This is a genomic window from Microbacterium sp. NPDC058269, from assembly GCF_042881445.1.
Lineage (GTDB): Bacteria > Actinomycetota > Actinomycetes > Actinomycetales > Microbacteriaceae > Microbacterium.
On the sequence record NZ_JBHVXT010000001.1, the window covers coordinates 802,900 to 857,257 of the forward strand.

51 protein-coding genes are annotated in these 54,358 nt (G+C 69.4%); 17 read left to right on the plus strand and 34 right to left on the minus strand.

Annotated elements, in window-relative coordinates; genetic code table 11:
* Positions 1 to 113: 113 nt before the first annotated feature.
* The 5 genes from ACFVWL_RS04000 to ACFVWL_RS04020 all read right to left on the minus strand — a co-directional run bounded on the left by ACFVWL_RS04000 (position 114) and on the right by ACFVWL_RS04020 (position 6,978).
* Positions 114 to 1,697 carry a dipeptide ABC transporter ATP-binding protein gene (locus ACFVWL_RS04000; RefSeq protein ID WP_387178786.1) on the minus strand — a complete coding sequence of 528 codons (1,584 nt, stop codon included), beginning with the start codon at positions 1,695 to 1,697 and terminating at the stop codon, positions 114 to 116.
* Positions 1,694 to 2,560: an ABC transporter permease gene (locus tag ACFVWL_RS04005; protein ID WP_387178788.1), complete on the minus strand. Its 867-nt coding sequence runs from the start codon at positions 2,558 to 2,560 to the stop codon at positions 1,694 to 1,696. The genes ACFVWL_RS04000 and ACFVWL_RS04005 overlap by 4 nt, the downstream gene beginning before the upstream one ends.
* Positions 2,557 to 3,513, minus strand: coding sequence for an ABC transporter permease (locus ACFVWL_RS04010; RefSeq protein ID WP_387178790.1), 957 nt, complete (start codon positions 3,511 to 3,513; stop codon positions 2,557 to 2,559). The genes ACFVWL_RS04005 and ACFVWL_RS04010 overlap by 4 nt, the downstream gene beginning before the upstream one ends.
* A gap of 85 nt (positions 3,514 to 3,598) precedes the next feature.
* Positions 3,599 to 5,257, minus strand: a complete 1,659-nt coding sequence (locus ACFVWL_RS04015; RefSeq protein ID WP_387178793.1) for an ABC transporter substrate-binding protein — start codon at positions 5,255 to 5,257, stop codon at positions 3,599 to 3,601.
* The gene (locus ACFVWL_RS04020) at positions 5,257 to 6,978 is read right to left on the minus strand and encodes an amidohydrolase (RefSeq protein WP_387178796.1); all 1,722 of its coding nucleotides are present in this window, start codon (positions 6,976 to 6,978) and stop codon (positions 5,257 to 5,259) included. The genes ACFVWL_RS04015 and ACFVWL_RS04020 overlap by 1 nt, the downstream gene beginning before the upstream one ends.
* A gap of 169 nt (positions 6,979 to 7,147) precedes the next feature.
* Here ACFVWL_RS04020 and ACFVWL_RS04025 point away from each other — a divergent pair, with 169 nt between their 5' ends.
* From ACFVWL_RS04025 to ACFVWL_RS04040, 4 genes are all read left to right on the plus strand, one after another.
* Entirely contained in the window at positions 7,148 to 7,825 is a 678-nt protein-coding gene (locus ACFVWL_RS04025; protein WP_387178799.1) for a TetR/AcrR family transcriptional regulator, read from the plus strand.
* An 84-nt stretch (positions 7,826 to 7,909) separates the two neighbouring features.
* The gene (locus ACFVWL_RS04030; RefSeq protein WP_387178802.1) at positions 7,910 to 9,199 is read left to right on the plus strand and encodes a flavin-dependent oxidoreductase; all 1,290 of its coding nucleotides are present in this window, start codon (positions 7,910 to 7,912) and stop codon (positions 9,197 to 9,199) included.
* Positions 9,196 to 9,672: a MarR family winged helix-turn-helix transcriptional regulator gene (locus tag ACFVWL_RS04035; protein WP_387178805.1), complete on the plus strand. Its 477-nt coding sequence runs from the start codon at positions 9,196 to 9,198 to the stop codon at positions 9,670 to 9,672. The genes ACFVWL_RS04030 and ACFVWL_RS04035 overlap by 4 nt, the downstream gene beginning before the upstream one ends.
* Positions 9,669 to 10,145, plus strand: a complete 477-nt coding sequence (locus tag ACFVWL_RS04040) for a DUF3237 domain-containing protein (protein WP_387178808.1) — start codon at positions 9,669 to 9,671, stop codon at positions 10,143 to 10,145. The genes ACFVWL_RS04035 and ACFVWL_RS04040 overlap by 4 nt, the downstream gene beginning before the upstream one ends.
* Positions 10,146 to 10,211: 66 nt before the next feature.
* Here the strand turns inward: ACFVWL_RS04040 and ACFVWL_RS04045 are convergent, their stop codons facing one another.
* From ACFVWL_RS04045 to ACFVWL_RS04055, 3 genes are read right to left on the minus strand one after another with little or no spacing between them, the layout of a single operon-like run.
* Positions 10,212 to 10,961 carry a phosphatase PAP2 family protein gene (locus tag ACFVWL_RS04045; RefSeq protein ID WP_387178811.1) on the minus strand — a complete coding sequence of 250 codons (750 nt, stop codon included), beginning with the start codon at positions 10,959 to 10,961 and terminating at the stop codon, positions 10,212 to 10,214.
* The gene (locus ACFVWL_RS04050) at positions 10,958 to 12,469 is read right to left on the minus strand and encodes a carboxylesterase/lipase family protein (protein WP_387178814.1); all 1,512 of its coding nucleotides are present in this window, start codon (positions 12,467 to 12,469) and stop codon (positions 10,958 to 10,960) included. Before ACFVWL_RS04050 ends, ACFVWL_RS04045 begins: the two co-directional genes overlap by 4 nt.
* A 29-nt stretch (positions 12,470 to 12,498) precedes the next feature.
* On the minus strand, positions 12,499 to 13,806 hold the full coding sequence (locus ACFVWL_RS04055; RefSeq protein WP_387178816.1) for an MFS transporter: 1,308 nt from the start codon (positions 13,804 to 13,806) through the stop codon (positions 12,499 to 12,501).
* 159 nt (positions 13,807 to 13,965) lie between these two features.
* On the opposite strand from ACFVWL_RS04055, the gene ACFVWL_RS04060 reads away from it, so the two are divergent.
* Positions 13,966 to 14,535, plus strand: coding sequence for a TetR/AcrR family transcriptional regulator (locus ACFVWL_RS04060; RefSeq protein ID WP_387178819.1), 570 nt, complete (start codon positions 13,966 to 13,968; stop codon positions 14,533 to 14,535).
* A 22-nt stretch (positions 14,536 to 14,557) separates the two neighbouring features.
* On the opposite strand, the gene ACFVWL_RS04065 is transcribed toward ACFVWL_RS04060, so the two are convergent.
* From ACFVWL_RS04065 to ACFVWL_RS04085, 5 genes are all read right to left on the minus strand, one after another.
* Positions 14,558 to 15,604: a DNA-methyltransferase gene (locus ACFVWL_RS04065; protein ID WP_387178822.1), complete on the minus strand. Its 1,047-nt coding sequence runs from the start codon at positions 15,602 to 15,604 to the stop codon at positions 14,558 to 14,560.
* The gene (locus ACFVWL_RS04070; RefSeq protein WP_387178825.1) at positions 15,583 to 16,632 is read right to left on the minus strand and encodes a biotin/lipoate A/B protein ligase family protein; all 1,050 of its coding nucleotides are present in this window, start codon (positions 16,630 to 16,632) and stop codon (positions 15,583 to 15,585) included. Before ACFVWL_RS04070 ends, ACFVWL_RS04065 begins: the two co-directional genes overlap by 22 nt.
* 37 nt (positions 16,633 to 16,669) lie before the next feature.
* The gene (locus ACFVWL_RS04075) at positions 16,670 to 17,407 is read right to left on the minus strand and encodes a DUF1684 domain-containing protein (RefSeq protein ID WP_387178828.1); all 738 of its coding nucleotides are present in this window, start codon (positions 17,405 to 17,407) and stop codon (positions 16,670 to 16,672) included.
* A gap of 167 nt (positions 17,408 to 17,574) precedes the next feature.
* Complete coding sequence (locus ACFVWL_RS04080) at positions 17,575 to 18,426, minus strand: alpha/beta fold hydrolase (protein ID WP_387180909.1); 852 nt, start codon at positions 18,424 to 18,426, stop codon at positions 17,575 to 17,577.
* A gap of 35 nt (positions 18,427 to 18,461) precedes the next feature.
* A complete protein-coding gene (locus ACFVWL_RS04085) occupies positions 18,462 to 19,199 on the minus strand; it encodes a copper homeostasis protein CutC (RefSeq protein WP_387178831.1) in 738 nt (245 codons plus the stop codon).
* Between the two features lie 59 nt (positions 19,200 to 19,258).
* Between ACFVWL_RS04085 and ACFVWL_RS04090 the strand changes: the two genes are divergently transcribed.
* The 3 genes from ACFVWL_RS04090 (at position 19,259) to ACFVWL_RS04100 (ending at position 21,416) form a co-directional block, all read left to right on the plus strand.
* On the plus strand, positions 19,259 to 19,699 hold the full coding sequence (locus ACFVWL_RS04090) for a MarR family winged helix-turn-helix transcriptional regulator (RefSeq protein ID WP_387178834.1): 441 nt from the start codon (positions 19,259 to 19,261) through the stop codon (positions 19,697 to 19,699).
* 5 nt (positions 19,700 to 19,704) lie between these two features.
* Complete coding sequence (locus ACFVWL_RS04095) at positions 19,705 to 21,066, plus strand: MFS transporter (RefSeq protein WP_387180913.1); 1,362 nt, start codon at positions 19,705 to 19,707, stop codon at positions 21,064 to 21,066.
* Between the two features lie 62 nt (positions 21,067 to 21,128).
* Positions 21,129 to 21,416 carry a hypothetical protein gene (locus ACFVWL_RS04100; RefSeq protein ID WP_387178837.1) on the plus strand — a complete coding sequence of 96 codons (288 nt, stop codon included), beginning with the start codon at positions 21,129 to 21,131 and terminating at the stop codon, positions 21,414 to 21,416.
* 121 nt (positions 21,417 to 21,537) lie between these two features.
* Here the strand turns inward: ACFVWL_RS04100 and rocD are convergent, their stop codons facing one another.
* The 10 genes from rocD to ACFVWL_RS04150 form a co-directional block, all read right to left on the minus strand.
* Complete coding sequence (gene rocD / locus ACFVWL_RS04105; protein ID WP_387178839.1) at positions 21,538 to 22,755, minus strand: ornithine--oxo-acid transaminase; 1,218 nt, start codon at positions 22,753 to 22,755, stop codon at positions 21,538 to 21,540.
* The gene (gene ddaH, locus ACFVWL_RS04110; RefSeq protein ID WP_387178841.1) at positions 22,752 to 23,630 is read right to left on the minus strand and encodes a dimethylargininase; all 879 of its coding nucleotides are present in this window, start codon (positions 23,628 to 23,630) and stop codon (positions 22,752 to 22,754) included. The genes rocD and ddaH overlap by 4 nt, the downstream gene beginning before the upstream one ends.
* Positions 23,631 to 23,801: 171 nt before the next feature.
* Entirely contained in the window at positions 23,802 to 24,818 is a 1,017-nt protein-coding gene (locus tag ACFVWL_RS04115) for an NAD(P)-dependent alcohol dehydrogenase (RefSeq protein ID WP_387178844.1), read from the minus strand.
* Positions 24,815 to 25,045, minus strand: coding sequence for a helix-turn-helix transcriptional regulator (locus ACFVWL_RS04120; protein ID WP_387178847.1), 231 nt, complete (start codon positions 25,043 to 25,045; stop codon positions 24,815 to 24,817). The genes ACFVWL_RS04115 and ACFVWL_RS04120 overlap by 4 nt, the downstream gene beginning before the upstream one ends.
* Entirely contained in the window at positions 25,045 to 25,479 is a 435-nt protein-coding gene (locus tag ACFVWL_RS04125) for a hypothetical protein (RefSeq protein WP_387178850.1), read from the minus strand. The genes ACFVWL_RS04120 and ACFVWL_RS04125 overlap by 1 nt, the downstream gene beginning before the upstream one ends.
* 156 nt (positions 25,480 to 25,635) lie before the next feature.
* Positions 25,636 to 29,286 carry a proline dehydrogenase family protein gene (locus tag ACFVWL_RS04130; protein WP_387178852.1) on the minus strand — a complete coding sequence of 1,217 codons (3,651 nt, stop codon included), beginning with the start codon at positions 29,284 to 29,286 and terminating at the stop codon, positions 25,636 to 25,638.
* Between the two features lie 115 nt (positions 29,287 to 29,401).
* Positions 29,402 to 29,845, minus strand: a complete 444-nt coding sequence (locus ACFVWL_RS04135) for a hypothetical protein (RefSeq protein ID WP_387178855.1) — start codon at positions 29,843 to 29,845, stop codon at positions 29,402 to 29,404.
* A 132-nt stretch (positions 29,846 to 29,977) separates the two neighbouring features.
* Positions 29,978 to 31,375, minus strand: a complete 1,398-nt coding sequence (gene pntB, locus ACFVWL_RS04140) for a Re/Si-specific NAD(P)(+) transhydrogenase subunit beta (RefSeq protein WP_387178857.1) — start codon at positions 31,373 to 31,375, stop codon at positions 29,978 to 29,980.
* Positions 31,372 to 32,925 carry a Re/Si-specific NAD(P)(+) transhydrogenase subunit alpha gene (locus tag ACFVWL_RS04145; protein WP_387178860.1) on the minus strand — a complete coding sequence of 518 codons (1,554 nt, stop codon included), beginning with the start codon at positions 32,923 to 32,925 and terminating at the stop codon, positions 31,372 to 31,374. The genes pntB and ACFVWL_RS04145 overlap by 4 nt, the downstream gene beginning before the upstream one ends.
* A 172-nt stretch (positions 32,926 to 33,097) precedes the next feature.
* Positions 33,098 to 33,658, minus strand: a complete 561-nt coding sequence (locus ACFVWL_RS04150; protein WP_387178864.1) for an acyl-CoA thioesterase — start codon at positions 33,656 to 33,658, stop codon at positions 33,098 to 33,100.
* A gap of 131 nt (positions 33,659 to 33,789) precedes the next feature.
* Between ACFVWL_RS04150 and ACFVWL_RS04155 the strand changes: the two genes are divergently transcribed.
* Positions 33,790 to 34,299: a GNAT family N-acetyltransferase gene (locus ACFVWL_RS04155; RefSeq protein WP_387178867.1), complete on the plus strand. Its 510-nt coding sequence runs from the start codon at positions 33,790 to 33,792 to the stop codon at positions 34,297 to 34,299.
* Between the two features lie 81 nt (positions 34,300 to 34,380).
* Here the strand turns inward: ACFVWL_RS04155 and ACFVWL_RS04160 are convergent, their stop codons facing one another.
* Genes ACFVWL_RS04160 through ACFVWL_RS04175 form a run of 4 tightly spaced genes read right to left on the minus strand, consistent with a single transcriptional unit; the run spans position 34,381 to position 38,996 of the window.
* Positions 34,381 to 35,532, minus strand: coding sequence for an acetyl-CoA C-acetyltransferase (locus ACFVWL_RS04160; protein ID WP_387178870.1), 1,152 nt, complete (start codon positions 35,530 to 35,532; stop codon positions 34,381 to 34,383).
* 41 nt (positions 35,533 to 35,573) lie between these two features.
* A complete protein-coding gene (locus tag ACFVWL_RS04165; protein ID WP_387178873.1) occupies positions 35,574 to 37,244 on the minus strand; it encodes a cytochrome b/b6 domain-containing protein in 1,671 nt (556 codons plus the stop codon).
* Positions 37,245 to 37,246: 2 nt separating this feature from the next.
* Positions 37,247 to 38,218: an electron transfer flavoprotein subunit alpha/FixB family protein gene (locus ACFVWL_RS04170; RefSeq protein ID WP_387178876.1), complete on the minus strand. Its 972-nt coding sequence runs from the start codon at positions 38,216 to 38,218 to the stop codon at positions 37,247 to 37,249.
* Between the two features lies 1 nt (position 38,219).
* Entirely contained in the window at positions 38,220 to 38,996 is a 777-nt protein-coding gene (locus ACFVWL_RS04175; RefSeq protein ID WP_387178879.1) for an electron transfer flavoprotein subunit beta/FixA family protein, read from the minus strand.
* A 140-nt stretch (positions 38,997 to 39,136) separates the two neighbouring features.
* On the opposite strand from ACFVWL_RS04175, the gene ACFVWL_RS04180 reads away from it, so the two are divergent.
* Genes ACFVWL_RS04180 through ACFVWL_RS04190 form a run of 3 tightly spaced genes read left to right on the plus strand, consistent with a single transcriptional unit; the run spans position 39,137 to position 40,585 of the window.
* Positions 39,137 to 39,673, plus strand: coding sequence for a MarR family winged helix-turn-helix transcriptional regulator (locus tag ACFVWL_RS04180; protein WP_029267750.1), 537 nt, complete (start codon positions 39,137 to 39,139; stop codon positions 39,671 to 39,673).
* A 1-nt stretch (position 39,674) separates the two neighbouring features.
* Positions 39,675 to 40,145: an SRPBCC family protein gene (locus tag ACFVWL_RS04185; RefSeq protein ID WP_387178883.1), complete on the plus strand. Its 471-nt coding sequence runs from the start codon at positions 39,675 to 39,677 to the stop codon at positions 40,143 to 40,145.
* Entirely contained in the window at positions 40,142 to 40,585 is a 444-nt protein-coding gene (locus ACFVWL_RS04190; protein ID WP_387178886.1) for a YdeI/OmpD-associated family protein, read from the plus strand. Before ACFVWL_RS04185 ends, ACFVWL_RS04190 begins: the two co-directional genes overlap by 4 nt.
* 96 nt (positions 40,586 to 40,681) lie before the next feature.
* Here ACFVWL_RS04190 and ACFVWL_RS04195 read toward each other — a convergent pair whose 3' ends face one another.
* From ACFVWL_RS04195 to ACFVWL_RS04210, 4 genes are all read right to left on the minus strand, one after another.
* Positions 40,682 to 41,458: an enoyl-CoA hydratase-related protein gene (locus ACFVWL_RS04195; RefSeq protein WP_387180916.1), complete on the minus strand. Its 777-nt coding sequence runs from the start codon at positions 41,456 to 41,458 to the stop codon at positions 40,682 to 40,684.
* Between the two features lie 110 nt (positions 41,459 to 41,568).
* Complete coding sequence (gene mmsB / locus ACFVWL_RS04200) at positions 41,569 to 42,474, minus strand: 3-hydroxyisobutyrate dehydrogenase (protein ID WP_387178889.1); 906 nt, start codon at positions 42,472 to 42,474, stop codon at positions 41,569 to 41,571.
* A complete protein-coding gene (locus ACFVWL_RS04205) occupies positions 42,471 to 43,676 on the minus strand; it encodes an acyl-CoA dehydrogenase family protein (RefSeq protein WP_387178892.1) in 1,206 nt (401 codons plus the stop codon). The genes mmsB and ACFVWL_RS04205 overlap by 4 nt, the downstream gene beginning before the upstream one ends.
* Positions 43,677 to 43,704: 28 nt before the next feature.
* The gene (locus tag ACFVWL_RS04210) at positions 43,705 to 45,207 is read right to left on the minus strand and encodes a CoA-acylating methylmalonate-semialdehyde dehydrogenase (RefSeq protein ID WP_387178895.1); all 1,503 of its coding nucleotides are present in this window, start codon (positions 45,205 to 45,207) and stop codon (positions 43,705 to 43,707) included.
* 440 nt (positions 45,208 to 45,647) lie between these two features.
* Here ACFVWL_RS04210 and ACFVWL_RS04215 point away from each other — a divergent pair, with 440 nt between their 5' ends.
* On the plus strand, positions 45,648 to 46,637 hold the full coding sequence (locus ACFVWL_RS04215; protein ID WP_387178898.1) for a hypothetical protein: 990 nt from the start codon (positions 45,648 to 45,650) through the stop codon (positions 46,635 to 46,637).
* 178 nt (positions 46,638 to 46,815) lie between these two features.
* Positions 46,816 to 47,400: an antibiotic biosynthesis monooxygenase gene (locus tag ACFVWL_RS04220; RefSeq protein WP_058632958.1), complete on the plus strand. Its 585-nt coding sequence runs from the start codon at positions 46,816 to 46,818 to the stop codon at positions 47,398 to 47,400.
* Between the two features lie 26 nt (positions 47,401 to 47,426).
* On the opposite strand, the gene ACFVWL_RS04225 is transcribed toward ACFVWL_RS04220, so the two are convergent.
* Entirely contained in the window at positions 47,427 to 48,320 is an 894-nt protein-coding gene (locus ACFVWL_RS04225) for a LysR family transcriptional regulator (protein ID WP_387178901.1), read from the minus strand.
* Between the two features lie 93 nt (positions 48,321 to 48,413).
* On the opposite strand from ACFVWL_RS04225, the gene ACFVWL_RS04230 reads away from it, so the two are divergent.
* Positions 48,414 to 49,079 carry a type 1 glutamine amidotransferase domain-containing protein gene (locus tag ACFVWL_RS04230; RefSeq protein ID WP_387178903.1) on the plus strand — a complete coding sequence of 222 codons (666 nt, stop codon included), beginning with the start codon at positions 48,414 to 48,416 and terminating at the stop codon, positions 49,077 to 49,079.
* Positions 49,080 to 49,118: 39 nt separating this feature from the next.
* Here the strand turns inward: ACFVWL_RS04230 and ACFVWL_RS04235 are convergent, their stop codons facing one another.
* Entirely contained in the window at positions 49,119 to 50,450 is a 1,332-nt protein-coding gene (locus ACFVWL_RS04235) for an MFS transporter (RefSeq protein WP_036273471.1), read from the minus strand.
* 206 nt (positions 50,451 to 50,656) lie between these two features.
* On the minus strand, positions 50,657 to 51,280 hold the full coding sequence (locus ACFVWL_RS04240) for a PadR family transcriptional regulator (protein WP_387178907.1): 624 nt from the start codon (positions 51,278 to 51,280) through the stop codon (positions 50,657 to 50,659).
* A 195-nt stretch (positions 51,281 to 51,475) separates the two neighbouring features.
* Between ACFVWL_RS04240 and ACFVWL_RS04245 the strand changes: the two genes are divergently transcribed.
* Both ACFVWL_RS04245 and ACFVWL_RS04250 read left to right on the plus strand, forming a co-directional pair.
* A complete protein-coding gene (locus ACFVWL_RS04245; protein WP_387178910.1) occupies positions 51,476 to 53,224 on the plus strand; it encodes a sulfatase in 1,749 nt (582 codons plus the stop codon).
* The gene (locus ACFVWL_RS04250) at positions 53,224 to 54,234 is read left to right on the plus strand and encodes a formylglycine-generating enzyme family protein (protein WP_387178913.1); all 1,011 of its coding nucleotides are present in this window, start codon (positions 53,224 to 53,226) and stop codon (positions 54,232 to 54,234) included. Before ACFVWL_RS04245 ends, ACFVWL_RS04250 begins: the two co-directional genes overlap by 1 nt.
* Positions 54,235 to 54,358 lie beyond the last annotated feature (124 nt).

The following is a 54,358-nucleotide window of genomic DNA, read 5'->3' on the forward strand; positions in this document are numbered from 1 at the left end:
ATATTTCTATTTTTTTTGGTTTTTTTTTTTTTAAATTATCTCCCCCTTTGCCCCCCCCCCTCCCCCCCCCCCGCCCGGGCTCCCCCCCCCCCCCCCCGCGATTCGAACAGCCCTCAGGTGATCGGAACCGGCACCGAGTCGATCAGCAGTCGCGTGTACGCGTGCTGCGGGTCGCCCAGCAGCTGCTCGGTCGGACCGGCCTCGACGATCTCGCCACGGCGCATCACGATCGTCTCGGCGCAGACCTTGCGCACCACCGCGAGGTCGTGGCTGATGAAGAGCAGCGTCAGCCCCTGCTCGCGGCGGATCCGGGCGACGAGGTCGAGCACCTGCGCCTGCACCGAGACGTCGAGCGCACTGGTCGCCTCGTCCATCACGAGCAGCTCCGGCTCCACGGCGAGTGCACGGGCGATCGCGACGCGCTGACGCTGACCGCCCGACAGCGTGCGGGGTCGGGCGGCGAGATGCTCCTCCCCCAACCCGACGGCCGTGATCAGCTCGAGCGCCCTGGCCGCGGCATCCGCACCGGTCCGCCCGGTGTGCAGCTTCAACACGTCTTCGATCGCTCTCCCCGCCGGGATCCGGGGATCCAGCGACAGATACGGATCCTGGAACACCATCTGCACGCTCTTCGCGCGCTCGAGACGCTCCGCACGCGACCGCGGGATGCCCGACATCGAGCGTCCGCCGATGCGGATCTCCCCGGCGTCAGGCTCCTCGAGCCCGACGATCATCCGCGCGAGCGTCGACTTGCCCGACCCCGACTCGCCCACCACGGCCAGCGACCCGCCACGGACGATCACGAGATCGGCATCGGCGACGGCCGCGACCGGATCCTTCCCTCGGCGACGATACGTCTTGCCGACTCCGGCCACCACGAGCTGCGGTTCGGAACCGGATGCCGCGGTCGGCGGCGTGATCGACCCCGAGATGCGCGGAGTCGCGGCGACCAGACGACGCGTGTATTCGGCGGCAGGGGCCGTGAGCACCTCCCGCGCCGTGCCCTCCTCGACGATCGCGCCGTCCTTCATGACCACGAGCCGGTCGCACAGCGAGCCCGCGAGATTCAGGTCGTGGGTGATGAACAGCATCCCCATCCCGCTCTGCGCGCACAGGTCCCGCAGCACCTGCACGATCTCGGCCTGGGTCGTGACGTCGAGCGCGGTGGTCGGTTCGTCGCACACCAGCAGGCTCGGCGACGCGCTCAACGCACCCGCGATCATCACACGCTGCAGCATGCCGCCGGACAGCTCGTGCGGATGCTGCGACAGATGGTCCTCCGGCGCGGGCAGCCGTACAGCCGTGAGCAGCTCGACGGCCCGAGCATGGGCGGCATCCTTCGCCCACCCCTCGCACAGTCGCAGCGCCTCCGTCACGTGGTCGCCGATCGTGCGCATGGGGTTGATGCCGGCCCGCGGATCCTGGAACACCATCGCCGCCTCGTGCCGACGGATCTCCTGCCGACCGGCGGCATCCGCGAGCGGCGAGCGCCCGTTCACCTCGACCGAGCCGCCCGTGATCGCCCCGTCGGGCAGCAACCCGAGCACCGAACGCGCCGTGAGCGATTTGCCCGAGCCGGACTCGCCGACCAAACCGACGGTCTCCCCCGGCGCGACCTGCAACGAGATGCCGTGCAGCAGCCGTATGCCGTTCGGGAGATCGAGCGTCAGGTCCTGGATGTCGAGAAGAGTGTTCATGCGGGGATCCCTCCGCCGATCCGATCGGAGAGTTCCTCACCGATGATGTTCACGCACACGACGACGATCACGACGGCGACGGCCGGGGCGATCGCCGGGAGGAACTGTCCGGCCGCCACCCCCGACTGCGCCTCGTTGATCATCGCGCCCCAGTCCGCGGTGGGTGCCTGCACGCCGAGGCCGAGGAACGACAGGCCCGCCAGCTCGGCGAGCACGTAGCCGAAGTTCAGGGTGGACTGGGCGCCGACGATCGGGGTCACGTTCGGCAGCACGCGGCGCAGGGCGATCCAGCCGCCGCCGAACCCCTGCACCCGATAGGCCGAGACATACGGGCGGGTGCGCTCCGCGGCGACCAGCGAGCGGGTGAGCCGAGCGACGAAGGGGGCGTAGGCGATGCTCATCGCGATGATCGGCGCGACGAGCCCCTTGCCGAACAGGGCGACCGCCATGATCGCGATCAGCAGCGAGGGGAATGCGAACAGCACGTCGAAGACCCGGCTGAGCGCGGCGTCGATCCATCCACCGCGCCATCCTGCCCACAGACCGAGAAGGATGCCGATGACCGTGGAGAAGACGACCACGAGAAGCGGGCCGATGAGTGCCGTGCGCCCGCCGTAGATCAAACGGCTGAGCAGGTCGCGGCCGAGGGAGTCGGTGCCGAGCCAGTGGGCGGCGGAGGGCGGTGCCAGGAACGCGGTGAAATCCACCGCATCCGGGTCGTAGGGTGCGATGAACGGCGCGAAGATCGCGGCGAGCACGACGATGGCGAACACGACGATGCTGGCGAGGTACAGGAAGCGCGGACGCTTCCTGCGGGGCGCACGCAGCACCCGCATCGCGAGGGTGGGGGTCGAGGAGGTCATCGGGCACCAGCTCCGGCAGCGGATCGCGGATCGATCCAGGGTTCGAGGATGTCGACGATGGCGTTCATCACGACGAAAGCGCACACGACGAGGAGGACGATGGCCTGCACGACCGGGAAGTCGAGCCGGTCCACGGACTGCACGAGAAGCGAGCCGATTCCGGACAGTCCGAACGCGGCCTCGACGATCGAGCTCGCCACGATGAGCCCTGCCACGAGCACGCCGCTGACGGTCAGGATCGGGCCGAGCGCGTTGCGCAGCACATGGCGGCGCACGACCACCGAGCGGCGCACGCCACGGCTCGTCGACACCTCGACGTGCTCACGACTCAGCTGATCGACCATCGCCGAGCGCGTCACCTTGCCGACGAGCACGATGAACACCAGCGCCAGCGCTATCGACGGCAGGGTCAGGTGATAGACCATGTCGAAGAAGCCCTCGCCCGCCCCGAAAGAGGGGAACCAGCCGAGCTGCACCGAGAACAGGGCGATGAGCACGATCGCTCCCACGAACGACGGGATCGCGCCGAGCACCGTGAGCCCGATCAGCACGAACCGGTCGAGGGCCCTGCCACGGTTCAGCGCGGCGACCGCACCGAGCACGACACCGGCGACGAGCACGATCGCACCCGACATCGTCACGAGCATCAGGGTCACGGGGAGACGGTCGCCGATCACCTCTGTGACGTCCTGCCGGTACTGCAGCGACCGGCCGAGGTCGCCCTGCAGGAGACCCAGGACCCACCGGAGGTACTGCTCCCACGGTGGCAGATCGAGCCCGTACTGCGCGGTGACCTGCGCCACCGATTCCGGACTGGGCTTGCGCCCGCGGAGCAGGAAGCTGACGGGGTCTCCCGGCACCAGGAAGCGCGAGAAGAAGACGAGCAGCGACGCCAGGAACAGCGTCAGCAGCAGTCCGCCGAGCTTTCCGGCGACGCGACGTGCGGCTGTCATCGGGTGGTCTCCTCCGGGGTCGAGGTCCGGGCGCAGCCGGGGTTCACGGATGCGGCGGCCGTTTCGGGGCGGCCGCCGCATCCGGTCAGCGGGCTCCGATCGTGGCGGCCCAGGGGTAGTACATGAAGGCGATCGACGGCTGCACCCCGGTGATGCGCTCACCCAGGTACAGCGAGATCGGCGCCTGGTAGAGCGGCAGCCACGGGAGTTCCTCATTCGCGATCTGCTGCGCCTTGGCGGTCAGCTCGCTCCGCGCGGCCGGGTCGTCGATCGTCACGGCCTCCTGCAGGATCGCGTCGAACTCCGGGTTCGACCAGCCGCCGTAGTTGCTGAAGTCGCCGGTCCGCAGCACCGAGTACATCTCGAGCGCATCCGGGCTCGACAGGTACCAGCTCGTGTAGAACAGGTCGACGCCTTCGCGGGCACTCGGATCGGAGAAGAGCGCGGTGTACGCGTTCGGGGTCACCGTCTCGACGTTCACCTTCAGACCGATCGACTGCGCCGCCGCGACGGTCGCCTGCGAGATGACGGAGAAGTCGTTGCTGATCGGCGCCGTGACATAGGTGAGCTCCGCGCCTTCGGCACCCGCCTCGGCGATGAGCTTCTTCGCCTCTTCCACATTGCGGTCATAGGACGTGATGTCGTCGAACGCGGCCGTGCGGGCAGCATCCGAGGCGTCCGTCCAGACCGACTCGGTGGTCAGCACGTCGGTGGTCTCACCCACCCCGCGGTAGGCGGCCTGGAGGATGCCGTCGCGGTCCAGCGCCAGCAGAAGTGCCTTGCGCACTCGGACGTCGCCGAGCGGACCCTCGAGGTCGCTCACGACGATGTCGCCGACCGCCGTGCTCATGCCGAACAGCACGTCGCCCTTGTCCGCGGCCTGCAGCGTGGGCACGGCCTCCATCGGCACCATCCACGATCCGTCGACGCTGCCCGACTTCAGGGCGTTGATGCGCGCGGTGGGGTCGGTCATGAAGACGAACTTCACCTCGCCGGAGCGGGCCATGAGATCCGCGTCCCAGTAGCCGTCGTAGCGCGCCATCGTGATCGACTCGCCGGAGTCCCATGACGTGAGCTGGAACGGGCCGGTGCAGTTCACCCCGCCTGTGGAGTTGCCGTAGTCGGCCCCCTTCTCGGCGAGGGTCGCTGCCGACTCGATGACGCCGGCCGACCCGCCCATACCCAGGTTGAACTGCGAGTCGGGTCCGGTCATTGTGACCGTCACCTGATGGTCTCCGGTCTGCTCGATGGACTTCACGTTCTGATACACCGAGAACCAGAACGAACCCACGGCGGGATCCAGGTGCCTGCTCATCGACGCGACCGCATCGGCTGCGGTGAGAGGTGTGCCGTCGTGGAACGTGACGCCCTCGCGGATCGTGTAGACCCAGGTGTCGGGCGTCGGGTGCTCGAATGATTCGGCCAGCCCCGGGCTGAGCGAGTAGTCCGGGTTCAACCGCAGCAGCGATTCGCACACGTTGGCGAGGATGGAGTTGTCGGCGTAGTCGAAGGCGTACGCGTAGTCCAGGGAGTAGGGCTCGGCGTAGGTGGCGAACGTGAAGGAGTCGATGTCGCCGCTCGGGGCCGCGGTCGTCTCGGTCAGCTTCCAGTCGACCGGTTCGTCGGAGCCGGTATCGGACGTACCGGCCGGGCTGCACGCGGCGAGCGCGGCGACGGCGAGCAGGCCGGCGAGCGCGGCGGCACCGCCTCGCCGGAGCGGTCGGGAGAGGAGCGTGCGGGTCATCAGGACTCCTTGCGGTGGCTGTCGGATGCAGCAGGTTCGAATGCAGAACGGTCGGATGCCGGATCGTCGGATGCCGAGTACACGAGGCGTCCTTCGATCCACGTCGACGCGACCCTGGCGGTGTGCAGTTCGGCGGCCGGGAGGCCGAACGGGTCCGGTGCGATCACGACGAGGTTCGCCAGATAGCCCTCACGGATGCTGCCGGTGTCGTCGTCGCGCCGGTTCACGAACGCGGAGCCGGAGGTGTAGGCGGCGAACGCGGTCTCGAGATCGAGCCGCTGGTGCGCGCCTCCGAGGGGCGGATGCGCGGAGCCCGGGTAGGCGCGGTTCACGGCGACATGGATGGCCGCCAGGGGGTCGGCCGTGGAGACGGGCCAGTCGCTGCCGGCCGCGAGGCGCACGTTCTCACGCGCGAAGTCGCCGAAGGGATACTGCCGATCGACCTGGCCGTCCTGCAGGAAGGGCAGGGTGAGATCGTCGAGCTGGTCCTCGTGGGTGGCCCACAGCGCCTGGATGTTGGCGATCGCGTCGAGCGGCGCGAATCGTGCCACGTCTTCCGCAGCGACGACCTGCAGATGGGCGAGGTGGTGCCGACCGTCGGTGTCGCCGTTGGCGTCGCGGGCGACCTGCAGCGCATCGAGCGCCTCGCGCACCGCCCGATCGCCGAGCGCGTGCATGTGCACCTGCTGCCCGGCCTCGTCGAGCGCTGTCACGTACGCGCGCAGCTTCTCCGGCTCGATGAAGCTGAGGCCGTGGTTGCACGTGTCGTGGCCGGTCTCGTCGCGGTACGGGGTGAGCATCGCCGCGGTCTGGTTCTCGGCGACGCCGTCGACCATGATCTTGGTGGTGCCGAGGTCGATGCGACGATCGGGGTGCTCGGCCGCGGCACGTGCGCGACGATCCGCCATCCGGGCGACCTGCTCGATCCCTCCATCGCGCGCCCACCACTGCGCTCCGACGACGTGCACGAGCAGTCGCCCATCGGCAGCCGCACGCTCGTAGGCGGGGAGCGGGTCGGCGATCCCTCCCGATTCCGCGGCGACCATCGCGTCCTGCCAGCCCGTGATGCCGAGGGCGATGAGCTCTTCCTGCGCGCGCAGGAGTCCCTGATAGGCGAGGTCGTCGGAGGTGGCGGGTCGCACGCCGGCGAACAGCTCACCGGCGCCCTCGTGGAAGGTCCCCGCGGGGAAGCCGTCGGCCTCCCGCACGATCCGACCGTCCTCCGGGTCCGGCGTCTCGGCGGTGATGCCGGCCCGCTCGATCGCCGCGGTGCTCGCCCAGGTGCTGTGGTGGTCGCGGCTCTGCAGCAGCACCGGGCGGCCGCCCGCAGCCTCATCGAGCACACCGCGGGGCGGGTTCCCCCCGGGAAAGCTGTCCATGCTCCAGCCGCCCCCGAGGATCCACTCCTCGTCGGGGTTCGCGTCGGCGTAGGCGCGGATGAGCGCGGACGTCTGCTCGGCGTTCTCCGCCTCGGTGAGGTTGCACTGCAGCAGTTCGATGCCGCCGCCGACCGCGTGGATGTGCGCGTCCTGGAAGCCCGGGCTGAGCAGGGCACCGGCGAGGTCGACCCGAGTGGCGTCGGCTGGCGCGTGCTCCGCGGCCTCCGATTCCGGGACGACGGCGGCGATCCGCCCGTCGCGGACGATCACGGCGTGGCCGAGGAGGGGGGTGCCGGTGCCGGTGAAGACGGCACCGCCGTGGAAGACGAACTCGGATGACATCGTTCTGCCTCTCTGCAGCATCGAAGGGGGAACTGCGATCACGCTAGCTCTCGACAACACCGGTGTCAACAGTGTTGACCACACTCGGGACACGAGTAGGTTGGGGACATCGCGTCACGCTCGGAATCCGATCGGACTGCGATGATGGACCAGACAGAAGGAGGCGGCGATGAGCGCGGTCACGAAGAAGGACCAGCCTCCCAAGCGCGCCCGGTTGGATCGAGACCTCATCGTCGAGGCCGGGCTCGAGCTCTCCGGCACCCCGGGCGTCACGACCATCTCGGTGCGCGACCTCGGCACCCGACTCGGCGCCGACCCGACGGCCATCTACCGCCACTTCCAGAGCAAGGACGCCCTGATGGGCGCCCTCCTGGACGAGCTCAACGGCCGCGCCGCGGGCTCGGTGCAGACCCCGCCGGAACTATGGGACGAACGCCTGCGCGAACTCTCGCTCGCGACGCTCGACCTCTTCACACGGCACCCCGCGATCGGCGCGGAGGCGATGACCCTCACGACGCATGGACCAGGCGAGCTCGCCGCCATCGAGCTGATGCTCGATGCGTTCCAGCGCTGCGGGCTCGACGGCGAGGAGCTGGTGCGGCACTACGCGCTGCTCGCCTCGCACGTGCTCTCGCTCGCCGCCGGCATCGCCCGAGCCCGGGCGGAGACCCCGGATGACCACGAAAGGGATTCCTGGCTCGACACCCCCCTGCTCGCCGATCCGCGCCGGTTCCCCCTCATCGCGCAGCACTCGCTGCTGCTCTCGGAGCTGCAGGACCGGGACCTCTTCCTGAGCGGCGTCGACCTCGTGATCGACTCCGCCAGACGCGCCGCCGCTCGCGATTGAGTCCTGGCCGACTCTTGCGCTGAACATAGTTTTGTGACAAAACTATGTTCACCGCTCAGGGCGAGCGGGGAGCAGGAGAGATCGATGAGGATCATCATCGTCGGCGCAGGAATCGGCGGGCTCGCCACGGCGATCAGCCTGCACGAGGCCGGATTGCACGACGTCACCGTGTTCGAACGCAGCAGCGCCATCCGTGGATTGGGCGTCGGCATCAACCTGCTCCCCCACGCGATGCGGGAGCTGACCGAACTCGGGGTCGCCGACAGCATCGGCGCGCTCGGCGTCATGCCCACGACACTCAGCTACTTCACCCGCCGCGGCAAGGAGATCTGGAGCGAGCCGCGCGGACTCGTCGCCGGCTACCACTGGCCGCAGCTCTCCGTACACCGGGGCCGTCTCCAGCTCGCCCTGCGCGACCTCGTCGAGGCCCGCCTGACCGAGCCGATCCGCCTCGGCCACCGCCTGATCGCCACGACCTCGAACCCCGACGGCACCGAGACCGCACGCTTCGCGACCGACGAGGGCGAGGTCGAGGTGACCGCCGACGTGATCATCGGCGCCGACGGCATCCACTCCGCCCTCCGAGCCCAGCAATACCCCGACGAGGGCGCACCGCCCTGGAGCGGCCTGACGCTGTGGCGCGGCATCACCCGCATTCCCACGTTCCTCGACGGCCGCACCATGATCATGGCCGGCGACGGCGAGCAGAAGTTCGTGGCCTACCCGCTGAGCGAGAGGGATGCCGCGGGCGACATGCTCGTGAACTTCATCGCCGAGCGCCGCGTCGGCGGCACCGGCGATGCGGACTGGAACCGCGCCGTCGACCCGGCACCGATCGCCGAGCTGTTCCGCGAGTGGAGCTTCGACTGGCTCGACATCCCTGCGGCGATCGCGCGCGCCGAGGAGATCCTCGAGTATCCGATGGTCGACCGCGATCCCCTCCCGCAGTGGACCCACGGGCGCACCACCCTGCTCGGCGACGCCGCGCACGCCATGTACCCGAACGGGTCGAACGGCGGCTCGCAGGCGATCCTCGACGCGCGCACCCTGGCGTTCCATCTCGCGGCCGCCGGCGACGAACCCGCCGGGATCGAGCAGGCGCTCGCGCGCTACGAGGATGCACGTCGCCCCGCGATGACCGCGTTGCTCTCCGGCACCAGGGCCACAGGTCCGGAGCGGGTGATGCAGCTCGCCCGGGAGCGCGCACCGGAGGGCTTCGACGACATCGAGAACGTGATCCCGCTGGCCGAGCGCAGGCAGATCGCGAACGACTACAAGGTCGCAGCCGGCTTCCTGCCCGAGCTGCTCAACGAGCGCCTCTCGCTCACCCCGCCCTCCGACCGCCGGCCGGTCCCGACGGAGGCACCGCGATGACCGTCTTCGATCCTGCCAGGCTCGCCGCCGTCATCTCGCCGCTGCGTCGCGCGCTGCTCGCCGCGACTCGCGCGGAGGCCGAGCTGCCCGAGCTCTCCGAGGCACAGATCGACGTGCTCCGCACCCTGCCCCGCGGCATGCTCCGTGGTCCGGCGGAGATCGCCGAGCAGTTGCGCCTGAGCCGGTCGACCGTGAGCAACCTGCTCGCCTCGATGGAGGGGGACGGACTGATCGAGCGTGACCCCGACCCGTCGGACGGACGCCGCGTCGTGGTGCGTGCCTCGGCGCGTGCACTGGATCTGTTCGACCGCTTCGACGCCGTGAACTCGGCCCTGGTCGCGCGAGTGACCCGTGAACTCGACGACGGGGATCGCCTCGCCCTCGCTGCTGCCCTCCCTGCACTCGAGCGTCTCTGCGTCGCTCTCACCGGACCCGCCGCCTCCGCCCCGCCGAACCCTCAGGACGCCCCGTGAACACCCTGCACGATATCCTGCCCCCTCCGACTCTCGAGGCCGCCTTCGACGTCTCCGTCGACCTCGGGAGGCTGGAAGACCACGGTCCGACCAGTGCCGGGCACCGCCGCGTGGTCCCGATCCTCGGCGGCCGCATCACCGGCACCGTCGAGGCCGAGATCCTTCCCGGCGGCGCCGACTGGCAGCTCGTCCGACCCGACGGCACGATCGAGATCGACGGCCGCTATTCGGCGCGCACCGCATCCGGCGACCTCCTGCTGCTGCACGCGAAGGGACTGCGCACCGGCTCGCCGGAGGTGCTGGAGAGACTGGGCCGCGGGGAAGACGTCGATCCCCGCTCGTACTGCTTCCGCACGACCGTGCAGGTCGAGACGGCTGCACCTGCGCTCGCCGATCTCCAGCGCAGCCTCTTCATCGCGGTCGCGCAGCGCCAGGCGAACGCGGTGCACTACCGCGCCCATCGCGTGGGCTGACGCCGGATGAGAAGAACGCCGGGAGTCCCTGAGAGCTCCCGGCGTCCTCGATATCGTGCCGAGACCTCAGGCCGCGGCATCCGCCTTCCGCAGGAACCACATGCGGCGCTCCTGATCGCGGCGCAGCCAGGGCAGGAACGCCCACCACAGCAGCACGGCCACCGCCGCACCGCCGATCAGTCCGGCGCACGTGTCGGTGAACCAGTGCGCGTTGATGAGCGTGCGCTGCCACACCATGCCGACGGCCAGGAGCACTCCGAGCACGATCCAGACGCGACGCACCCAGACCGCGGATGCCGGGATCAGCGCGAGCACCGTGATGATGAGCGCCGCCATGCTCACCGAATGCCCGGACGGGAACGAACCGTGGTCGACCTGCACGAGCGGGCCGAAGAGTCCGCCCGCCACGTCTTCGGCCGGACGCGGCCTGTCGACGAGGTTCTTCGTGAGCTGCGACAGGAGCCCAGGGCCTGAGAGCTGCACCGCGAGCACGAACAGCGCGGAACGCCACCGCCCGATCAGCACCAGTGCGAGCGGGAGCAGGATCATCATGAGCACCGCACCGGGCAGTTGGCCGAGGTGCTGGAACATCTGCGCCAGCGCGAACCCCGGCAGCGTCGATTCCGGCCCGACCCCGATGCCACCGCGCCACAGGTCGTCGAGCCCCTGCGTCCACGGCGACTCGGGGGCGACGACCACACCGACGGCGAGCGCGGCGAACACCGCGAGCAATCCGAGTGCGCTCCACAGCATCCATCGTGGGCGCGGCACCGCCGCCGGCCGGGTGGTGTCCCCGACGGCCACGGCCGTGGTCACGACGATGTTCCGAGCAGCGGACGCACCGAGGCGTAGGCGTCGGCGACGTCGCGCGTGGGCACGTCGTAGACCCGGGCGATGCCCTTCGCGCCCCGGTGCCGCGGCCACCCGGGGTCACCGCCGGCGATGAACGCGACAGCGGCTCCGTGCACCTCGTCGGCCAACTCCTGCGGCGGGTTCGGGCCGGCGAGCGGCTCCATCGCCGGGCCATCGAGGCAGTCGAAGAAGAACGGCACGTCGAGGCAGTGCTCGGCGAAGCCGAAGTGCCCCGATGGCCAGGAGAACCGGTACAGCCAGGTGGGGGCATCACCACGGTCGGCGACGATCTTCAGCAGCGCAGACCGGAACATCCGGTCCGTGAGCAGTCGACCGCCCACCCGCGCGTTGCCGAGCCCGGTGATGTCGGCGTTGGCGGCGAGATACTCCCGCCGCACGCTCTTCGGCAATCCGAGCTTGTTCAGCAGCAGCGACCGCGGCACCCATCGCAGCTTCTTCTCGGAGCCCGCGAACACCATCGTGAACTCGTCATCGGTCGCGCCGAGCACGAGCGGTTTGTCGGCGCCGACTCCTGCAGCGAGGGACTCCCGCGTGGGGCGCGCGAGCAGGTCGCCGTCGACGGCCGGCCCGAGCGGCAGACCGTCTTCGACCACGCTGCCGAGCGAATCGGGCCCGAGCTCGGTCGCCTTCTTCTGTAACTCGAGGATGCGATCCTCGGACAGCGGCGAGAACCCGGCGACGGTCGGCTCGACCCCCGCCGCGGCCGCGAGACCACGCCCGAACGCCTCGGCACGTGCCGGGGCGACATCGGCGAGCGCGCCGGAGATCGCGTACACACCCTGGAACAGATGCTGTGCCTTCTCCATGCCGAGCAGGGTCAGCACGGCACCCCCACCGGCGGACTGTCCGGCGATCGTCACGCGCGACGGATCCCCGCCGAAGTCGGCGATGTTCTGCTGCACCCATTCCAGGGCGAGCAGCCAGTCGCGCACACCGCGGTTCGAGGGCGCATCCTCGATCCAGCCGAAGCCGTCGAAGCCCAGGCGGTACGAGAGCGACACCGTCACGACGCCGTCGCGGTTGAAGTTGCGGCCGTCGTACCAGGGGCTCGCCGGAGAGCCGGCGAAGTATCCGCCGCCATGGATCCAGACGAGTACCGGGAGACCTGTCCCCTGCTCGGCACGGGTCGGGTCGGGGGTGAAGACGTTCACGTTGAGCGTGGAGTCGCCCTCGACGCTCGGCTCCGGGATGAGCGTCACCCCGGGGTCGCCGCGCTGCGCCGTGGCCGCGAACTCCAGCGCGTCGTGCACGCCCTCCCACGGCGCCTTCGGCACGGGCGCCTGGAACCGCAGCTCACCGATCGGCGCCTCCGCGAACGGGATGCCCAGGAACCCCGCCGACCGCGGATTCCCACGCCCTCCCGTGGTCGGACGCCAGCGGCCACGTACCCGTCCTGCGGCGGTGGCCACCTCGACGAAGTCGGCGGTCGTCTCGAAGTCGGTATCGGTCATCACAGCATTCTCCTGGTCGTTCCTGGTCATCAGCGCACTCCCTTGATCGGCGCGGTCGCGACGGCGGCGAGGATCACGAACACGATCGCGAAGACGAAGAGCATCGCGTAGCCGCCGAGGGCCGTGATGATGACACCGCCGATCGCAGGGCTCAGAGCCTGCGGCACGTTGGTCGCGACGTTGAGGATGCCGAGGTCCTTGCCCGCCGACACACCCTCGTTCGGCAGCACCTCGGTCATGAGAGCCGCATCCACCGACATGTAGAGGCCGAAGCCGACGCCGTTGATGATGCTCATCAGGATCATGCCGGTCATGTTCGGCTGCAGCAGCGGCATCGCGAGTCCGGCGACCATCACGACGGATGCGGCGTAGATGAAGACCTTGCGACGACCGACCTTGTCGCTCCACCAGCCCGAGAGCGCGATCGCGATCAACGTCGGGACGAACGCCACGAGCGTCAGGGTGACCACCGCACCCTGGGCTTCAGCGAGCGGCAGCCCGATGTAGTCGGTGAGCATGTACAGCTGGTAGGCGCTGACGACGAAGTAGCCGAGGATCAGCAGGAAGCGCGCGGCGAACGCCCACGCGAAGTCGGGGTGGCGACGCGGATCGATCCAGAAGCCCTTGAAGAAGGCGCTCCAGCGGAAGGCGTCGACCGCCGCGTGCTTCGACGACCAGTCCCGGTTCACGAGCGCGAACAGCAGCGCCGCCACGATCACGGCCCCGCCGAACACCGCGTAGCCGATGCCGAGCTGAGCGGCGAACGCCCCGGCCAGCATGATGCCCACCGTCATGCCCACCTGCGTGCCGAGTCCGATCATCGCGCTCGCCCCGCCGCGCTTCGAGCGCGGGAACCGGTCGGCGGTGATCGCGGTGAGGGGTGCCTGGAAGAAGTTCAGCGCCACCTGGATGATCACCCAGAACACCGTGATCCAGAGGATGTCGCTCAGCGACCCCATGCCGAACAGGAAGATGCCGCCGATGATCGCGCCGAGCACCATCCACGGCACCCGACGCCCGAAGCGCGAGCGCGTGCGGTCGCTCAGGGCTCCGACGATCGGCTGCGCGAACAGGGTGAACACGAACGAGATCGTGGTGACGATGCCGAGGTTGGCGACCTTGTTCGCCTCGTCGATCATCAGGATCTGGCTCGGCAGGAGGATCGCGATGAGTCCGCCGTACGTGGCGAACAGGGTGAGAGATGCGATCAGCAGGCTGGGCAGCAGCCGTCGATTCGCAGGCGGACTCGCTGCCGGCTCACCCGCCTCGGGCGGGACGGAGCGGATGGTGCCGGTCGGGGCGAGTTCGGCGGCGGGATCGAGCGGGGACACGGACATGTCGGCTCCTCGTTGAGCGGAATGTTGAGCGGAATCAGGTTAATACCAAACGCTGTTCGGTATTCATCCGACATGCTGACAGATTCCCTGCCACCCCGCAAGCCATTCACGAACGTTGTTTGGTTTTTGTGATCTCGTCGTGACGGTTACCCTGGAGCCATGGCGACACGAGGGGCGTATGCGAAGGGTGTCGCCAAGCGTGAGGAGATCCTCGAGGCCGCCCTCGCCGTCGTCGCCGAGCACGGATACCGCAAGGCGTCGGTCCGGGAGATCGCGGATGCCGCCGGACTCAGTCCCGCGGGCCTGCTGCACTACTTCGGCAGCAAGGAAGAGCTGTTCGTCGCGATCCTCCGCGCCAGGGACGACCGCGACGAGCAGGAGTACGCGGGCGAAGACGCTTCCACCGCCTTCCTCGCCGTGATGCGCCACAACGCCTCCGTGCCCGGGCTCGTGCAGCTCTACGCGCAGCTGGCCGCCGAGGCGGGAGACCCCTCGCACCCCGCGCACACCTACTTCCGCGAGCGCACCGAGCGGGTCGAGGCCTTCACCCGCGCCCAGGTCGCCGCAGACCAGAAGGCCGGCCGCCTCCGTGACGACCTCGATCCTGCATGGGTAGTACGCACGCTGCATGCCCTGGCTGATGGGCTCCAGGCGGCGTGGATGCTCGACCCCGCGCTCGACATGGCCGCAGAGATCGAGCAGTTCCTCGTGCTGCTGCGTCCGGCCTGACCGGCCCGGGCCACCTCTCGATTCAGTCGAGCGAGGTCGCCTCGGCGTGCGGCATCCGCGCCTTCATGATGCGGACCGCCTCAGGGTTGTCGTCCACGAGCACGGCGTCGCGCCCGAGCGCCGAGGCCACGGCCCCCGTCGTACCACTGCCCGCGAACAGGTCGAGCACCCGGTCGCCCGGGCGGCTCGAGGCCGTGACGATGCGGCGCAGGATGCCCTCGGGCTTCTGCGTCGGGTAGCCGGTCTTCTCCCGCCCGGTGGTCGGCACGATCGTGTGCCACCACACATCGGTGGGCAGCTTGCCGCGCGCGGCCTTCTCGGCGGTGACCAGCCCCGGCGCCATGTAGGGCTCGCGGTCGACCTCGTCGGAGTTGAAGACGTACTCCCGCGGATTCTTCACGTAGACCAGGATCGTGTCGTGCTTGGTGGGCCAGCGGCTGCGCGACTTGGCGCCGTAGTCATAGGCCCAGATCAGCTCGTTGAGGAAGCAGTCCCGCCCGAACACCGCGTCGAGCATGACCTTCGCGTAGTGCGCCTCCCGATAGTCGAGGTGCAGGTAGAGGGTGCCGTCATCGGCGAGCAGCCGCCAGGCCTCCTCGAGCCTCGGCATCAGGAAGGCGCCGTAGTCGTCGAAGCGATCGTCGTACGCACGCAGCATCCCGCGCACCCGCTCGTACGCGTGGCCGTGGAATCCGTGCCGCACCTCGGTCTCGGGCTCGGGGTCGGCCGCCGAGTGTTCAGAACTCAGGACGACCGGTGCCGCATCCCCCGTGTCGGAGGCCGGAGCGCCCGGATCCGGGACTTCCTCCTGAGTTGTGAACATCCGCCGAGCGGTGACCACCTGTCGCTCCTGCGTGCGGCCCGTGTTGAACGGCGGGTCGAGGTACACGAGCGTGAACGACCCGGAAGGCAGGGTCGCGGCGACGGCGAGGTTGTCGCCCTCGACGATCGTCACCGCACCGGGCACGACCGGAGCGATCGCAGGCGCGGCGCCCGGCTCGCCCTCAGGGTCGCCCTCCGCGGTGGAGAGGTCGGGGTCGGGGGCCGTCACGGCACCCGATGCAGCCACGCCTCGGTGGCGAACTTCGACTCGACGAGCGCCTCGGCGTCGGCGTACTCGTCGGCCGAGATCGATCCCGTCTCGGCGTCGGTCAGCGAGCGGAACGTGTCCTTGAAGCGCTCGATGATCTCGGCGCGCTCGAGCCCGGTCTGGCTGCGCAGCGGATCGACGCGCTTGGCGGCCGAGGCGGTGCCCTTGTCGCTCAGCTTCTCGCGTCCGATGCGCAGCACCTCGGTCATCATCTGCCCGTCGATGTCGTACGACAGGGTGGCGTGGTGCAGCACTCCCCCGTTGGCGAGGCGCTTCTGCGCAGCTCCGCCGATCTTGCCTGTTGGGCTCGCGATGTCGTTGAGCGGCTGGTAGACCGCGTCGATGCCGAGCGAGCGCAACGCCTGCAGCACCCAGTCGTCGAGGAAGGCGTAGGAGTCGGCGAAGGTCATCCCGGCCACGAGCGACGCCGGCACGTACAGCGAGTAGGTGATGATCTGCCCTGCTGCCATGAGCATCGCGCCGCCGCCGGAGATGCGGCGGACGACGTCGAATCCGTGCTTGGCCGCACCATCGGGATCGACCTCGTTGCGATACGACTGGAACGAGCCGATCACCACGGCCGACTGGTCCCACTCCCAGATGCGCAGGGTGGGTCGGCGACGGCCCTCGCCCACCCGGGAGGTGAGCACCTCGTCGAGGGCGAGGTTCATGCGCGGCGAGACGGCCTTCTCGTGCACGATCTCCCAGTCGAAGTCACGCCAGCCCGGAGCGGTCACGAGAGCGCGGCGCACTGCGGTGCCGACGGCCTCCGGCGTGAAGCCGAGCAGCTGCGCGCCCTCGGGCAGCGCCTCGCGGACGGCAGTCGCGATCGCCGTCGCATCGGACTCCACCGGCAGCCCGTTGACCGCGGCGTTGATGTCGTCCAGCGCCGAGTCGGGTTCGAGGAAGAAGTCTCCGGCGAGGCGGAAGCGGGAGATCCGATCGTCCTCGATCTCGAGGTCGACGACGACGAGCTTTCCACCTGGGACCTTGTATTCACCGTGCACGGTTCCAGCTTAGGCGCGAGGCCCCGGTTGCGGCGGGTCAGCCTCCGAGCACGACCACACGCTCCCCGGCGCGGATCGGCGTCGAGTACCGATTGCCGACGGGTGGGAGCGGGCACACGAACTGATCCGAGAACGCGCACGGCGGCAGGTACGCGCGGTTGAAGTCGACCACGGCCGTGCCGTCGTCGGCGGGTTCGTCGACCGGCAGGAACCGGAAGCGATAGGTCTCGAGCCCGTTCGTGCCGTCGGCGAACACCGCGCTCAGCGCTCCCTGGCCGCCCCTGGTCACGGTCAGCGTCTGCGGGGCCCCGGCCAGCTCGAACCGCAGTCGACCGGCGACGGGTGTCTCCCGCGCATCCCCGTCGACCGATGTGATCACGATCTGCTCGCCCGGCGTCTCCTCGAACACGGCCGGCAGCCGCCAGCGCTCGTCGGGGGCGTACGCGTCGATCGCCGTGAACCACTCCCGCTGCGGACGGGCCGGATTCAGCACACGAAGAGCGAGCGTGCCGTGGCGCTCGAACACACGCAGCTCACGACGCCCGAGACGGAGGCTCTCCCCGCCGCGCAGCGTGACGGTGGAGCCTGCCTGACCGAGCTCGCTGCCGCGGATGCCGCCGTCGCCGGTGAGTGCCCAGAGCCCCGGGATGCCGTCGACGGCCGCCGCCTCCGTGATGAGCCAGTTCGTCGACTCCAACGCCGACGGACCGTATTCCGAGCCCGCATAGCGCTCGCGTGACGCGTGCCAGTCCTGCCAGTCCTTCACGAAGCTCATCGGAGCGGTCCCTCCCCTGCGAGGGCGCCGCAGAACGGGGCACTCCTCACTCATGCGCGGAATATTGCCCCGAATCTACGGGGGCTCCGCGGCCGGCGAAGCGGTCGCGTCACACGCCTTCACCGCGCGTAACGCCGCGTCATAACAGCGTCATCCGGGAAGGAATCTCAGCGCGCGGGGATGTGCGTGTCGAGCCATGCCAGCACGTCGGCGCGCACCTCGTCCTGCTGCAGCTCCGCGAAGATCTCGTGGCGCGCGTCGGGGTAGACGAGCGTGGTGACGTCGGTGAGTCCGGAACGGCTGCGGTACTCGTCGGCGAGCTTGTGCACGCTGCGGGGTCCGCCCACCGGGTCGTCACGTCCGACCAGCAGCAGCATCGGGATGTCATGACCCAGGTCCTTGGCCGGACGACCGTAGAGCTTCGCCGCCTCGATCGGGCCGAAGAGCTTGAGCAGCGGAACGTCGGTGGTCAGCGGATCCTCGTCGAACGCGGTCCAGACGGCGGGGTCGCGGCTGAGCCACTCGAGCCCGGTCGCCCCCTCGCCTGCCCAGCGTGCGTTCAGGGGCGCGGCGTTGAGTGAACCCGGCATGCGCAGCGCCGAACCGGAGAGGATGACGGCATCCCACGCCTCCGGGTGGTCGTTGACGAGCATCTGCGCGAGGAACGAGCCCCACGAATGCCCGAGCAGCACGAGCGGAAGGTCGGGGTTCTCCTCGCGGATGATTCCCGTCAGCTGCCAGACGGCCTCTTCGGCGGCACGCAGCCCGCCCTTGCCCAGACGCCCGAGCTTCTCGGGGCCGCCGTGCTGGCGGATGCCGGTGCGGCCGTGCCCACGGTGGTCGTCGGCGTAGACGTGGAAACCGGCGGCGGTGAGCGCGGCGATCAGCGCGCCGTATCTTCCGGCGTGCTCGCCGACCCCGTGCAGCAGCTGCACCACGCCCCGGGGCGTCCCTTCCGCAGGATGGACGTCATAGACGATGTCGACACCATAGGCATCGGTGAACTCGCGGGTATCCATCACGGTGCGAGCCTACCCATCACGCGAGAGGGCGGCTACCGCGCGAGGGCATCGCGGATGGCGACGGCGATGTCGCGATCGGTGACCTCGTACCCGCCGACCCCGTCGGAGGCGGAGCCCATGCGCACGCCGCCTTCCTCGCTCACAGCGCGCTTCGCGGAGAAGTGGATCGCGTCCACGCCCGCCGCCGCGAGCACCGGGGCGCTGGCCACGTCGACCCCGCTGCCGGCCATGATCTCGATCTCGCCCTCGGCCGCGGCGACGAGCGCACGCAGCGTATCGATGCCGTCGATCGCGGCCGACGCTCCTCCCGAGGTGAGCACGCGACGCAGGCCCAGCTCGCGGGCGCTCTGCAGCGTCGCGACGGGGTCGGCGGTCACGTCGATCGCCCGGTGCAGCGTGGCGGGCGCTCCGCCGGCGGCGTCACGCAGACGCGCCATCGCGAACAGGTCGAGGCGGCCGTCGGCGTCGAGGGCGCCGATCACCACACCGGCGGCACCGGCGGCGATCGCGCGGCGCACGTCGAGTTCGGCGACCGCGAGCTCATCCTCGTCGTAGTGGAAGCCGCCGGCGCGAGGGCGGATCAGGACGTGCACCTCGGGGCCGTCTGCTCCTGCCGCCTCGACGGCGAGCTCGAGCGTCGCGGGCGACGGGGTGAGCCCACCGAGAGCGAGAGCCGTCGCGAGCTCGACGCGCGCGGCGCCGACCTCCTTGGCGATGCGCACTCCTGCGGGGTCCTGCACGGCGATTTCCAGGGCGAGCGTTCGGGTCACCTCTCCATTGTGCCCGCTGCCGAGACGGCATCCGGAAAATTAGATAGGCTTTCTAAGTAATGTCTGCGTCTGATGAATCACTCCACCTCACCGCCACAGACCTTCGCATGGCCACGTTCCGGCTGGCCCGCCGCCTCCGCTGCGCACGCGCCGCCGACTCGATGAGCGACGCGCAGCTGGCGGTGCTCGCCGACCTGCGAATGAACGGCCGCCGCACGGTCTCGACCCTCGCCGAGCGCGAGCGTGTGACCGCACCCTCGATGACCAGCACGATCAACGGCCTCGAAGAGCAGGGCTTCGTGGTGCGCACCCCGGACGAGGATGACCGCCGCCGCGTGCAGGTCGACATCACCACGGCCGGCGCCGAGATCGTCGTCGAGACCATCCGCCGCCGCGACGAGCTGCTGGCCGACATGCTGCGCGAGGTCGACTACACCGAGGCCGAGCTCACCACTCTTCGTGAAGCCAGCGCGCTGATGAGGCGGGTGGTCGAGCGATGAGCGCCATGTTCCGCTCCTTCGCGAACATCAACTACCGGATCTGGTTCGCGGGTGCCCTGATCTCCAATGTCGGCGGATGGATGCAGGCCACCGCTCAGGACTGGGTGGTGCTCACCGAGCTGACCGACAACGACGCCACCGCGATGGGCGTCACCATGGCCTTGCAGTTCGGGCCTCCGCTGGTGCTGGTGAGCCTGACCGGGTGGGTGGCCGACCGCTTCGACCGGCGGCACATCCTGTTCGCCACCCAGTCGGCGCTGCTGGCCCTGGCCATCGCGGTCGGCGTGCTGCTGCTCAACGACCTGATGACCCTGCCGATGATGTTCGGCTTCGCCCTCGGATTCGGTGTCGTGAACGCGTTCGACGCTCCAGCCCGACAGGCGTTCGTGTCGGACATGGTCTCCACCGGCGACACCTCCAACGCAGTGGCCCTCAACTCCGCGTCGTTCAACCTCGCCCGCATGGTCGGTCCTGCCGTCGGCGGCCTGCTGATCGTGGCGATCGGCTCGGGCTGGGTCTTCATCGTCAACGCCGCGACCTTCCTGGCGATGCTGCTCGCCCTGCTGCTGATGCGTCGCAGCCTGCTCGCTCCGCGCCTGAAGAACCGCAACCGCGGAGGACTCGCTGCCGGGTTCCGCTACGTGTGGGGGCGCAGCGACCTGCGCGTGGTGTTCGTGACGGTGTTCCTGATCGGCGCTTTCGGCATGAACTTCCCGATCTTCGCCTCGACCATGGCGCTGGAGTTCGGCGCGGGAGCAGACGGATACGGGGTGCTCAGCTCGGTCCTCGCGATCGGCTCGCTCATCGGTGCCCTGCTCGCGGCCCGACGCGATCGGGCCCGTGTGCGGGTGGTGATCCTCGCGGCCGGCGGATTCGGCATCGCCGCGTTCGTGTCGTCCGCCATGCCCACGTACGCCTCCTACGCCGTCACCCTGACCTTCACGGGCTTCATGATCGTGACGCTGCTCACGACCGCCAACGGCTACGTGCAGATCACGACCGATCCCACTCTGCGCGGGCGCGTGCTGGCCCTGTACATGGCGGTCATCATGGGCTCGACCCCGGTCGGCGCCCCCATCGCCGGATGGGTCGCCGACACTTTCGGACCGCGCGCCGCGATCATGCTCGGTGGCACGGCCGGCTTCGTCGCCTGCGCGATCGGCGTGATCTGGGTGGCGACCTCCGGACGGCTGCGGCGCGACGAGAACCGCCGCTTCCTGCTCACGCTCGACGAGACCCGCCCCCTGCGCGTGATCGAGGTCGACCCGATCGAGTTCAGCGACGAGGCAGCCGTGACCACCCCGATCCGCACCGCCCAGAAGACCGTCAAGAAACGCGATCCCGAGAAGTGCGATCCCGAGAAGTGACTCCTGTCGGGGTGTTTGTCAACGCCCTCCACGAGGTGAGCGGCCGGACGTAGCGTCGGTGCATGGACGAGAACACGGAACGCACCCCCCATCCGCAGGACCCGGCAGAGGGCGCGCCCCGCGTCGGCGTACCGGACGAGGACTCCGGTCAGGGCGACGGCACCGGCGGCGCGATCCAGGGCGACAGCTCACGCGGCGAATCCACCGGCGGCGCCATCCAGGGCGACGCGGGTCAGGGGCACCGCGCAGCGCTCGGCGGTGACGAGAACACCGAGGATCAGCTCGGTGCGGACAACGCCGCCGAAGAAGACACCCTCAAGACTCTCGACCCGGACTCCCCTCCGGCCTGAGCACGAACGAAGCTGATCACGCACGAGGGCAACGCCACCGCCAGCCGTCCATCCCCAGAGACGGTCCTCCCCTGCGGTGGCGTTGCCCGCGTCATGCGCGGCAGAGTCTCGCGAGTCGGGATCAGGCGCCCAGCACCAGTTTGAGCTGCTCCACCGCCCAGTCGAGCTCGGTCGCGCGGATCACCAACGGCGGCGCGATGCGCACCGTCTGTCCGTGCGTGTCCTTCACGAGCACGCCGCGTTCGAGCAGCTTCTCGGCGATCTGACGGCCTGTGCCCTTGGCGGGGTCGATGTCGACACCGGCCCAGAGCCCGGCGATGCGCACCGCGGTCACGCCGTGACCGATCAGCGGCTGCAACGCCTGCTCGAGGTGGGCGCCGAGTGCGCGTGCACGCTCCTGGAACTCACCGGTCTCCAGCATCTCGACCACGCGCAGACCCACGGCCGCCGCCAGCGGGTTTCCCCCGAAGGTCGAACCGTGCTCGCCCGGGCGGATGACACCGAGCACGTCGGTGTTCCCGACCACGGCAGAGACGGGAAGGATGCCGCCGCCGAGCGCCTTGCCCAGCAGGTACAGATCCGGGACCACGCCCTCGCGGTCGCACGCAAATGTCTCGCCCACTCGACCGAGACCCGCCTGGATCTCGTCGGCGATGAACAGCACGTTCTTCTCGTCGCAGATCTCGCGGATGCGGCGCAGGTACCCCTCGGGCGGGATCACCACGCCGGCCTCGCCCTGGATCGGCTCGACGAGCACGGCCGCCGTGTCGTCGGTGATGGCCGCGGCGATGGCATCCGCATCTCCGTACGGCACGACGTCGAAGCCGGGCGTGTACGGGCCGAAGTCATCGCGGGCCGTCTCGTCGTCGCTGAAACTGACGATCGTCGTCGTGCGGCCGTGGAAGTTGCCGGCCGCGACGATGATGCGGGCCTTGCCCTCGGCGATGCCCTTCACGCGGTAGCCCCAGGCACGGGCGACCTTGATGCCGGTCTCGACGGCCTCGGCGCCGGTGTTCATCGGCAGCACGAGGTCTTTGCCCGCGAGCTCGGCGAGTGCTGCGGCGAAGGGCTCGAGCCGGTCGCTCTGGAACGCACGGCTGACGAGTGTGACCCGTCCGAGCTGTTCGGTGAGCGCGGCGACGAGGGCCGGATGCCGGTGGCCGAAGTTCACGGCCGAGTAGGCCGCGAGCAGATCGAGGTAGCGCTTGCCCTCGACATCGGTCACCCACGCACCCTCCGCGCGGGCGATGTTCACCGGCAGCGGGTGGTAGTTGTGCGCGACGTGCGGCTCGGTTCCCGTCGGGGTCGCTGAGCTCGTGGTCTCGTCGACCGCGGTCACTTCGCACCCCGCAGCTCGAGCGTGCAGCACTTGATGCCGCCGCCGCCGAGCAGCAGCTCGGACAGGTCGACCATGATCGGGTTGTATCCGCGCTCGCGCAGCTGCTTCTCGAAGCCCTTGGCACGCGGCGAGATGACCACGTTGTAGCCGTCGCTGGCCGAGTTGAGGCCGAACACCGATCCGTCTTCGTCCGAGACCAGGATCGCGTCGGGGAAGCGCTCCTCGAGGATCGCCCGGCTGGCGTCGTCGAAGGCACCGGGGAGGTAGGCGATGTTCGCCCGTTCCGGGCCGCCGTTCTCGACACCCTGCACCGGGTCGAGCACGGCGATCGCGGTGTCGAGGTGGTAGAAGCGCGGGTCGACCAGGTTGAGCGACACGACCTCGCGGCCGAAGACCTCGCCGACCTCGCGGTGGCTGTCACCCGTGGAGCGGAAGCCGGTGCCGGCCAGGATCACGTCGCCGACGAGCAGGAAGTCGCCCTCGCCCTCGTTGACCTCCTTCGGCATCACGGTGTCGTAGCCCGCAGCGCGGAACCAGTCGGCGAAGGCCGGGGACTCGCCCTGACGCTCGACGAAGCGGAACTCGGGCACGTAGGCACGGCCGTCGATGAGGAATCCGCCGTTGGCCGTGTAGACCATGTCGGGGTAGCCGGCGAGCGGCTCGATGAGCTCGACCTCGTGACCCAGCTCGATGTACAGGTCGTGGAGCTTCTGCCACTGCGCGACCGCGTTGGCGGTGTCTGTGGGCTTCGTCGGCTCCATCCACGGGTTGATGGAGTAGTTGACGGTGAAGTGCTCCGGCTTGCACATGAGGTAGCGGCGGTGGTGCGCGGTGCGGGCGGGGGCGGTGGAGACGGCGGCTTCAGGCGTCGACATGGGTGCTCTCCTCGTAGGACGGGCGCGGCGGACGCTGTCCAGGGGCCCGGCGGTCCTTCGACCCTTCGCTCGATCGAGCGGGCGTCGGGGAAGATGCGACTCGGGCACGCCGGGGTCCATTCTGTCACCCGCCCCCTGTACGCCGCCAGAGCGCCGCCGAGCCGGAACGGATCAGACCGCGGAGCCGGTGACGACGAGCTTGCCGACCGTGTGGCCGGCCTCGAGCTGGGCGAGGGCGGCGGATGCCTGGGCGAACGGGTACTCACGCTCGATCACGGGGACCACGCGGCCATCCGCGACGAGTTCGAGGAGCTTCGCCAGAACCTCGGGGCGGGGCGTCGCAGCGAGGGGACGGATGCTCCGCGAGCCGATCGACAGGAACACCGCACGCAGCATCCGCGGGATGGGACCCAGCACGTGACCGCCGTCGCCCGTGACCAGCACGACCGTTCCACCGGGGACGACGAGGCGTTTCAGCTCGCGCAGCGGCATCCCTCCGGCGATGTCGATGATCGCGTCGAAGCGGCCGTCCGGCAACGCGCTCAACGGCGACTCCCTGTGGTCGAACGTGCGCACGGCGCCGAGCTGCTCGACAAGCGGCGCGTTTCGGTCACGGCAGGTCGCCCACACCTCGGCGCCGCGGAGAGTCGCGAGTTGCACGGCGAACGTGCCGACTCCTCCGGATGCACCGATGATCAGCACTCGCGGTGCTCCCCCCGCTGCGTGGCTTCCGTGCGCGAGCCCTACCCCGGCGAGGTCGAGGGCCCGCCATGCGGTACCACCGGCGACCGGCAGACACGCGGCGGCCTCCGGGGCGATGTCGGTGGGGATCGGCACGAGCCGCGCTGCAGGAACGCACACGTACTCGGCGAGGCCTCCGCCACCGACGAGCTCGCCGACCACGTCTTCACCGATCTCGGCGCCGACGACGTCCGGCCCCACGGCGACCACGGTGCCGGCGACCTCCATGCCGCGCACCGGATGCTTCGGACGGGTCAGCCCGAACACCGGTCGCACGAGCAGCGGATCACCGAGCAGGAGGCGCACATCGCCCGCGTTCAAGGCCGTGGCGTGCACCCGCAGCAGCACCTCGCCGCGGCCGGGCACGGGAACCGGAATGCGCTCGAGGGTGACGCCGTCGGCCGGACCGTAGGTCTCCCGACGCCATGCCTTCATCGACCGGCTCATGATGATGCTCCTGACGTGTCGGGATACCCGAAGATGTCGTCGAGGCCCACGCCGAACGCGCGGGCGATCTGGAAGGCGAGTTCGAGCGTCGGCGAGTACTTCTGCTGCTCGATCGCGATGAGCGTCTGGCGCGTCACGCCCACGGTGCGCGCGAGCTCTGCCTGGGTGAGTCCGGCCCGTTCACGATGTGCGCGGATGGTGTTCGAGACGAGGGTGGGCTTGACCATCAGACGAGGCCCCGCCGGTAGGCGATCACTCGCGCGATGCCGCCGACGAGCGCCGACACCGCGAAGCCCGCGAACATCGTGTTCGCGATCCAGAACACGTCAGCCCCCACCGCGCAGAGCGCGATCACCCCGAGGCCCGCGATCACGACGAAGCCCTGCTCGACACGACCACCCAACCGGCTGATGTCGCGATCGCGGATGTCGGAGCGGCCGACCCCGTCGGGGTCCTTCATCCCGGCGATGATTCCCCACCCGACACTGAGGATGATGGTCGCGACGATGCCGCCGCCGATCACCCACAGCATGAGCGGGAACCAGTCGACGCCGGTGAGCGGCCCTCCCGCGGCCTGCTGCAGCACCAGCACGACGTAGACGACCATCACGATCGGGCTCACGATGAGACCCGCCCATGCATTGCGTTCTTCGTAGACCATGATGCCTCCGATGTAAAAGATTCTTGACACACTCAGCGTACGTCGAGCATCCGCTTGTGTCAAACATTCTTTACACGCCGACGTGTTCCGGTCGCAGTTCCTGTCGCACCAACGCGGATCGGACGGCAGGAAGTGCGACCGGAACGGGAGTGCGGCTCAGATCACGCCGCTGCTCCAGGAGTCGGGGTTGCCGTAGCGGTGCGCGGTGATCGAGATCGACTGCTCGTGCACGAACGGCAGCAGCTCGATCCGGGCCGCCGCCGTCACCTCCCCGTCGTACACTGCGACGTCGGGATCACCCGCGGATGCCGTTGCCAGAGCAGTGTGCAGCGCGGCCACGGCGGCACGACCGCCGACCAGACGCACCCGGTCACTCACCGGCAGCGCGACGCCCTCGGGGGCATCCTGTCGAAGCATCCGCTGCAGCCACTCGTCATCGCTCTCCAGGAACACCGGGGCATCGAGGTCGCCGAGCGCGCGGCGCACGTCGCCGGGCAACCCGACCGGGGTCGAGATCACGAACTTCGCTCCCGAACGCACTCCGGCGATCACGACGCGCAGCAGATCCTGCAGCGCGGCATCGTCGGTCGCGCGAACCTCGACGGGCACCGGCCGATAACGGAAGAGGTTGCGCTCGACGCCGAGGCGCGACACGTCGCGCACCTGGCCGAACTCGCGGTCCCAGGCGAGGGCATCCGACAGCGCAGAACGGCGCAGCCACTCGAACCTCTCATACTCGAGCGACGACTGCGCCGACTCGATGAGCGCCGTGATCCGGGAATCGAGTCCCCGCAGATGCAGAGTGCTGGATGCCGGGCCGCCTGGCTGCGAGCGCCAGGACCCCAGCCCGATCAGGTAGTTCGGGCCACCTGCCTTGGCACCGGGGCCGACCGAGGAGCGCTTCCACCCGCCGAACGGCTGACGTTGCACGATCGCGCCGGTGATGCCGCGGTTCACATAGAGGTTGCCCGCCTGCACCCGGGCGAGCCAGTACGACAGCTCCTCCGGGTCCTGGGTGTGCAGCCCTGCGGTGAGCCCGTAGGCGACGGCGTTCTGCATCTCGACGGCACGCGCGAGCGTCGGAGCGTGCATGACCCCGAGCACCGGCCCGAAGAACTCCTCGGTGTGGAAACGCGACCCCGGCTGCACGCCCACCCGGACGCCGGGGCGCCACAGCCGTCCGCTGCCGTCGTCGTCCGTCGAGAGCGCCGGTTCGATCAGCCACTGCTCATCGCCCTCGAGCTCGCTCAGCGCCCAGGCGAGCTTGCCCGTCGGCGGCTCGATCACCGGACCCACCTCGGCCAGTGGATCGGTGGGCTGCCCGACGTGCAGCGACCGCACGGCGTCGGCCAGTTGACGGGCGAATCGGGCCGAGCGTCCGACCGGCCCGACGAGGATCGCCAGCGACGCCGCCGAGCACTTCTGCCCGGCATGACCGAAGGCGCTCTTGACGAGGTCGGCGACCGCGAGATCGAGATCCGCCGAGGGCGTGATGATCATCGCGTTCTTGCCGCTGGTCTCGGCGAGCAGCGGCAGATCGGGGCGCCAGGAGCGGAACAGCGCCGCCGTATCCCATGCGCCGGTGAGGATGACCCGGTCGACGGCGTCATGCGTGATGAGCTCTCGACCGAGCTCGCCCTCCTCGATGTCGACGAGCGCGAGCAGGTCACGCGGCACACCCGCCTGCCACAGCGCCTCGGCGATCACGGCGGCGCAGCGGCGGGCCTGCGGGGCGGGCTTGAAGACGACGCCCGAACCCGCGGCGAGCGCGGCGAGCACGCCCCCGGCGGGGATCGCGACGGGGAAGTTCCACGGCGGCGTGACGACGGTGACGGATGCCGGGACGAACACGGCGCCCGCGATCGCGTCGAGTTCGCGAGCTTTGGCCGCGTAATAGCGTGCGAAGTCGACCGCCTCGCTCACTTCGACGTCGGCTTCGGCGAAGACCTTGCCGGTCTCGGAGGCCGCGACCTCGATGAGGTCTCCCCGGCGCGACTCGAGCGCGGCGGCGGCACGCAGCAGCACTTCGGCGCGTTCGGCGGCAGGGCGTCCACCCCACGACGGCGCCGCACGGCGCACGCCCCGCACGATCCGTTCGAGGTCTTCCGCATCCGACACCCGTGCGACGGCGATCGTGGCGACGCCGAGCTCGGAGGTGGGGATGCGCTCGCGCACCTCGCGCGCCCAGTCGCGGTTCGCGGGCAGTGCCGGATCACTGTCGGCCGTGTTCGAGAAGCCGGGAGCGCCACCGGCATCCTGCTCCATCTCGCGAGCGGAGTACACGGCCGTCTCGAGGAACGCCTCGCGGCCGCCCTCGTCGTCGGAACCACGCGAGATCCCGAGCACCGCTTTGGTGAGGTCGGTCTCCGGTACGGGGGCGGCTGGCGCCGTCCGCACCGACTCGTGCACCGGCGCCTGGCGGTCCTGCGTGCGACGGGGTCCGATGCGCAGCGTGGCGTCGCCCGACCTGTCGAGCGCATCGAGGAAACGGTCCTGCTCCCGCACGAACAGCGACTCGTCCTCGCCCAGCCGGAACGCGGCGGAGAGGAAGTTGTCCGGAGACGCGTTCTCCTCGAGTCGGCGCACCAGGTAGCTGATCGCGACATCGAACTCGGCGGGCTCCACGACCGGCACGTACAGCAGTACCGGTCCGACCTCGCGCGAGACGGCCTGCACCTGCCCCTGGGCCATGCCGAGGAGCATCTCGAACTCGACGGCCTCGCGCACACCCCGCTCACCCGCGAGCAGCCAGGCGTAGGCGATGCCGAAGAGGTTGTGCCCGGCGACGCCGATCTTCACGGCCGCGGCGTGCTCGGGCTGCAGAGCCCAGTCGAGGCAGCGCAGGTAGTTCGCGTCGGTGTCGAGCTTGGTGTCGTAGGTCGCGGGCGTCCAGCCGTGCATCCGGGCTTCGACGTGCTCCATCGCGAGGTTCGCGCCCTTGACGAGTCGCACCTTGATGCGGGCGCCACCGTGTGCGACGCGGTCCTGTGCCCAGGCGGTCAGCTCCTGCAGGGCGGGCAGGGCATCGGGAAGGTAGGCCTGCAGCACGATCCCCGCCTCGAGCCCGGCCAGGCGCGGATCCTCGAGGATGCGTGTGAAGACCGCGATCGTGAGGTCGAGGTCGCGGTACTCCTCCATGTCGAGGTTGATGAACGTGCCGTCGGCCGCGGCCGCCAGGTACAGCGGCAGGAGCCGATCCACCACCTCGTCGACCACCTCGTCGAACGCCCACATCGAGAGGTGACTGATGATCGCCGAGACCTTGACCGAGACGTAGTCGACGTCCGGACGCTGCACGAGCGCGCGGATGCCGTCCAGCCGTCGCCGCGCTTCGGCCTCGCCGAGCACGGCCTCACCGAGCAGGTTCAGGTTGAGGCGTGAGCCGTTCGCCCTGATCCGCTCGATCGCTGCCCCGAGCTTCGCGGGACGCGCGTCGACGATGAGATGCCCGACCATGTCGCGGAGCACTCTCCGGGCGATCGGCACCACCGGTGAGGGGAGGATCTGTGCGACGCCGCCGCCGAGGCGCACGACAGAGCGCAGGTACCAGGGCAGGAACTCCGGCACGATCGGGGCGATCCGGTGCAGCTGCGAGGCGGCGGCGGTCAGGCTCTCCGGGCGCATGACGCCGTCGACGAAGCCGAGCGTGAACGGCAGCCCGTTCGCGTCCTGCAGCACACCGGCGAGCCGCGCCGCTGCGGGGTCGGGTTCGATCGCCGCCGCCTCGATCGCCCAGCGTCGAGCCAGCTCGATCGCACGATCTGCGAGAGGGGCGGATGCCACGGCATCCGAGGGGGTCGCTGCCATGGATTTCAGCCTAGTTGCCCACCCCGTCCTATCCCGGGAGCGCCGGATGGCGAAACGACCGCGGAGCCCCTCCGTTTCCGATGGGGCTCCGCGGTGCACGAGATGGAGAGACGGCTCAGCCGCCGAGTCCTCCGTCGAGGTCTCTGATCGCGTCGGCGATCTTGTCCAGGCGCTGCACGGACGACACGAGTGTGCTCGCCGCGGTGGTGAACTGCGATCGCGATGCCGCTGCAGAGACGTTTCCCGCGTCTCGCTTGAGCGCCGTCGCAGCCGATCCCCCGAGCGTCTGCGCGACGGAGTTCAGCGTGCTCACCGCTCCTCTCGCGCTCGTGCGCTTCTGCTCCGCGGTCTTGTTCGTCGAGCGCAGGGTGGCGATCACATCTCGCAGCTTGTGCGCCGCGCTTTCCACCTGGGCGAGGGTGTTGTCGACTCCCGCCGCCGAGACGGACGTGGGCGCTGCTTCCGATGCCACTGCGGCTCCCGCGGGCACCGCACCGCCTCCCAGGATCACCGCGGCCAGCAGGCCACCGGTCAGGATCTTCGTCGTTCGACGCTGCATTTCATTCCTCCTCGTTCGGACCGACGTCGACTCTCGAGACGGTCCGATCTCTCAGGCTAGAAGCCGCATACGAGGGTGTCTGTAGGGCGTTCGGGGGACACCCGCGTCCTCCGCCGCTCACCGTGCGACCTTTCACAGCGCGGCGATGATGTCCTCCACCCGCTGCTTCGCATCGCCGAACAGCATCGACGCGTTCTCGCGGAAGAACAGCGGGTTCTGCACCCCTGCGTAGCCGGCGGCCATCGAGCGCTTGAACACGATGACGTTCTCGGCCTCCCACACCTTCAGCACCGGCATCCCGGCGATGGGGCTCCCCGGGTCTTCGGCGGCGGCCGGGTTGACCGTGTCGTTCGCGCCGATCACCAGCACGACCGCGGTCGAGGCGAGGTCGTCGTTGATCTCGTCCATGCTCAGGACGATGTCGTACGGCACCTTGGCCTCGGCCAGCAGCACGTTCATGTGGCCGGGAAGGCGCCCCGCGACCGGATGGATGCCGAACCGCACGTCCACACCCCGCTCGCGGAGTCGTCGGACCAGGTCGGCCACCGGATACTGCGCCTGCGCGACCGCCATGCCGTAGCCGGGCGTGATCACGACGGTGCCGGCCGCGACGAGCATCTCGGCCGCACCCTCGGCGGTGATCTCGCGGTGCTCGCCGTACTCGGTGTCATCTGCGGACGGCGCCGCGATCCCGAATCCGCCTGCGATGACGGAGAGGAACGAGCGGTTCATGGCCTTGCACATCACGTACGAGAGGTACGCACCCGACGATCCCACCAGCGCGCCCGTGACGATGAGCAGGTCGTTGTTCAGGAGGAAGCCCGCCGCGGCGGCCGCCCAACCGGAATAGCTGTTGAGCATCGAGACGACGACCGGCATGTCCCCGCCGCCGATCGAGGCGACCAGGTGCCAGCCGAGTGCGAAGGCGAGCACGGTGACCGCGATCAGGAGCCACAGCTGCTGGTCGTTCACGAACCACACGGTCAGGCCGACGAACGCGACGAGCGCCCCGATGTTGAGCCCGTTCTTGCCCGGGAGCATGAGCGGCTTCGACGACATCTTGGCCGAGAGCTTGAGGTACGCGACGATCGACCCGGTGAAGGTGACACCACCGATGAAGATTCCGATGAAGACCTCGGCGTTGTGGATGCCGACGAGCTGAGGGGCGATCTCCGGGTGCGCGAGGTAGCCGTTCCAGCCGACGAGCACCGCGGCGAGGCCGACGAAGCTGTGCAGGAGCGCGATGAGCTCGGGCATCCCGGTCATCTCCACGACCCGTGCCCGCCAGAGTCCGATGGCCGCACCGATCAGCACGGCGGCCACCAGCAGACCCAGGCCGAGGAACGCCCCGGTGCTCCACGCATCCGCCACGGTGAGGGCGACGGTCGCGACCAGCGCGATCGTCATGCCTGCGATGCCGTAGACCACGCCGGAGCGGGCGGACTCGTGACGGCTGAGCCCGGCGAGGCTGAGGATGAACAACAGGGCGGCGACGATGTAGGCCGCCCCGGCGAGCGCGTCGACGGTCACTTCTGGCCGCCCTTCGCCGATGTCCCGAGTGTGAACATCGCGAGCATTCGACGGGTCACCGCGAAGCCTCCGAAGATGTTGATGGAGGCGAGCAGCACGGCGATCGCGGCGAGCACCTGCACGACCGGCAGCGGCGACGTGATCTGCAGCATCGCTCCGACGACGATGACGCCCGAGATGGCATTGGTCACCGACATGAGCGGGGTGTGCAGCGCGTGATGCACCTTGCCGATCACGTAGAAGCCGATCACGACAGAGAGCACGAGCACCGTGAAGTGCTGCGGCAGCGGAGCGGGGGCGAACGCGTTCACGGCGAACAGCGCGGCGATCCCCACCACGATCAGCGTGACCTTGCGCGCGGTGGACATCTTCTTCGGCGGCGCGATCTCGACCGGTGCCGCTGCAGTCTTCGTGGCGGGGGCGGCCGCGACCTGCACGGCGGGCGGGGGCCAGGTGACCTCGCCATCGCGCACGGCCGTGACCGAGCGCTGCACGACGTCGTCGAAGTCGATCACCAGCTGCCCGTCCTTCGCGGGGGTCAGCAGGGCGACGAGGTTGGCGAGGTTCGTGCCGTAGAGCTGGGAGGCCTGAGCGGCCAGGCGCGACGCCAGGTCGGTGTATCCCAGGATGATCACACCGTTGTCGGTGACGACCCTCTCGCCCGCGACCGAGCCCTCGACGTTGCCACCCTGCCCCGCGGCCATGTCGACGATCACGCTGCCCGGCGTCATCTGCGCGACATCGGATGCCGTGATCAGGCGAGGGGCCGCCCGGCCGGGGATGAGCGCGGTCGTGATGATGATGTCGACGTCGGCGGCCTGCTCGGTGTAGATCTCGGCGGCCCTGCGGTCGTAGTCCGCGCTCGTCGCCTTGGCGTAGCCGTCGGTGGAGGCTGCGACCTCGACGTCGACCGGAAGGTACGAGCCGCCGATCGAGGTGACCTGGTCGGCGACCTCGGGGCGCGGGTCTGTCGCGCGCACGATAGCTCCGAGACTCGATGCGGCCCCGATGGCGGCGAGACCTGCGACTCCGGCGCCCGCGACCAGCACCTTCGCCGGCGGCACCTTGCCGGCGGCGGTCACCTGGCCGGTGAAGAAGCGGCCGAACTCATGCGCGGCCTCGACGACGGCGCGGTAGCCGGCGATGTTCGCCATCGAGCTGAGCACGTCCATCGACTGCGCGCGCGAGATGCGCGGCACCGCATCGAGTGCGACCGCCGTGATGCCGCGCTGTGCGAGCGACTCGACGAGGTCGGGGCGCAGTGCCGGCGAGAGAAGTGCGATGAGGGTGGCGTCGTCGGAGAGGAGGGCGATCTCCTCCGCGCCGGGAGCGGTGATCGCGAGGACGATCTCGCTCCCCCAGGCCTCGGCGCGACCCACCAGCGCCGCTCCCGCCGCCGCGTACTCGGCGTCGGGGTACGAGGCCGCAGCGCCCGCTCCCCGCTCCACCCTGACCGTGTGGCCCAGCTTCCCGAGCGACGCGATCGTCGCCGGGGTGGCCGAGACCCGTGCTTCGCCCGCAGGCTCCCGCACGATGCCGATGACTGCCACTGCTTCCTCCTCCGCCCGTCTACGTCGACGGGATCACCGGGGCGTCTGCGCCCCTGACTTCCCGCTCAGAGTACTGAGGTGCGCTCCGGAAGCGCCCCTCCTTCGGCTCTGTGACAGGGAAAGAAGCGGGGTTCTTACGGAAACCGGAGGAGCGGGGATCGGCGTCGAGGGATCAGCCCCAGACGCTCGGGGCCTTCACGCGAACCGGCGGGAGCGCGGATGCCGCGGCCCAGTCATGCACCCAGGCGTCGATCTCCGGCACGCCCTCGGGCTTGCCCACCGCGGCGAACAGCTCTTCGTTGCTGACGGTGCCTCCGCTGCGGCGCAGCATCCGGGCGCGCACGATCGCTCGGGCGTAGACCTCTCCGTCGACCACGGCGCGGTGCTCCATGAACAGCGCCTTGTCGTCGTGCCCGATGAACCGCGACTGCACCTCGAAGCGCTGCCACAGCTGCAGCGACTTGCGGAACGTGATCGTCTCGCTGGAGACGACCGCGTACCAGCCGCGGTCCTTCATCGCGTCGAAGAGTCCCGTGCGGATGAGCTGGTCCCAGCGCCCGAGGTCGAACAGCGACAGGTAGCGGCCGTTGTTCATGTGGCGCAGGATGTCGATGTCGGTCGGCAGGGTCGTGAGGGTGATGCTGCCGACGGCGGTCGGGTCGAGGGTCTTCCCCCGTCGCACACGGCGGCGAGCGCCGAGGATCACCAGGAGGGTCCGCCAGATCACGTTCACGAGGATCGATCGTAGCCAGGAGTGCACGATCCGCGAACATCGTTGTGCGAACCCTCCAGGCCCGCACACCAGGTGTCATCGAACATCCACTCGATTTCCTCTTCGCCGACGCCGCGCGTAGAGTCACGAACATGAGCGCCGAAGCCCAGTCTGAAGTCATCGTCCGTCCGGTCCGTGATGTGGATGCGGAAGCCCTCGGTCGCGTGCATGCGCAGTGCTGGCACGAGACCTACGACCACCTGATCAGCAAGGCGGCGCTGGAGAAGGTCTCGCCGCGCCGCATGGCGGAGCTCTGGACGCACTGGGCCTCGCAGGGCCCCGAGTTCAAGATGAACGCCGCTCTCGTCGACGGCGAGATCGTCGGCTTCGTCGGCTCCGGCCCCGCCCGCGACAAGGATGCCCCCGCGTTCCGCGAGCTCTACTTCATCTACCTGCTCGACGCCTGGCACTCGACCGGCATCGGCCAGAAGCTGTTCGACGCCGCCGTCGAGAAGGACGAGCCGCTGTACCTGTGGGTGGCCGAGGACAACCCCCGCGCGCACCGCTTCTACACGCGTAACGGCTTCCGTCTCGACGGCGCCTCGCACACCGAGCCGTTCCTGGGCGAGACGCTGACCGAAGTGCGCTTCGTGCGCCCCTGATCGACCGCAGCACACGCACAGAACGGGCCGTCTCCTCTCGGAGGCGGCCCGTTCTCGCTGTCGGTCGCGGTTCGCTCCGGATCAGAGCCGTTCGATGATGGTCACATTCGCGACGCCGCCGCCCTCGCACATCGCCTGCAGGCCGTAGCGTCCGCCGGTGCGCTCGAGTTCGTTCAGCATGGTCGTGAGAAGCCTCGTGCCGGTCGCCCCGATCGGGTGGCCGAGCGCGATGGCACCGCCGTTGACGTTGACCTTCTCGTGCGGAGCATCGAGCTCACGCATCCAGGCGAGCACCACGGGAGCGAAGGCCTCGTTCACCTCGAACAGGTCGATGTCGGCGACACCGAGGCCCGCGCGTTGCAGTGCGTGCCGCGTCGCCGGGATGGGTGCGGTGAGCATGAGGACAGGACTGGCACCCCGCACCGCCATCTGATGGATGCGCGCGCGGGGCGTGAGTCCGTGCTCGTGCACGGCCCGTTCGCTCGCGATGAGCATGGCACTGGAGGCATCGCTGATCTGGGACGCGACGGCGGCCGTGATCCGTCCGCCCTCTCGCAGCGGCGAGAGCCCGGCCATCCGCTCCAGGGTCGTGTCCCGGCGCACGCCCTCGTCGTGGGCGAGGCCGTTCAGCGGGGCGATCTCGTTCGCGAATCGTCCCTCGTCCTGCGCGACGGCAGCGCGACGGTGACTCTCCAGGGCGAACTGCTCCATCTCCTCCCGGGAGATGCCCCACTTCTCGGCGATCAGCTCCGCACCGGCGAACTGCGAGATCTCCTGGTCTCCGTACTTCTCGCGCCATCCGGGCGACTCGGCGTACGGGGTCGTGAATCCGTAGGCCTCCCCCACGACGGCCGCCGCGGTCAGGGGCACCTGCGACATGTTCTGCAATCCACCGGCGACAACGAGGTCGTTCACCCCGCTCATCACGGCCTGCGCGGCGAAGTGCACGGCCTGCTGGCTCGACCCGCACTGGCGGTCGATCGTGACTCCCGGCACGTGCTCGGGGAATCCGGCGACGAGCGCGGCGGTGCGCGCCACGTTGCCCGCCTGCCCGCCGATCGCGTCGATCGCACCCAGAACGACGTCGTCGATCGCCCCGGGGTCGATGCCGACACGGTCGACCAACGCGCGGAGGCTGTGTGCCCCGAGATCCGCCGGATGGATGTCGGAGAGTGATCCCCCGCGCCGCCCCACCGGAGAACGAACCGCATCGATGATGTACGCCTCGGCCATGATCTTCCTTCCGTCAGCGTTCTCTCGTCAGCATGGTCGTGTCAGCGTCCGGAGACCTTTCCGAACGCCTTCGCGATAGGCGCGAGCACGAGAGGCCGGGCGGCCACCCACGCGATCGCGATCACCACGAGCGAGAGGATGAACACCCAGAATCCGGTCCAGGTGACCGCATCCTGCGACGCGAACATGTGGTTCAGGTTGCGCAGGAATCCAGTCAGCATCACGAGGGCGACGTGCGCGATGATGAACGCCACGAAGTACAGCATGATCGGGAAGTGCAGCGCCCGTGCCCACTCCACCGGGTAGGCCTTCGACAGCTTCTCGGCCTTCTTCGGCCAGAGCCCCGACATGCGGAACCCGGTGATCGCCGCGAGAGGTGCCGCGATGAACACGGTCGCGAAGTAGGCGAGCTGCTGCAGGCTGTTGTAGTTGTTCCAGCCGTTCTCATGCGGCCAGTCGAACGAGATGTACTGCAGGGCGGCCGACAGCGCGTTCGGGAAGACCTCCCAGCTCGTCGGCACGATGCGCACCCAGTGCCCCGTGACGAACAGCAGCACCACGAAGATCACGCCGTTCACGAGCCACAGGATGTCGAGCGACTGGTGGAACCAGAGGTTCAGGCTGATCTTGCCCTTCGCGTTGCCACGAGGCGTCCAGAAGACCGTGGGTCGCTTCTCGGTGCGCACCTGCAGACCAGAGCGGATGATCAGCACCATCAAGAACATGTTGAAGAAGTGCTGCCAGCCGATCCACGGCGAGAACCCGGGCTCGACCGCGATGCCCGGCTCGTATTCGCCCGGGAAGGCCGTGAGGAAGTCCTGCATGAACGGGAAGCTGAGGAGCGCGCGCACGAAGGCGATGGCGGCGCCCGCGAGCACTCCGAGCGCGGCGGCGCCGAACAAGACGGCGATGGCCTGGGGCCACGTCGGGCGGCGGCGACCGGATGCCGGCGCCGGCGCCTCGGCGATGTGACGTGGCGCGCGCCCGTTCCACACCGTGCGCGTCCACGGCAACGGGGTGGCGACGTCGGCGATCGCAGGTGCGGATGCCGCGACGACAGCGGTGCTCTCGGGTCCGGTGCTCTCGGGAACGACCGGCGCAGGAGCCACCGGCTCGACGGATGCCGCGACAGCAGGGGCGAGCGGGACGGTGCCTGCGGGTGGCCACGGCTCGCCGCCGACCACGCGGGGCAGGCCGCGACGAACACCGCCGACTGCGGCGATCTGCGCTTCGGGCGCGCCGACGACGGGCGACGGCGCGCTCGATGCAGGAGTCGTCGCCGGCGCACTGCCGGTCGCCGAAGGTGCGGGAACTGCCGCCGCGACAGCCGGCTCCGGCTTCGTCGCCTGCGGAGCGGGAGTCGCCGCGGCGGCGGGCACGGCGGCGGGCACGGCGGCGGCCGACGGTGGCCAGGACTCTCCGCCCGGCACGCGCGGCAGACCGCGACGGATCCGCGCGGCTCCGGCGGTCGCCACGGGGGCGGCGCTCCTGGTCTGCTCGGCGGCGACCACGGGTGCCGACTCCCCCGCCACGACGGAGTCGGCGACGGCGGCGACACCCGACCTCGCCGCATGATCGGCCTCCGTCGCCGCCGGGCCCTCGGCGGCCAGGGCAACCGTCGGCTCCGCGTCTTCCGTCACCGCATCGGCCGGGGGCCACGGCTCCCCACCCGGCACACGCGGCAGACCGCGTCGCAGCATCCGCGTCGCCACGGCTACTTCTTCCGCGCCTCGAGGGCGGCGATCACCTGCGGGACCACGGCGAACACGTCGCCGACGATGCCGAAGTCCGCGACGTCGAAGATCGGCGCCTCGGGGTCCTTGTTGATCGCGACGATGTTCTTCGACGTCTGCATGCCCGCGCGGTGCTGGATCGCCCCGGATATGCCGAGAGCGACATACAGCTGCGGCGACACCGACACCCCGGTCTGACCGACCTGGTGCGACTGCGGGATGTACCCCGCATCGACAGCGGCCCTGGAGGCGCCGACGGCCGCACCGAGCGCATCGGCGAGCTCTTCGACGAGCACGAACTTCTCCTTCGACGCGAGGCCGCGACCGCCGGACACCACACGCGTGGCGCCGCGCAGCTCGGGACGGGACGAGGCGACCTCGACGGCCTCGACAGGACCGGCCGTCGCCGCCACGGCACCGGACGCGGTGACATCGAGCACCTCGACCGAATGCGAGGGCACGGCCTCGGCGCGCGCATCCACCGCACCTTGACGCACCGTGATGACCGGAGTGCCGAACGTGGGAGCCGAGTCGACCAGGTATGCCCCGCCGTAGACCGAGTGGTGGGCGACGACGCCCTCGTCATCGCGGGAGACACCCACCGCGTCGACCGAGAGCGCACTCTTGGTGCGCACGGCGAAGCGTCCGGCCACATCGCGACCGGAGATGGAGTTCGAGATCAGCACGGCGTCGGGGCGCACCTGCGCGGCTGCGGCCTGCAGGGCATCCACGATCGGCACGGTCAGCGCGGCCGGGTCGCCATCGGCGGTCAGCACGACGGAGGCTCCGGCTGCGGCAGCCTGATCCACCGCGGCAGGGCTGCCGCCGACGATCAGCGCGACGGGCGAGCCGATCGTCGAGGCCGCACCGATGAGCGCCGCCGTGCTGGTGGCGACGTAGCCGGAGGGGTCGACGTCGACGAGGACGAGGATCGGGTTCTCGGAGGAAGTCATCTCACACCAGCCTGTTCTGCACGAGGTAGTCGACGAGCTTGTCTGCGGCGTCGCCCTCATCGGTGATCTTCACGCCGGCCGCCCGCGGGGGCTTCTCCGACACGGTCGTCATGATGGTCCGGGGCGCGGCGGACGGATCCGCCGAGACATCGAGGTCGGCGAGCGAGAGTACCTCGAGCGGCTTCTTCTTCGCCGCCATGATGCCCTTGAAGTTGGGGAACCGTGCGTCGGGGAGCGCCTCGGTGATCGAGATCACGGCCGGGAGCGGCGCCGACACCGGCTGGCTTCCGGCATCCGCACCCCGGATTCCGGAGACACCGTCGGCGGTGATCTCGACCGAGGTCAGGGCCGTGGCCTGCGCGAACCCGAGGTGCTCGGCGATCATCGCCGGGATCACACCGCCGGAGCCGTCGGTCGACAGGTTGCCGGTGATCACGAGGTCGGGGGCACCGCGGCGGATCGCCGCGGCGAGCACCTCGGCGGTGAGCCCGAGGTCGGCACCGGCGAGCTGCTCGTCGGCGATGTGCACGGCGGAACCGGCACCGATCGCCAGCGCTCTGCGGACGGAAGCGGTCGACCCCTCCGGAGCCATCGAGACGGCCACCACCTCGGTGCCGTCGTTCTTGTCGGCGTAGCTGAGCGCGACCTCGAGAGCCCGCTCGGTGATCTCGTCGAGGACCACGTCACCCGCCGCACGATCGGCGAGTCCGGTCTCGAGATTCAGCTTGCGATCGCCATAGGTGTCCGGCACCTCTTTGACCAGGACGAAGATCTTCATCGATTGCTCCTCACGACTGCTGCAATTCTAGACCGCGATACTGAGTTCCAGATCACCTGCGACTGAGACTCAGTCGCAGGGCCGCCGGATGCGTCGCGCGCCGTCACCGCACCCCGCCCTCCCGCCACTACCGTAGAGAAATGGCCCGACCCCGTCCGCTCCCCATCGACCCGCTCGCCGAGGCGAAGCGGCAGTGGCTCGCGCACGGCTGGACGGACGCCGCCGACGGCATGGCGCTGGTCACCTCGGTGATGCGGGCCCAGCAGCTGCTCCTCGCCCGCGTCGACGCGGCCCTCAAGCCGTTCGCCCTGAGCTTCGCCCGCTACGAGGTGCTGCGTCTGCTGGCCTTCAGCCGGGCCGGCAGCCTTCCCCTGTCGAGCGTGGTCGCCCGCCTCCAGGTGCATCCGACCACGGTCACGAGCACGGCGGAACGTCTGGTCCGCGACGGTCTGATCGCGCGTGAGCCGCACCCGCATGACGGACGGGCCGCGCTCCTCGTCCTGACCGAGTCCGGCCGAGAACTGGTCGAGCGCGCCACTCAGGCCCTCAACGCGGATGTATTCGCCGAGCCCGGTCTGAGCCGCGACGACGCCGCCGAGCTCGTCGCGATCGTGGCGCGACTGCGCAAGGACGCCGGCGACTTCGCCGATCCCCGCCCGCAGCCCGAAGCCCTCTGAGATGGCCCGGTTCGCGCTCGACACGATCATCGCCGCGACCCCCGACGAGGTGTTCGCCGCGTCGCTCGATCCGGCACTGCACGTGAAGAGCATGGCCCGATTCGGCGAGACCATGGTCGAGGCACCGGCAGGCGGCGTCTTCACCGAAGGCACGACCGCGACCTGGCGGGCACGCCACTTCGGCATCCCGTTCCGCCTGCGCTCGATCGTGTTCGACATCGATCCGCCCCGCGGCTTCTCGGATCGGCAGATCTCCGGCCCGTTCGCGGCATTCCTGCACGAGCACCGGTTCGAGGAGCATCCGTCCGGCACGCTCATGCACGACACCGTGACCTTCCGCTCGCCGTTCGGTCCGCTCGGCAGGCTCGTCGACGCGATGTTCCTGCGCGCATACATGCGCCGCCTGATCCTGGAGCGCAATGCGATTCTCGCCGCCGAGTTCGAGGGTCCCGGGCGTACTCTTTCGGCATGAGCGAACTGCGCCTGCACACCGTCCTCACCGGCCGTGGTCCCGCTGCGGCGATTCTGCTCACGGATGAACAGGTCGCCTCTCTCGGTGCCGGCAAGGCGTTCCCCGTGGCCGTCACGATCGGCGGACGCACCGCTCGCCTGCGTCTGGCGCGCATGGGCAGCGAGAACATGATCGGCTTCAGCAAGGCCGTGCGCGGCGACCTCGGACTCGAGATCGACCAGGAGATCGACGCCGTGATCCGGGTGGACTCCGCCGAGCGCACGGTCGACGTTCCGCCCGAGCTGGCGGCAGCCCTGGGCGCCGACCCCGCCCTGCGCACCGCCTTCGACGCCCTGTCGTACACCGTGCGCAAGGAGCACGCGCGGAGCGTGGCCGAGGCCAAGCAGGAAGCGACGCGCGAGCGCCGGATCGCCAAGATCGTCGACGCGCTCGGCGGCTGAGGTGGTGTACAACTCCGCAGGAACTCTCGTCGGGCACGGCACTGAGAGCCGTTTCCGACGAATCGCACTCATTTCTGAGGTGTTGTTCACGGCACGCTAGCGGTTCTGGAAGTCGGGTACCCGCTTCTCCCGGAAGGCCGACATGCCCTCCTTCTGATCCGCGGTGTCGAACAGCGCGGCGAAGGCCTGCTTCTCGTGCGCGAGCCCCTCGGCCAGGGTCGTCTCCATGGCGGCGTCCAACGCAGCCTTCGCGGCGTAGACCGACGGCAGCGACTTCGAGGCGATGGTGTCGGCGAGCTTCGTCGCCTCGGCGAGGAGGTCGGATGCCGGCACGACGCGTGACACGAGGCCGGAGCGCTCCGCCTCCTCCGCTCCCATGAAGCGCCCGGAGAGCACCAGCTCGGCCGCCTTGTAGTAGCCGACCGCGCGGATCAGGCGCTGTGTGCCGCCCATGCCGGGGATGACGCCGAGGTTGATCTCGGGCTGTCCGAACTTGGCGGTGTCGGCGGCCAGGATGATGTCGCACATCATCGCCAGCTCGCATCCGCCACCCAGCGCAAAACCGGAGACCGCGGCGATCACGGGGGTCCGCACCGCGGCGAACTCGTGCCAGACGCCGAAGTGGTCGGTCTCGAGCATCTGCGCCGCGGACATGCCCTCCATCTCCTTGATGTCGGCGCCGGCGGCGAAGGCCTTCTCAGACCCGGTCACCACGATCGCACCGACGCCCTCGTCCGTATCGAAGGCGAGCGCCGCGGCGGTGACCTCCTCGGCGAGAAGGCTGTTCAACGCGTTCAGCGCCTCAGGACGGTTCAGGGTGATCCACCCCACCCTCCCGCGCTGCTCGACCAGGATCGTCTCGTACTCGGTCATGTCGCCCTCTCCGTCGTGGTGTTCTTCAGCATTCACCCTGGCCTTCGAATCGCGCAAATGGCCGCATGTTCGCCCCGGATCGGGCCATTTGCGCGATTCGAAACCGGCCGTCAGACCCGGTCGTCGCGGATGTCGGTGATGATCCCGGAGAAGTCGCGTCCCGCGCCGTCGCCGGCCGCGAACGCGGCGTAGATCTCCTGGGCGAGCCGGCCCATCCGTGCGTCGGTCGACGTCTGCTCGATCGCCTGCAGTGCGAGTCCGAGGTCCTTGGCCATCAGGGCCCCGGCGAAACCCGGCTGATAGTCGCGATTGGCCGGGCTCGTGGGCACGGGGCCGGGCACGGGGCAGTTCGTCGTGATCGACCAGCACTGCCCGGACGCCTGCGACACCACGTCGAACAGCGCCTGGTGCTCGAGTCCGAGCCGCTCCCCCAACACGAAGGCTTCGGCCACCGCGATCTGTGAGACCGCGAGCACCATGTTGTTGCACACCTTGGCCGCCTGACCGAGGCCAGGACCGCCGCAGTGCACGACGCGCTTTCCCATGATCTCGAGCAGCGGGAGCGCGGATGCGAAGTCGTCGTCCGAGCCGCCGACCATGAACGCGAGCGTGCCGTTCTCCGCGCCGACCACGCCGCCCGACACCGGAGCGTCGACGTTGCGGTGTCCGGCGGCGAGCGCGAGGGCGTGCGCCGCGCGAGCCTCGTCGACGGCGATCGTCGACGACTCGATGAAGAGCGTGCCAGGATGGGCCGCCGCCAGCAGCTCGGTGCGATACGCCTCGATCACGTGCTTTCCGGCGGGGAACATGGTGATCACGACATCCGCGCCGGCCACGGCGTCTGCACCGCTCGCCGCCACCAGGATGCCGGACGCCTGGGCCGCCTCGACGGCCGCGGGCATGAGGTCGAAGCCGTGCACCTCGTGACCGGCGGCGACGAGGTTCTTCGCCATCGGCAGCCCCATGTGTCCGAGGCCGAGGAACGCGACCACCGCCTTCGCAGTCTCGGTGGTCATGATGCGCTCCGCATCTGGTCTCCGCCGCTGCGCTGGAGGGAGCTCGAACCCGCGGGCCGCAGCATCTCGCGTCCGACGATCAGTCGCATGATCTCGTTCGTCCCTTCCAGGATCTGGTGCACCCGCAGATCGCGGACGACCTTCTCGATCCCGTAGTCCTGCAGGTAGCCGTAGCCGCCGTGCAGCTGCAGTGCCCGGTTGGCGACGTCGAAGCCGGCGTCGGTCGCGAAGCGCTTGGCCATGGCGCATCGCATCGTCGCATCGGGTGCGTGCTCGTCGACCGCCTGCGCGCCGTCGCGCACCATGAGACGTGCGGCATGCAGGTCGGTGCGCATGTCGGCGATCGCGAACAGGATCGACTGCTTCTCGGCCAGCGGCTCTCCGAAGGCCATCCGCTCGTGCACGTACTGCACCGCCTTGTCGAGCGCCCACTGCGCGCCGCCGAGCGAGCAGGCGGCGATGTTGAGGCGTCCGCCGTTGAGGGCCGACATCGCGATCGCGAACCCGCGGCCCTCGTCGCCGAGCATGGAGGAGGCGGGAACCCGCACACCGTCGAGGATGACCTGGCGGGTGGGCTGCGCGTGCCAGCCCATCTTCTTCTCCGGTGCGCCGAAGCTCAGCGCCTCGGAATCGCCGGGCACGAGGAAGGCGCTGATCCCACGGGCACCCGGCTCCCCCGTACGCGCCATCACGACATAGACAGCGGCCTCGCCCGCGCCGGAGATGAACTGCTTCACCCCGGTGAGCACGTAGTCGTCGCCGTCGCGGACGGCGCTGGTCGCGATGTTCGCCGCATCCGATCCGGCGCCAGGCTCGGTCAGGCAGTAGCCCCCGAACTCCGACATGGCGGTGAGCTTCGGCAGCCATTCGCCGCGCTGTGCGTCGTCACCGTAGGTGTCGATCATCCAGACCACCATGTTGTGGATGGAGATGTACGCCGCGACCGCGGGGTCGCCCTTCGCGAGCTCCTCGAAGATCGCGACGGTGTCGAGACGGCTGAGGCCGCTGCCCCCGAACTCCTCATCGACGTAGATGCCGCCGAGGCCGAGCTCGCCGGCACGGTTCAACGACTCCCGCGGGAACAGGTGCTTCTCGTCGCGCTCGGCGGCGAAAGGTGCGAGCTCGGTCTCGGCGAATTCGCGGACGGCGCCGATGATCGCCTCGCGCTCTTCGGCGGTGGTGGTGACGGTGGTCATGGTCATCGTGATTCCTTGTGGGAGTGTGCCGGGACTAATGCATGGTGGGGATGACGAAGCTGGCACCGTCGCGGATGCCGGCCGCGGGCCAGCGACTCGTCACCGTCTTGGTCTTCGTGTAGAAGCGGAAGGCGTCGGTGCCGTGCTGGTTGAGGTCGCCGAAGCCGCTGCGCTTCCAGCCGCCGAACGTGTAATACGCGATCGGCACGGGGATCGGCACGTTCACACCGACCATCCCGACCTCGACGCGGGCCGCGAAGTCGCGGGCGGCGTCGCCGTCACGAGTGAAGATCGCGACACCGTTGCCGTATTCGTGCTCGGAGGCCATGCGCAGCGCCTCCTCGTAATCGGCGGCGCGGGCGATCACCAGCACCGGGCCGAAGATCTCCTCGCGGTATATCGCCATGTCGGTGGTCACGTGGTCGAACAGCGTCGGTCCGAGGTAGAAGCCCTCCTCATGCCCTTCGACCGTGAAGCCGCGTCCATCGGCGAGGAGCGTCGCCCCCTCGTCGACACCCTGCTGGATGTAGCCTTCTACCCGCTCGACGGCCGCCCGCGTGACCAGGGGCCCGTAGTCGACGTCGACCGCGAGCGAGGGGCCGACCCGCAGCTGGGCGACGCGTTCGGTGAGCTTGGCCGCGAGCGCGTCAGCCGTCTCCTGCCCCACCGGCACCGCGACGGAGATGGCCATGCAGCGCTCACCCGCAGAACCGTAGCCCGAGCCGATCAGTGCGTCGACGGCCTGGTCGAGGTCGGCGTCGGGCATCACGATCATGTGGTTCTTCGCGCCGCCGAAGCACTGGGCGCGCTTGCCGTGGGCCGCGGCTGTCGCATAGATGTACTCGGCGATGGGGGTCGACCCGACGAAGCCGACGGCGCGAATGCGGTCATCCGTGAGCAGCGTGTCGACCGCCTCCTTGTCGCCGTGGACCACGTTGAGGACACCGGCGGGGAGGCCGGCTTCGAGGAAGAGCTCGGCGATGCGCACCGGCACCGAGGGGTCGCGCTCGCTGGGCTTGAGCACGACCGCATTGCCGGCGGCGAGAGCGGGGCCCGCCTTCCACAGCGGGATCATGGCGGGGAAGTTGAAGGGGGTGATCGCGGCGACGACCCCGAGCGGCTGCCGCATCGAGTAGACGTCGATCCCGGTACCGGCGCCGGTGGAGTACTCGCCCTTGAGCAGGTGCGGAGCACCGGCGGAGAACTCGATGACCTCGAGGCCGCGCTGGATGTCACCCTTCGCGTCGTCGACCGTCTTGCCGTGCTCGCTCGCGAGCAGCTCGGCCAGTGACGTCATCTCGCGCTGCACCAGGTCGAGAAAGCGCAGCAGCACGCGAGCGCGTTTCTGCGGGTTGGTCGCGGCCCACGCGACCTGAGCCTCTTCGGCGTTCGCGATCACGCGGCGCACGTCGTCGGCCGAGGCGAGCGGTACACGCGCCTGGACGGCCCCCGTGCTCGGATCGAACACGTCGGCGAAGCGACCGGAGTCGGGAGTGAGAAGCGATCCGCCCACGAAGTGCGGGATAGTACGAGTCATTGTGTGACATCCCTCCGTGCCGTCGTTGGCACATTGGGGAGTTTACTCGGAGGACCGGATATTTACTAGGACATCCTTGTATTTCGAGCGGCCTCCCTCACCTCCGGCGATCGCGGTTGTTCGCGCCGCGTTCACCACCGCGTCATCTCGCCCGGGTACAACTGCAGGTGCGCGGACAGAGACTCAGACCGGATCGGGTGTCACGTCTACCGCGCGCACGGTGAGCGCTCTTGCTCCCGTCGCGGCTCCCACGCCGCGAGACCCCCGCCGAATCGGGTCGGCGGGGGTCCTCCTCGTGGAGGCCCGGACAGCGACCCCCGTTCGAATCGCGCAACTGGTCGCATTTGGCGGCCATATGGGGCCAGTTGCGCGATTCGAAAGCGCACCATGGCTGTGGACGAGCCGCCCGTCGCCGAAGCGTGTGTGCCACCGTGTCCTCCATGGGACGACGACACATGCTTCCGACGGGCTTCGACGGCAACTTCTCGGTCGGTGTCGCACGATTGCATGGGGTGTCCCGCAGACGTCTCAGGGGCTCGGATCTGCAAGCGCCCTTCCACGGCATGCGTGCCCCGCGCGAAGCCGACCACCCGAGCGAGACCGACACGACGGCGGCCGTTGACCCCTTCGAACGGCAGCGCCGGAGCCGCGTCGCGCGGGCTGAGCTATACGCGGCGAGGCTGCATACCGGCCATTTCTTCAGCCACCATACGGCCGCGTCGATCTGGGGCGCACCACTCCCGCTCGAGTTCGACGAGAAGGGTGAGATCTCCGACGGAGCGGGTCTTGCCCTGCATGTCAGCGCATCCGGGGCGATACCGTTCCCCCGCGCACGCGGCATCGTGGGGCACCGGACGCTCGCAAGCCTGACCTCGATCCGGATGCACGGCGGACTACGGGTGACATCGCCCGCGGCGACGTGGATCGCATTGGGAACTCTGCCGCTGATCGACCTCATCGCCGCGGGAGACCACTTCTGCCGGCAGTGGCGTTGGGGAGTCGGGCGGCCCGACGAAGGGCGACCGCCGTTGACGACGGTCGCCGAACTGCGCGCCACCCTCGAGGCGGGCCGCCGACGGGGCGCGGAGCGACTGCGCACGGCTCTCGAGTCCGTGCGAGAGGACTCGTGGTCGCCGCGAGAGACTCGCGTACGGTGCATCCTCCTCTTCGCGGGACTGCCGGAGCCGCAGCTCAACCTCGACGTGTTCGATGACAGGGGCAGATTCCTCGCGTGCGTCGACATGGCGTATCCCGAGGAACGTGTGGCCATCGAATACCTCGGAATGCTCCACGACCACCGATGGGCGCAGGACGTGGAGCGGATCGCGGCACTGCGCGCCGCCGGATGGACCGTCATCGAGGTCACCTCACCGCTCCTGCACCGACCAGAGGAACTGGTCAGACGGGTCGCTGCGGCCCTGAGGCGGTAGAGCCCCGCCTCCGAATCGCGCAACTGGTCGCATTTCGCCCTGGAATCCGACCAGTTGCGCGATTCGAAGGCGGACGCACGTGTCTCCATCCGAATTAGAATCGAGGGTGCGCCGCCACCCCTGGCGCATCCGCTTCGGCGTCCTGACCCCGGATGCCCGTTCCCCCGAGGACCGCACCATGTCCGAACCCCTCACCGTGTCCATCCGCCGCGAAGTCGACCCCGAGCGCATCGTCGAGGCGACCGCCTGGGTGCAGACGGGGGTGAACCTCGCGACGAAGTATCCGGGCTTCCTCGGCTCCGGCTGGGTGCGCGCCGGTGAGGACTCGCAGGTGTGGCACATGCTCTACCGCTTCGCGAGCGAGGATTCGCTCACCGCGTGGGAGCAGTCGGCCGAGCGGGCGTGGTGGCTGTCGATGGGCGAGGGCTTCGTGCGCAGCGAGCGCTCCAAGCGCCGCACCGGGATCGAGGGTTGGTTCGACGAGCCGACCACCGGCACGATCACGCTGCCCTCCTCCGACGGCACCACCGAGACCGTCACGGTCGCTCCGGCCCCGCCGCGGTGGAAGCAGGCGACCTCGATCTGGCTGGGCTTCTTCCCCGTGAACCTCGCCTTCACCTACGCGATGAGCCCCGTGCCGGGATGGAACGAGCTGCCGATCTGGCTGCGGGTGCTCGTCACCACCCTCGTGCTCACGCCGATCATGGCGTACTGGGTGCTCCCGTTCGTGACCCGGTCGCTGCGGAGCTGGCTCACGCGCTGACGCCCGGCTCACCCGAGCATGCGGGGTCAGGCGACGGCGAGCCGAAGCGCCCGGTCGATCTCGGCGACGACATCGGTGAGCGGACCGGGGCGGCGCACCAGGTAGATGGTGTTGATCGGCGGGTCGTCGGTCTCGCGCAGCACGGCCAGCCGCCCGTCGGCGAGCTCCTCGGCGATCAGGTAGGTCGGCAGCACCGTGGCCCCCGCTCCGGCGACGGCTGCCGCGGCGAGGGCTCGGAGGTCGGGCACGATCAGGGCGGGTTCGCGCTCGAGACGGAGGCCGAACACATGCCGCCAGTACCGACGCAGGATGGGCACGTCGTGTGCGTAGGCGAGGAGCGGGATGCCCTCGAGGGTGCTCGGCACGAGTTCAGCGGAAGCACTGACCCCGAGCGACGGCGCGGCGACCAGCGCGAACTCCTCGTCGACGAGGGCCGCAGCAGGACGCGCGCGCCCCTTCGGGCGGATGGCCGAGAGCACGAGATCGAGGCTTCCGGCACCGAGCTGTTCGAGCAGCTCATCCGCCAACCCCGTGGTGACGGTGATCCGCCGCCCCTCCGCGATCATCGGCGCCAGCGCCGGCATCACCACGCGCTCGACGAACTCACCCGCTCCACCGATGCGCACCGGCGGAGCGGTAGCCGGTGACGGGCTTCCGACGGCGAGGGCGAGCGCGTCGAGCGGTCCGGACAGGCGCGCGGCCAGATCGTCGGCGCGGGGAGTGGGGACGATCCCGCGCGCATGGCGGATGAAGAGCGGCTCCCCCATGCTCCGCTCCAACGCCTGCAGCTGCGTCGTCACGGAGGACTGGGCGATGCCCAGCATCCGCGCCGCCGCCGACACCGACCCGGAGCGATGCGCGGCGAGGAAGGTCCGCCACAGGGCGAGATCGCGCAGTCCATCGGAATTCCGATCGTTCATATCGCGAATCTATCGGAAGCGGATGCGGACATCAGCCGTTGTCCTCGGTATCGCATCCGCACGGCGTCTGCCGTCCGACCTTCTGGAGCACGCATGTCCTCTGTCCTCTTCGTCGTCACCGCCGCCCGCACTTGGAGCCTCACCGACGGCACCGCGCACCCGACCGGCTACTGGGCGGAAGAACTGCTCACTCCCTACCGACTGCTCAGCGAGGCCGGCCACACGGTGTCGTTCGCGACCCCGGGCGGCGTCGCACCGGTGGCCGATGCGTCCAGCCTCGCCGAAGGCGACGCCGAGTCGATCGCCGCGCTCGATGAGCTCACCGCCCCGCTGGTTCTGGCCGACGTCGACCCCGCAGCGTATGACGCGGTCTACTACCCCGGTGGCCACGGACCCATGCAGGATCTGGCGGTCGACGAAGACTCGGCCGCGCTGATCACCGCGACGCTCGCCGCCGGCCGCCCGCTCGCGGCCGTCTGCCACGGACTGGCAGCCCTGCTTCCCGCGCGCACCGCGGCCGGAGAATCGGTCGTGGCCGGACGCCGCATCACCGGGTTCAGCGACGAGGAGGAGCGCATCGGCGGACTGGCCGACCGCTCGCCCTTCCTGCTCGAGAGCGAGCTGCGGGCGCGGGGCGCCGAGCTCGACATCGCCTCCCCGTGGAGCGACCACACCGTGGTCGACGGGCTGCTCATCACCGGCCAGAACCCGCAGTCGTCGGCATCCGCCGCTCGCGCGCTCGTCGCCGCACTCGCCTGAGCGAGACCGGCGCCGCGACCTGCGCGGCGCCGGTTCCGCTCACTCGGCCTCTGCAGCCAGACGGCTCTCGATCAGGTCGTCCACACGCTTCCGGTCCCGCGGGTAGAAGCGGTAGAGCAGCCCGAGGACGGCGGCGTTGACGAGCATCAGGATCACCAGGATCCACAGGAACACCGCTTGCAGACTGAACGCGTCGGCCAGCACACCGGCGACGTAGGTGAACGCCGCCCAGCCGATGACCTCGAAGATCGTCAGGTAGATCACGAAGCCCTGCGCACGCAGTTCCGGCGCCATGACCGACATCAGGATGGGGCGGTTCACGCCGGGGTTGAGCCCTTGCGCAAGACCCATCAGGCCCCAGAACGCCGCGTAGTAGCCGATCGAGGCGACGTCGAACTGCGTGGCGAAGAATGCCACCACGGCGAACAGCACCTGCGCCGTCTGCAGGAACGCGACTCGACCGTTGCGCCCGCCGCGCCGATCGATGGCTGAGACCACGAACCCGCCGCCGACCGTGCCGAGGAAGTAGCCGATGCCGAACGGCAGCGCCACGATGGCGGCGAGGGCGTTGTCGAATCCGCGCTCGGTCACGAGGAACTGCACGCCGAAGACCGCGATCAGCAGGTGCCCGGAGAGCAGCCGTGAGGCCATCAGGATGCTGAAGGTCGGGATCTTCATGAGCGCCAGCGAGTCTTTGAGCCGCGGGCGTGCGTACACGATCCTGGCGGCCTGTGCGCCGTAGTCCGCAGCACCGACCTCGGGTTCGCGGAACAGCACGAGCACCAGGACACCCGTGACGATGAGGAGCGCACCGACGCCCCAGAAGCCCCAGCGCCATCCGGATTCCCAGATCGACAGCAGGCCGATGATCGGCCCGATGACGGAGCTCAGGATCGCGGAGATGCCATAGAGCATCCCGACCGCCCTGCCACGCGACTTGTCGTCGAACGAGTCGGCGATCACGGCGTTGGTGATCGGCGTGAGCCCGATCACCGCACCGGCCTGCAGCGTCTGCAGCAGTAGAAGCAGGAGGAAGTTCTCCGCGAAACCGGATGCCACGGCGAACGCGCCGCTCACGAGCGTGCTGACGAAGATCGCCTGGCGACGACTGGTGCGATTGGCGTACCAGACCCAGAAGGGGCCGAAGGGAACTCCGATCAGGCGTCCGAGGGTCGAGAGCAGGCCGAGTTCGGTGTTGCCGAGACCGAGACTCTTGGCGATCGCGGGGAACAGCGTCGTCGTGAGGCTGCCCTCGCCGCTCTCGACGACCGTGACGCCGATGAGCGTGGAGAGGTTGCGCCAGCGCCCCTTGACGCCCGCCGGTCGCGTCGGGGCGTCCTTGCCTGTCGACGCGGTGATGGCCGTGTTCATGTGAGTCCCTTTCGTCATTGAAATGGTCGACGACGAGCGCGTCAAGTCATTACACAAGTGGAATGACCACATACTCCACTAGTGGAATGGTGCTGTCAACAGTCGGGGGGAACATCTCGATGACTCGACCGACGGCCTATCGGCAGCACGAAGGGCGGCACCACCGGCACCGAGGAATCACCGCCGGATGGCGCGGGAATGAGAGGTCAGCGGGTCGACGCGACGGGAGAGGCGTCGGCGACCCCCTGCGTCGTCGACGACTGCGGCACCGGAAGCGTGCCGTCGAGCAGCTCGCGGCGGAACTCCTCGAGCTGGGCGATGTGCAGGTCGATCTGCTGGGTGCCGTGCTGGTGCAGGCGCTCGCCGACGGATGCCGCGAGGACGCGGTCGAACTCGGCAGAGGTGCCGTCCGCGATCGAACGGTCGCGGAACCGATACTTCGCCACCTGATCTCGGCGAGCGTCGAGTTCTACATCGATCAGGGCGATGAGCTTCTCCGGGGTGAGGTACCCCGCGAAACCGAGCCGCGCACCGAACTCCGGGTCCTGGAAACGACTCGGCGGCGAATAGGTGCCCTCGAGCCAGTCCCGGAAGACGGTCATCCCCTCGGCCGTCACACGATAGATCTTCGCGTCCTGCGCCCCCGGTCGCTCATCGATCGCGTACGCGGTCCATCCGCGCTCGGTCATCGATGCGAGCGAGCGATAGACCTGGCTCATCGTGGTGTTCGAGCGGAGGAACCGCCCATGGGTGTCGAGGAACTTCTTGATCTCGTAGCCGGTGCGCGGCATCTCGCCGAGGAGTCCGAGGAGGAGGTGCTCTAGCTTCATGGAACCGGCCCGGGTGTCGAGAGATGGGGCACGAGGGAGATCGTGCAGAACTCTCCGCAGAATGACACAAGTGGCATGAGGTGTCAACGCGCGTGGACGTTGACAGAGCTGCGGGGAAGTGCGAGGGTGGAGCCCGAATCTATTCCACAAGTGTCATAGTTCCTGAAGTGAGCATGACGAGAAGGAGACGCGACGATGCGGGCGATCATGGTCATGTTCGACAGCCTCAACCGGCACATGCTGCCCCCTTACGGGTCGGACGAGATCGAGGCGCCGAACTTCCAGCGCCTGGCCGAGCGCACCGTCACCTTCGACAACTTCTACGCCGGCTCCATGCCGTGCATGCCCGCACGGCGCGAACTGCACACCGGCCGCCACAACTTTCTGCACCGCAGCTGGGGCCCGCTGGAGCCGTTCGACGACTCCATGCCCGAGATGCTCGGACGCGACGGAGTGCACACCCACCTCGCGAGCGATCACCCCCACTACTGGGAAGACGGTGGCGCGACCTATCACCCGCGCTACACGACGTGGGAGTTCTTCCGTGGTCAGGAGGGCGACCCCTGGAAGGCTGAGGTGCCGAAAGCCGGGCCGACGGCGGAAGGATTCAAGGGACGCCTGCACCGGCAGGATGCGATCAACCGCGGCTACCTCCGCCGCGAAGCCGACCACCCGCAGACGCTCACCTTCGACGCGGGCATCGAGTTCCTGCAGACGAACGCCGACGCCGACAAGTGGTTCGTGCAGATCGAGTGCTTCGATCCGCACGAGCCGTTCTTCACCTACGACGAGTACAAGAAGCTCTACCCGCACGACTACGACGGCCCCGAGTTCGACTGGCCGTCGTACGCCAAGGTCACCGAGCCCGAAGACCAGGTCGAGCACGCACGCTTCGAGTACAAGGCGCTCGTGAGCATGTGCGACCGCTCGCTGGGGCGGGTGCTCGACGCGATGGACGAGCACGACATGTGGGACGACACGATGCTCATCGTCAACACCGACCACGGCTTCCTGCTCGGCGAGCACGGGTGGTGGGCCAAGAGCGTGCAGCCGTGGTTCAACGAGCTCGTGCATCTGCCCGCGTTCGTGTGGGATCCGCGCACCGGGCGCGCGGGCGAACGCGACGCGGGCCTCGCCCAGACGATCGACATCGCCCCCACGCTGCTCGACTTCTTCGGCGTCGAGCCGACCGACGACATGCTCGGCACCCCGCTCACCGCGGTCTCGCGCGAAGGAGCACTGTTCGGCATCCACGGCGGACACGTGAACGTCACCGACGGACGGTACGTGTACATGCGGGCCTGCGCGACTCCCGCCAACACCCCGCTCGAGGAGTACACGCTCATGCCCACCCACATGCGCGGGAGGTTCGCTCCGGCCGAGTTCCAGGGCGCGGAGCTCGTCGACCCGTTCCCGTTCATGAAGGGGATCCGCCCCCTCCGGCTGACCGGTCGTGCACAGATCAATCCGTACACCTACGGCTCGCTGCTGTTCGACCTGCACACCGATCCTGCGCAGGAGCATCCGCTTGACGACACCGAGCAGGAGCTGCGGATGCTGCGTCTCCTCGCACGCCTTCTTCGCGAGAACGATGCCCCCGAGAGTCAGTTCCTTCGCCTGGGCATCCCGGTCGTCGGTGACCCGGGCGAGGAGCACCTGCTCGTGCACGCGCAGCGCGACCGCGCTACGGCTGCTGCCCTCCCCCTTCCCGCTCTGGACGATCTCCCGAGCGGGGCTTTCGGTGTGGGGACGTCGGTGCCGGAGCTGCTCGCGCATCCGCAGTCGCGCGAGATCGTCACCCGATACGCGCCGATGTTGGCGCAGAGCGAGATCCTCGGGATGCTCGGCGGCACCAGCCTCTACAACCTCGCCGCCGTGATGGGACTCCCGGCGCCCCAGCTGCACCGTATCGCCGACGAGCTCGCCGCCATCCCGGGTTCCTGATGGACGAATTCCTGATGGACGGGTTCCTGGTCGGCGGCGGCGGATGCGGGTGCGGGTGCGGGTGCGGAACGCCGTCACGATCGACGCTCATGACCGTGGGCTCACGCCCTGCGGACGCGGTACCGGCGCCGGAGAGCCGCGGGAGCCATCTCGTCGAGCAGATCCAGGTTCCCGCGGGGTCCTTCCTGATGGGCGACTCGTCGGGCGACCACAATCCGGGCGACGGCGAGCTTCCGGTGCATCGGGTGCACGTCGACGCCTTCGAGATCGACGCCACGACGGTGACCAATGCGGACTTCGCCCGCTTCGTCGCCGAAACCGGCTACCGCACCGAAGCCGAGACGTTCGGCTACTCCGCGGTCTTCCACCTCGCCGTGGCCGCCGAACCCGAAGATCGGATGGGGCCGGCAGGCGCGACGCCCTGGTGGTCCGGCATCCGCGGCGCCGACTGGGCACACCCCGGCGGTCGCCGTTCCGACCTCGACGGTCTTGGCGAGCATCCGGTCGTGCACGTGAGCTGGAACGACGCTCAGGCGTACTGCGCGTGGGCGGGTCGCCGCCTCCCGACGGAGCAGGAGTGGGAGTACGCCGCGCGCGGCGGTCTCGACGGCGCGCGGTATCCCTGGGGAGACGCGGACATCGACGAGGGCGGCTGGCGGCTGAACATCTGGCAGGGCGTCTTCCCCCGCACGAACACCGAGGAGGACGGATGGCTCACCACCGCTCCCGTCCGCTCCTTCTCCCCCAACGGGTACGGGCTGTGGCAGTGCGTAGGCAACGTCTGGGAGTGGTGCGCCGACCCGTTCGAGGCTGACGCGTATCAGCGCGTCGTCGATGGCTCGCCCCGGCCGAACGGCTCAGCACCCGATGCACCCCGCGTTCTCCGGGGCGGCAGCTATCTGTGCCACGCCTCGTACTGCAACCGGTACCGGAACTCAGCTCGCTCGGCGAACACCCCCGACTCCTCGATGGGCAACGCCGGCTTCCGGACCGTGGCCCTCACTCCCTGACGACTTCTGCCCCGCTCGAATCGCGGGCAATGTTCCGGTGTGGCCGGGAAAAGGGCCCAAATGGCGGTGGGGAAAAAAAAGGATTGACACAGGGGAGGGGAGGGCGGGGGGGGGCGGCGGAAAA

Coding starts and splice junctions, on each gene's coding strand:
- ACFVWL_RS04000 (WP_387178786.1), bottom strand. CDS start 1,697: ATGAACACTCTTCTCGACATCCAGGACCTGACGCTCGATCTCCCGAAC.
- ACFVWL_RS04005 (WP_387178788.1), bottom strand. CDS start 2,560: ATGACCTCCTCGACCCCCACCCTCGCGATGCGGGTGCTGCGTGCGCCC.
- ACFVWL_RS04010 (WP_387178790.1), bottom strand. CDS start 3,513: ATGACAGCCGCACGTCGCGTCGCCGGAAAGCTCGGCGGACTGCTGCTG.
- ACFVWL_RS04015 (WP_387178793.1), bottom strand. CDS start 5,257: ATGACCCGCACGCTCCTCTCCCGACCGCTCCGGCGAGGCGGTGCCGCC.
- ACFVWL_RS04020 (WP_387178796.1), bottom strand. CDS start 6,978: ATGTCATCCGAGTTCGTCTTCCACGGCGGTGCCGTCTTCACCGGCACC.
- ACFVWL_RS04025 (WP_387178799.1), top strand. CDS start 7,148: ATGAGCGCGGTCACGAAGAAGGACCAGCCTCCCAAGCGCGCCCGGTTG.
- ACFVWL_RS04030 (WP_387178802.1), top strand. CDS start 7,910: ATGAGGATCATCATCGTCGGCGCAGGAATCGGCGGGCTCGCCACGGCG.
- ACFVWL_RS04035 (WP_387178805.1), top strand. CDS start 9,196: ATGACCGTCTTCGATCCTGCCAGGCTCGCCGCCGTCATCTCGCCGCTG.
- ACFVWL_RS04050 (WP_387178814.1), bottom strand. CDS start 12,469: ATGACCGATACCGACTTCGAGACGACCGCCGACTTCGTCGAGGTGGCC.
- ACFVWL_RS04055 (WP_387178816.1), bottom strand. CDS start 13,806: ATGTCCGTGTCCCCGCTCGATCCCGCCGCCGAACTCGCCCCGACCGGC.
- ACFVWL_RS04060 (WP_387178819.1), top strand. CDS start 13,966: ATGGCGACACGAGGGGCGTATGCGAAGGGTGTCGCCAAGCGTGAGGAG.
- ACFVWL_RS04075 (WP_387178828.1), bottom strand. CDS start 17,407: ATGAGCTTCGTGAAGGACTGGCAGGACTGGCACGCGTCACGCGAGCGC.
- ACFVWL_RS04080 (WP_387180909.1), bottom strand. CDS start 18,426: ATGGATACCCGCGAGTTCACCGATGCCTATGGTGTCGACATCGTCTAT.
- ACFVWL_RS04090 (WP_387178834.1), top strand. CDS start 19,259: ATGTCTGCGTCTGATGAATCACTCCACCTCACCGCCACAGACCTTCGC.
- ACFVWL_RS04095 (WP_387180913.1), top strand. CDS start 19,705: ATGTTCCGCTCCTTCGCGAACATCAACTACCGGATCTGGTTCGCGGGT.
- ACFVWL_RS04100 (WP_387178837.1), top strand. CDS start 21,129: ATGGACGAGAACACGGAACGCACCCCCCATCCGCAGGACCCGGCAGAG.
- ddaH (WP_387178841.1), bottom strand. CDS start 23,630: ATGTCGACGCCTGAAGCCGCCGTCTCCACCGCCCCCGCCCGCACCGCG.
- ACFVWL_RS04115 (WP_387178844.1), bottom strand. CDS start 24,818: ATGAGCCGGTCGATGAAGGCATGGCGTCGGGAGACCTACGGTCCGGCC.
- ACFVWL_RS04120 (WP_387178847.1), bottom strand. CDS start 25,045: ATGGTCAAGCCCACCCTCGTCTCGAACACCATCCGCGCACATCGTGAA.
- ACFVWL_RS04125 (WP_387178850.1), bottom strand. CDS start 25,479: ATGGTCTACGAAGAACGCAATGCATGGGCGGGTCTCATCGTGAGCCCG.
- ACFVWL_RS04130 (WP_387178852.1), bottom strand. CDS start 29,286: ATGGCAGCGACCCCCTCGGATGCCGTGGCATCCGCCCCTCTCGCAGAT.
- ACFVWL_RS04135 (WP_387178855.1), bottom strand. CDS start 29,845: ATGCAGCGTCGAACGACGAAGATCCTGACCGGTGGCCTGCTGGCCGCG.
- ACFVWL_RS04155 (WP_387178867.1), top strand. CDS start 33,790: ATGAGCGCCGAAGCCCAGTCTGAAGTCATCGTCCGTCCGGTCCGTGAT.
- ACFVWL_RS04160 (WP_387178870.1), bottom strand. CDS start 35,532: ATGGCCGAGGCGTACATCATCGATGCGGTTCGTTCTCCGGTGGGGCGG.
- ACFVWL_RS04170 (WP_387178876.1), bottom strand. CDS start 38,218: ATGACTTCCTCCGAGAACCCGATCCTCGTCCTCGTCGACGTCGACCCC.
- ACFVWL_RS04175 (WP_387178879.1), bottom strand. CDS start 38,996: ATGAAGATCTTCGTCCTGGTCAAAGAGGTGCCGGACACCTATGGCGAT.
- ACFVWL_RS04180 (WP_029267750.1), top strand. CDS start 39,137: ATGGCCCGACCCCGTCCGCTCCCCATCGACCCGCTCGCCGAGGCGAAG.
- ACFVWL_RS04185 (WP_387178883.1), top strand. CDS start 39,675: ATGGCCCGGTTCGCGCTCGACACGATCATCGCCGCGACCCCCGACGAG.
- ACFVWL_RS04190 (WP_387178886.1), top strand. CDS start 40,142: ATGAGCGAACTGCGCCTGCACACCGTCCTCACCGGCCGTGGTCCCGCT.
- ACFVWL_RS04195 (WP_387180916.1), bottom strand. CDS start 41,458: ATGACCGAGTACGAGACGATCCTGGTCGAGCAGCGCGGGAGGGTGGGG.
- mmsB (WP_387178889.1), bottom strand. CDS start 42,474: ATGACCACCGAGACTGCGAAGGCGGTGGTCGCGTTCCTCGGCCTCGGA.
- ACFVWL_RS04205 (WP_387178892.1), bottom strand. CDS start 43,676: ATGACCATGACCACCGTCACCACCACCGCCGAAGAGCGCGAGGCGATC.
- ACFVWL_RS04210 (WP_387178895.1), bottom strand. CDS start 45,207: ATGACTCGTACTATCCCGCACTTCGTGGGCGGATCGCTTCTCACTCCC.
- ACFVWL_RS04215 (WP_387178898.1), top strand. CDS start 45,648: ATGGGACGACGACACATGCTTCCGACGGGCTTCGACGGCAACTTCTCG.
- ACFVWL_RS04220 (WP_058632958.1), top strand. CDS start 46,816: ATGTCCGAACCCCTCACCGTGTCCATCCGCCGCGAAGTCGACCCCGAG.
- ACFVWL_RS04225 (WP_387178901.1), bottom strand. CDS start 48,320: ATGAACGATCGGAATTCCGATGGACTGCGCGATCTCGCCCTGTGGCGG.
- ACFVWL_RS04230 (WP_387178903.1), top strand. CDS start 48,414: ATGTCCTCTGTCCTCTTCGTCGTCACCGCCGCCCGCACTTGGAGCCTC.
- ACFVWL_RS04235 (WP_036273471.1), bottom strand. CDS start 50,450: ATGAACACGGCCATCACCGCGTCGACAGGCAAGGACGCCCCGACGCGA.
- ACFVWL_RS04240 (WP_387178907.1), bottom strand. CDS start 51,280: ATGAAGCTAGAGCACCTCCTCCTCGGACTCCTCGGCGAGATGCCGCGC.
- ACFVWL_RS04245 (WP_387178910.1), top strand. CDS start 51,476: ATGCGGGCGATCATGGTCATGTTCGACAGCCTCAACCGGCACATGCTG.
- ACFVWL_RS04250 (WP_387178913.1), top strand. CDS start 53,224: ATGGACGAATTCCTGATGGACGGGTTCCTGGTCGGCGGCGGCGGATGC.